The organism is Roseateles asaccharophilus (assembly GCF_004362405.1).
GTDB classification, from domain to species: domain Bacteria; phylum Pseudomonadota; class Gammaproteobacteria; order Burkholderiales; family Burkholderiaceae_C; genus Kinneretia; species Kinneretia asaccharophila.
On sequence record NZ_SNXE01000004.1, the window covers coordinates 257,446 to 311,592 of the forward strand.

A 54,147-nucleotide genomic window follows, 5' to 3' on the forward strand; every position below is an offset into this window, starting at 1 on the left:
CCTTGAAGTCCATATCGCCCAGATGATCTTCATCACCCAGGATGTCGGTCAGCACGGCGAAGCGGTTGCCGTCCTTGATCAGGCCCATGGCGATGCCGGCCACATGGGCCTTCAGGGGCACGCCGGCGTCCATCAGCGACAGGCAGCCGCCGCAGACCGAAGCCATGGACGAGGAACCGTTGGACTCGGTGATCTCGGAGACCACGCGGATCGAGTAAGGGAAGTCTTCCTTGTTCGGCAGCACGGCCACCAGGGCGCGCTTGGCCAGACGGCCGTGGCCGATCTCGCGGCGCTTGGGGCTGCCCACACGACCGGTTTCGCCGGTGGCGAACGGAGGCATGTTGTAGTGCAGCATGAAGCGCTCGCTGTACTCGCCGGCCAGGGCGTCGATCACCTGGGCGTCACGCTCGGTGCCCAGGGTCGCGGCCACCAGGGCCTGGGTCTCGCCGCGGGTGAACAGCGAGGAGCCGTGGGCGCGCGGCAGCACGCCGGCACGGATCTCGATGGGACGCACGGTGCGGGTGTCGCGGCCGTCGATACGGGGCTCGCCGGCCAGGATCTGGCTGCGCACGATGCGGGCTTCGATCTCGAACAGCAGGCCGTCGACTTCCACGCCGTCGAACTCGACGCCGGCTTCGGTCAGGCCAGCCTTGACAGCAGCATAGGCCTCGCGGCAAGCCTGGGTGCGGGCCTGCTTGGAGCGGATCTGGTAGGCGGCGCGCAGGGCGGGCTCGGCCAGCTCGGTCACCTTGGCGATGAAGGGCTCGTTCTTGGCCGGCGGCTGCCAGTCCCAGACCGGCTTGCCGGCTTCGCGCACCAGCTCATGGATGGCGTTGATGGCGATCTTGCCTTGCTCATGGCCATAGACCACGGCGCCCAGCATCACGTCTTCGCTCAGCTGGTCGGCTTCGGATTCCACCATCAGCACGGCGGCCTCGGTGCCGGCCACCACCAGATCCATCTTGGAATCCAGCAGCTGGGTCTTGCCCGGGTTCAGCACATACTCACCGTTGACATAGCCCACGCGAGCAGCGCCGATCGGGCCGTTGAAGGGGATGCCCGAGATCGACAGGGCGGCCGAGGTGGCGATCATGGCGGCGATATCGGCCTGAACCTCGGGATTCAGCGACATCACATGCACCACGACCTGGACTTCGTTGAAGAAGCCTTCGGGGAACAGCGGGCGGATCGGGCGGTCGATCAGGCGGCTGGTCAGGGTCTCCAGCTCGCTGGGACGGCCTTCACGCTTGAAGAAGCTGCCGGGGATCTTGCCGGCGGCATAGGTCTTCTCGATGTAGTCAACGGTCAGCGGGAAGAAGTCCTGGCCCGGCTTGGGCTCGTTCTTCGCGACCACGGTGGCCAGCACCACGGTGTCATCGATGTTCACCAGCACGGCGCCGGTGGACTGGCGAGCGATCTCGCCGGTTTCCATCGTGACGGTGTGGGGCCCCCACTGGAAGGTTTTGGTGACCTTGTTGAACATGCTCATGTTCTGCTCTCCTCAGTTGTGAACGACCGCTTGCGGTGCGGTGCAAAACCGGGAGTGGGGCTGGGTTTGGCGGGATGCCATTCCAGTAAAGCTTGGTCTCATACCGACCTTCAAGCCCTGTTGGAATGACACAGCAGCGCCACGTCAGCTCGACTCCGTGGGACGCCTGAAAAACAAAGAGCCTGTGCTGGGCATAGACCAGACAGGCTCTTCGTCATCGGGCGCCGATTACTTGCGCAGGCCCAGCTTCTGGATCAGCGCGGTGTAGCGGGCAGCGTCGGTGCGCTTCAGGTAGGCCAGCAGGCTCTTGCGGGTGTTGACCATCTTCAGCAGACCGCGGCGGCCATGGTGATCCTTGGCGTGGGTCTTGAAGTGGGGGGTCAGCTCGTTGATGCGAGCGGTCAGCAGAGCGACCTGGACTTCCGGGGAGCCGGTGTCGTTGGCGCTGCGGGCGTTGGCCTTGACGATTTCGGCCTTCTTGATATCGGCGACTGCCATGATTGCGTTCCTATCAGGATGGAACCCGCTGGCAGCGCCGGACAAGTTCCGGCGGCTCAGACGGTTTCCTATGGTTTTGACTTGCGGTCACGGGTGAAACCGACCCATGCCGTGCTGGTGTTTCCGTGCTCTCCAGACAAGCCGATGAGTACAAAACCCGCGGATTATAGACCAATCAAGGCGGGTCCGTCGCCCGCCCTGCTGGGCCCGGGGCTCAGTAGCGCTTCATCTGGCATTGGTGCGCCTGCTCCGCGCGTGCGGCTTCGACAAATCTCAGGGTCCGGAAGCCCAGGCCCGAGCCCTCATTGTCAAAACGCACCCCGGGCGAGCCCTGCTTCTTCATGACCGACACATAGAGCGGCTGGATGAACTGATGATCGGCGGCGCGCATCTGGCCGGCGTGCATGCCCCCCAGGGTCTTGCCGTCGTACTTCAGCCCCTCCATGGCGCGCGCCACGGCCGTGGGGTCGGCGCTCTTGGCTTTCTCCATGGCGGCCACCAGCACCTCGATCATGGCTTGCATGCGCGCGTGCACATAGTCGTCCTCGGGCTTGGGAAAGCGTGCGCGGAAAGACTCGTAGAAACGATCCGAGCTGGGCGTCCCCACATTGGGATGCCATTCGGCCACGGCCAGCACGCGGTCAATGCCCGCCTCGCCAATGGCGGCCGGCGCCCCCAAACCGTTGCCGTAGAAGGTGTAGAAGCGCGCCGTCAGCCCCACATCCCGTGCCGCGCGCACAAGCAGGGTCAGATCATTGCCCCAGTTGCCGGTGAGTACCGCCTGGGCGCCACTGGCCTTGATCTTGCTTACATAGGGCAGGAAATCCTTGACCCGCCCCACCGGATGCAGCTCATCACCGACGATCTGCATATCGGGGCGCTTGGCCACGATCATCTCGCGCCCCTTCTTCAACACATGCTGGCCAAAGCTGTAGTCCTGGCCGATGAGATAGATCTTCTGCACGCCCCGGTCCTGCGCCAGCTCATCGGTGAGCGCGGCCAGGCGCATATCGGCATGCGCATCGAAGCGGAAGTGCCAGAAGCTGCACTTCTCGTTGGTGAGCGCGGGATCGACCGCCGAGTAGTTCAGAAACAGGGCGCGGCGCTGCGGTTCGCGCTCGTTGTGCTTGTTCAAAGCATCAATCAGGGCCGAGGCGATGGCGGAGCTGTTGCCCTGCAAGACAAAGCCGGCCTGTTGATCGACGGCCGAGCGCAGCATGGACAGGGCCTCTTCGGTATTGCCCTTGCTGTCCAGGCGCAGCAGCTGCAGAGGCCTAGGGCCACCGGCGGCGGCCGGCAGCTTGACGCCGCCGCGCGCATTCACGCGCTCCGTCGCCCACACCAGGTTTCGGAACACGGCTTCGCCTGCATTGCCAAAGGGCCCGGACAAGCCCTCGATGAGCGCCAGCCGAATCGGCTCCCCGGTCTGAGCCCAGGCGCCCGAAGCCCCTGCGGCCACCAGCCCGAAAACGAGCAAAGATTTCGTTAGATGACGGCGAAAAAACAGTTTGCAAGACATCGAAAACTCTTGTTGTTGCAGGCCTTGAAAGCGCGGCTTGGCACTCCCAAGTCCTGGTCATGGGCGCTGCCCCAACGACGATGGCAGCGAATTCCAGTCCAGTCGAAATTCTAGGAGGCCTCATGTTCGTGATCCCCGTTCGCCACCCTGCCGCCCAGCTCTCTCGCCAGCTCGAGTGCCTGTTCGACCCGGCACATCCGGAGGCCAAGGCCCTGCGCAGCCCCGCGCTGGACATCAGCGAGACCGACAGCAGCTATGTGCTGAGGATGGACCTCCCCGGCGTCGAGAAAGAGGCGGTCAAGGTGCATGTGGAGGGACGCAAGCTCAGCATCAATGCCGAGCAAAGCCCCGCACCCAGCCCCGAGGGTGAACGCAGCCTGTACCGCGAACGTGCGCAGACACGCTTCTCGCGCCAGATCACCCTGCCGCAGGAAATGAGCCTGAGCCACTCCAGCGCCAAGCTGGACAAGGGCGTACTCACCCTGACCCTGGCCAAGCGCGTGACCGAGGGCGTGGGCACGCTGAACATCGACTAAGCCGCGCCCAGCGGCCAGCGCGGCCGCACCGAGAAGCCGCCACCCGGCGGCTGGACCTGAGCCAGGCCGCGCTGCACCCGCAGTGCGGCTGCCATGGCGATCATGGCGCCGTTGTCGGTGCACAGGCTCAACTCGGGGTAATGCACCCGCACACCCCGCTTGGCGCAGGCTTGGTTCAGCTGCTCGCGCAAACGCCGATTGGCGCCCACACCACCGGCCACCACCAGACGCTTGAGCCCGGTTTCCTTCAGTGCCAGCAGAGACTTCTTCACCAACACCTCGACGATGGCGGCCTGCGTGGCCGCCGCCAGGTCGGCGCGCTGCTGCTCGCTGGGCGACTCACCGAGCTTCTTCACCTGGGTCAGCACCGCGGTCTTGAGGCCGGCGAAGCTGAAGTCGGGTTTGCCGCTGTGCAGCAGGGGCCGGGGCAGTTCGAAGGCCGCGGCATCGCCCTGCTCCGCCAGGCGCGAGAGGTGCGGGCCGCCCGGATAAGGCAGGCCCAGCAGCTTGGCGCTTTTGTCGAAGGCCTCGCCGGCGGCATCATCGATGGTCTCGCCCAGGATCTCGTACTGCCCTACCTCGTCCACCCGCATCAGCTGGGTGTGCCCCCCCGAGACCAGCAGGGCCACGAAGGGGAACTCAGGCGCATCGGCCGAGAGAAAGGGCGAGAGCAGATGCCCTTCCAGGTGGTGAATGCCCAGGGTGGGTTTGTCCAGGGCCGCGGCCAGGGATACGGCCACCCCCGCCCCCACCAGCAAGGCGCCGGCAAGACCCGGCCCCTGGGTGTAGGCAATCAGATCCACCTCGTCCAGAGAGAGATTCGCCGCCTGCAGCACCTCGCGCGTCAGCGGCAGCACGCGGCGGATATGGTCGCGCGAGGCCAACTCGGGCACCACGCCGCCGTAGGCCTGGTGCATGGCGATCTGGCTGTGCAGGGCCTGGGCCAGCAGGCGCGGCACACCGCCCTGCCCCGGCGCCGGCACCTCGACCAGGGCCACGCCGGTTTCATCGCAAGAGGACTCAAAGCCCAGAACCTTCATGCCAGGCACTCCAGGGGCTTCAGTGGTTTTCCTTGGCGTGATTGATCGAGTACTTGGGAATCTCGACCGTGATGTCCTGCTGGCCCAGGATGGCCTGGCAAGACAGGCGCGAATCGGGCTCCAAGCCCCAGGCGCGGTCCAGCATGTCTTCCTCGCCCTCCTCCATCTCGGACAGCGAGCGGCCGCCCTGGCGCACGATCACATGGCAGGTGGTGCAGGCGCAGACCTGGTCGCAGGCGTGCTCGATCTCGATATCGTGGTCCAGCAAGGCCTCGCAGATGGAGGTGCCGGCCGGGGCCGTGATCTCGGCGCCCTGGGGGCAGTACTCGGCGTGGGGCAGGATCTTGATGATGGGCATGGGGAGGACTCAGACTTGTTCGATGCTGCGGCCGGTCAAGGCCTGCTGGATGCCGCGGTTCATGCGCTCGGCGGCAAAGGCTTCCGTGCCCTTGGCCAGGGCCTCCACGGCGGCGTCGATGGCGTCGGCATCGACGCCGGCGGCCGCAGCAGCCAGCGCGGCCAACAGGGCCTCGATGGCAGCGCGATCCTCGGCGCCGAGCAGATCGCCGTCGGCGGCCAGGGCCGAGAGCGTGGCCAGGCGCATGCGCTCGGCCTCCACCTGCGACTCGCGCAGCTTGCGCGCGGCCATATCGGTCTCGGCACTGGCAAAGCCATCCTTGAGCATGCCGGCGATCTGATCGTCCGACAGCCCGTAACTGGGCTTGACCTGCACGGCCGCCTCCACCCCCGAGGTCAGCTCTTGCGCCGAGACGCTGAGCAGGCCATCGGCATCCACCTGGAAGGTCACGCGGATGCGCGCCGCACCGGCCACCATGGGCGGGATGCCACGCAGCTCAAAGCGGGCCAGTGAGCGGCACTCGGCCACCAGCTCGCGCTCCCCCTGCAGCACATGGATGGCCATGGCGGTCTGGCCGTCCTTGAAGGTGGTGAAGTCCTGGGCCTTGGCCACGGGGATGGTGGCATTGCGCTCTATCACACGCTCCACCAGGCCACCCATGGTCTCCAGACCCAGGGACAGGGGAATCACGTCCAGCAGCAGGATCTCGCCATCGGCGCTGTTGCCGGCCAGCTGATTGGCCTGGATGGCCGCGCCCAGGGCCACGACCTCGTCGGGGTTCAGATTGGTCAAGACCTCGCGACCAAAGAGCGCGCCCACCGCGGCCCTCACGCAGGGCATGCGGGTGGAGCCACCCACCATGACCGTGCCCTTCACCTCGTCGGGCTTGACCTTGGCGTCGCGCAGCACGCGGCGCACGGCGGCCAGGGTCTTGTCCACCAGGGGCTTGCACAGGGTCTCGAACTCGGCACGGCTCAGGGCTTGGCGGAGCTCGCCGCCGTCCAACTGGACGAGCAGCTCGGTGTGCTCGGCCGCCGAGAGCGCCTCTTTGGCAGCGCGGGCCGCTACCAGCAGCGCCCGCTTGTCGTGGGCGCTGCTCACCTGGCGGCCGGCTCGGGCCAGGGCCCAGTCGGCCAGGGCCTGGTCGAAGTCATCGCCGCCCAGGGCGGCATCGCCCCCGGTGGCCACCACCTCGAACACGCCCTGGGTCAGGCGCAGCAGGGAGATGTCAAAGGTGCCGCCGCCCAGGTCGTAGACCGCGTAAAGCCCTTCGCTGGCATTGTCCAGGCCGTAGGCGATGGCCGCGGCCGTGGGCTCGTTGATCAGGCGCAGCACCTTGAGGCCGGCCAGCTGGGCCGCGTCCTTGGTGGCCTGGCGCTGGGCGTCGTCAAAGTAAGCCGGCACCGTGATCACGGCACCGAAGATATCGTCGGCAAAGCTGTCCTCGGCCCGGAAGCGCAAGGTGGCCAGGATCTCGGCCGAGACCTCCACCGGGGACTTGAGGCCCTCGCGCGTGGCCAGGGAGAGCATGCCCGGCGTGTCCTCGAAGTGATAGGGCAGCTTCTCGCGCCCGACCACATCCGCCAGGGACCGACCCATGAAACGCTTGACCGAGACGATGGTGTTTTCCGGATCCTGGGCCTGGGCCGCCAGAGCCTCGGCGCCAATCTGGCGACGGCCCTCGGGCAGGTAGCGCACGGCCGAGGGCAGGATCACGCGGCCCTGCTCGTCGGGCAGGCATTCGGCCACGCCATGGCGCACCGCTGCCACCAGGGAATGGGTGGTGCCCAGGTCGATGCCCACCGCGATGCGGCGCTCATGCGGGTTGGGCGATTGCCCGGGTTCGGAAATCTGCAGCAGTGCCATGTCTTTATTGTCCTAGGGCCTCGAGGCGGCGATCGATGTCGGCGCGAAAGCGCGCGATGAACATCAGGGCTCTCACCTGTTCGGCCGCGGCGGGGGCATCGCCCGCCTCATCCAGCAGACGCTGGGTCTGGTCCAGCAGCTCTCGCTCGCGCGCGGCCACCTCGTCGTCAAGGGCCTGCACGGCCGCGGCATCGGCGGCCTCGTCCAGGGCTTCACGCCAGGCCATCTGCTCCATCAGGAAGCTGGCCGGCATGCGGGTATTGCTTTCCACCTGCAGGGCGGCGCCGCGCAGCTCGCACAGATACGCGGCGCGCTTGAGCGGATCGCGCAGGCGCTGGTGCGCCTCGTTCACGCGCAGGGCCCATTGCATGGCCAGGCGCTGGGCCGCCGCACCCTGGGCAGCGAACTTGTCCGGGTGGACCTGGGCCTGCAAGGCCTTCCAGCGCGACTCGATCTCGGCACGGTCCTGGGCCTGGCGCTGGGTCAGGCCGAAGAGGCTGAAATCGTCGTCGTCGAGTTTCATGGCGGCAGGCTGGGAAACACTATGAAAAAGGCGCGGCCCCGAGCCGCGCCTGGATCCGAAAAGGCGGCGCCGGACTTTACACGCGGAAGGATTCGCCGCAACCGCAGCGATCCTTCTCGCGCGGGTTGCGGAACTTGAAGCCCTCGTTGAGGCCTTCGCGCACGAAGTCCAGCTCGGTGCCGTCCAGATAGGGCAGGCTCTTGAGATCGATCAGGATCTTGACGCCATGGCCCTCGAACACCACGTCCTCGGGCGCCACCTCGTCGGCGTACTCCAGCTTGTAGGCCAGGCCCGAGCAGCCGGTGGTCTTCACACCCAGGCGCACGCCGACACCGCGGCCACGCTTGGAGATGTAGCGCGTCACATGGCGTGCCGCGGCTTCGGTCAGGGTGACGGACATCGCGCTCAGTCCTTAATGGGCGGCGGCGTCGGCGGCCTGGCCGTGCTTGGCGCGGTAGTCGTCCACGGCGGCCTTGATCGCGTCCTCGGCCAGGATGGAGCAATGGATCTTCACCGGCGGCAGAGCCAGCTCTTCGGCGATCTGGGTGTTCTTGATGGCCAGGGCCTGGTCCAGGCTCTTGCCCTTGACCCACTCGGTCACCAGCGAGCTGGAGGCGATGGCCGAGCCGCAGCCATAGGTCTTGAACTTGGCGTCCTCGATCAGGCCGGTGGCCGGATTCACCTTGATCTGCAGCTTCATCACATCACCGCAGGCGGGCGCGCCCACCATGCCGGTGCCCACGGTATCGTCGCCCTTCTCGAAAGCGCCAACATTGCGGGGATTCTCGTAGTGGTCAACCACCTTGTCGCTGTATGCCATGGTCTTACTCCAACGTGTCTTGTGTGAGGCCGCCGCTCAGTGCGCGGTCCATTGAATGGTGGAAAGGTCGATGCCGTCCTTGTACATGTCCCACAGCGGCGAGAGCTCGCGCAGCTTGGCGACACGGTCCTTGAGCACTGTCACCGCGTAGTCGATCTCTTCCTCGGTGGTGAAGCGACCGATGGTCATGCGCAGGGAGCTGTGGGCCAGCTCGTCGCTGCGGCCCAGGGCGCGCAGCACATAGCTGGGCTCCAGACTGGCCGAGGTGCAGGCCGAGCCCGAGGACACGGCGATGCCCTTCACACCCATGATCAAGGACTCGCCCTCGACATAGTTGAAGGACATGTTCAGGTTGTGCGGCACCCGCTGCTTCAGGTCGCCGTTGACAAAGACCTGCTCGATGCCCGACAGCCCGTCCAACAAGCGCTGGTGCAGGGCGCGGATGCGCGGCAGCTCGCTGGCCATCTCTTCCTTGGCGATGCGGAAGGCCTCGCCCATGCCCACGATCTGGTGCGTGGCCAGGGTGCCGGAGCGCATGCCGCGCTCATGGCCGCCACCGTGCATCTGGGCTTCCAGGCGCACACGCGGCTTGCGGCGCACGAAGAGCGCGCCGATGCCCTTGGGGCCATAGGTCTTGTGGGAAGCCAGGCTCATCAGGTCGATGGGCAGCTGGGCCATGTCGATCTCGATCTTGCCAGTGGCCTGGGCGCCGTCCACGTGGAAGATGATGCCCTTCTCGCGGCAGATCGTGCCGATGGCCGTCACATCCTGGATCACGCCGATCTCGTTGTTCACGAAGAGCACCGAAACCAGGATGGTGTCGGGGCGCAGCGCGGCCTGGAAGGCGGCCAGATCAATCAGGCCGTTCTCCTGCACGTCGAGGTAGCTCACCTCGAAGCCCTGGCGCTCCAGCTCACGGCAGGTATCCAGCGTGGCCTTGTGCTCGGTCTTGAGGGTGATGATGTGCTTGCCGCGGCTCTTGTAGAACTGCGCGGCGCCCTTGAGAGCCAGATTGATGGACTCGGTGGCGCCCGAGGTCCAGACGATCTCGCGGGGGTCGGCATTGATCAGCTCGGCCACCTGCTCGCGCGCCTTCTCCACGGCCGCCTCGGCTTCCCAGCCCCAGGCATGGCTGCGCGAGGCCGGATTGCCGAAATGCTCGCGCAGCCATGGGATCATGGCGTCGACCACACGGGGGTCGACCGGCGTGGTCGCGCCATAGTCCAGGTAGATGGGGAAGTGAGGCGTCATGTCCATGTTGTCTAGCTTCTTGACTTCGTCTTGTGCGTCTTGCGGGGCGGGCCGCCGTGCTTACTTGCTCAGCGCATTGCCCAGGGCGAACACCGAGTTCGGTGCCGTGATACGGATGGGCTTGACCACGGGCACGGTGGAGATGGCACGCTTGATGGGCGCCTCCTCGATGGTCACACCCTTGGCCAGCTGGTCTTCCACCAGCTTGCGCAGGGACACCGAGTCCAGGTACTCGATCATCTTGGCGTTCAGGCTGGTCCAGAGCTCGTGCGTGATGCAGCGCCCGGTGTCCTCGCCCATGCAGTTTTCCTTGCCGCCGCAGCCGGTGGCATCGATGGGCTCGTCGACGGCCACGATGATGTCGGCCACCGTGATGTCCTCGCTCTTGCGACCCAGGGAATAGCCGCCGCCGGGGCCGCGCGTGCTTTCCACCAGCTCATGGCGGCGCAGCTTGCCAAACAGCTGCTCCAGATAGGACAGCGAAATCTGCTGGCGCTGGCTGATGGCCGCCAGCGCCACCGGGCCGCTGTTTTCACGCAGGGCCAAATCGATCATCGCGGTGACGGCAAAACGACCTTTGGTGGTGAGACGCATCTGACTTCTCCTTCGATCCGTACGGACCAGCGGCCTCGGCAACTGCAGGAAGTAACTCCAGCAAACTGGGCATACAGGGCTAGCCCGAGCGAGGCTCACGGGTTAACCCTTGTGTATGTCCGAGCATTTTACTCAATTATCGCCAAGCTTGCTGGTCAGCCCTCCCGGGCGGACCGCCAAGTCCCTGCCAAGCCTACGGAAATTGGGGCGAGAGCCCCCTCCAACAAGGGTCCCGAGCGGGATCAGGCTCGCTTGGCCGGTGGCGCCGACTTGGCCGCGGCGGCCGACTGCAGTGGCAGCACATTGTCGTGCACCGCGGCGCCAAAGACCTGCTCGCGCAGCTGGGCCAGCTGGTCGCGCAGGCGCGCGGCCTTCTCGAACTCCAGATTGCGGGCGTGCTCCAGCATCTGCTTTTCCAGCTGGGCAATGCGCTTGCCGAGGTCCTTCTCCGAGAGGCTTTCGACCTCGGCCGCCTGGATCAGCTTCTGGTCGTCGCGGCCCGGCTTGTCGGAGTAGACCCCCTCGATCAGCTCCTTGATGCGCTTGTTCAGGGCGCGCGGCACGATGCCATTGGCCTCGTTGAAGGCAATCTGCTTGGCGCGACGGCGCTCGGTCTCGTCGATGGCGCGGCGCATGGAATCGGTGATGCGGTCGGCGTAAAGAATGGCCTTGCCGTTCAGATTGCGCGCCGCCCGGCCTATGGTCTGGATCAGGCTGCGCTCGGCACGCAGAAAACCTTCCTTGTCGGCATCGAGGATGGCCACGAGCGAGACCTCGGGGATGTCCAGACCCTCGCGCAGTAAATTGATGCCCACCAGCACATCGAAGGTGCCCAGGCGCAAATCGCGCAGGATCTCCACCCGCTCCACCGTGTCCACATCGGAGTGCAGATAGCGCACCTTGACGCCGTTGTCGCTCAGATAGTCGGTGAGCTGCTCGGCCATGCGCTTGGTCAGGGTGGTGATCAGCACCCGCTCATTGGCCTCCACCCGCAGGCGGATCTCCTGCAGCACATCGTCCACCTGATGGGTGGCCGGGCGCACTTCCACGATCGGATCCACCAGGCCCGTGGGCCGCACCACCTGCTCGACCACCTGGCCGGCATTGTCCTTCTCGTACTGGGCCGGCGTGGCCGAGACGAAGATGGCCTGGCGCATCTTGCGCTCGAACTCGGCGAACTTCAGCGGCCGGTTGTCCAGGGCCGAGGGCAGGCGAAAGCCATACTCCACCAGGGTGGTCTTGCGCGCCCGGTCGCCGTTGTACATGCCACCGAACTGGCCGATCAGCACATGGCTCTCGTCCAGAAACATCAGGGCGTCGGAGGGCAGATAGTCCACCAGGGTGGGCGGCGGCTCGCCCGGTGCGGCGCCCGAGAGGTGCCGGGTGTAGTTCTCAATGCCCTTGCAGTGACCCACCTCCTGCAGCATCTCCAGATCGAATCGCGTGCGCTGCTCCAGCCGCTGGGCCTCCACCAGCTTGCCCTCGGCCACGAACTGGGCCACGCGCTCGCGCAGCTCGGTCTTGATGCCCTCCAGCGCCTCCAGCACCTTCTCGCGCGGCGTCACATAGTGGCTGCTTGGATAGACCGTGAAGCGCGGGATCTTCTGGCGAATCTGGCCGGTGAGCGGGTCGAAGAGCGAGAGTCCGTCGATCTCGTCATCGAAGAGCTCGATGCGCAGGGCCAGCTCGGAATGCTCGGCCGGGAAGACGTCAATGGTGTCGCCGCGCACGCGGAAGTGTCCACGGCTGAACTCCATCTCGTTGCGCGCGTACTGCATGCGGATCAGCTGGGCAATCACATCGCGCTGGCCCAGCTTGTCGCCCACGCGCAGGGTCATCACCATCTGGTGGTAGTCGCTGGGGTTGCCGATACCGTAGATGGCCGAGACCGAGGCCACGATCACCACATCACGGCGCTCCAGCAGGCTCTTGGTGCAGGACAGGCGCAGCTGCTCGATCTGTTCATTGATCGCACTGTCCTTCTCGATGAAAAGGTCCCGCTGCGGCACATAGGCCTCGGGCTGGTAGTAGTCGTAGTAGCTGACGAAGTACTCCACGGCATTGCGCGGGAAGAACTCGCGGAACTCGCTGTAGAGCTGGGCCGCCAGGGTCTTGTTGGGCGCGAAGATGATGGCCGGCCGGCCCAGACGGGCGATCACATTGGCCATGGTGAAGGTCTTGCCCGAGCCGGTCACGCCCAGCAGGGTCTGGTAGCTCAGGCCGTCGTTCACGCCCTCGCAGAGCTGGGCGATGGCCGTGGGCTGATCTCCACCCGGCGGAAAGGGCTGAAAGAGCTGGAACGGCGAGCCTTCGAAATTGACGAACTCGCCCTTCGGCGGCTCGCTGTCAGCCACTGCGGCGGATGGGGCGTTAGGTGCTTCTTGCATGGGGCGATCCCTGGGATGTCGCGCCGGCCCGCCTAGAATCGGCGGCTCGCGCAACCCGACAGGGTAGCGCAGGCGTGCATCGCCTGCTGCCTGTGCAGCCACCCCACCCTCCTCTTTACTGCCATCGTCTTGTCAGGAACGCTCCCATGACCCTGTTTGCCGCCGTCGAAATGGCCCCCCGCGACCCCATCCTGGGCCTCAACGAGCAATTCAACGCCGACACCAACCCCGCCAAGGTCAATCTGGGCGTCGGCGTCTACTACGACGAGAACGGCAAACTGCCCCTGCTGAAGTGCGTGGCCCAGGCCGAAGCCCAGATGCAGGCCGATCCCAAGGCCCGCGGCTACCTGCCTATCGACGGCATCGCCGCCTATGACAAGGCGGTGCAGGAGCTGGTCTTTGGCGCCGGCAGCGCCGTGCTGGCCGCCAAGCGCGTGGCCACGGTGCAGGCCCTGGGCGGCACCGGCGGCCTGAAGATCGGCGCCGACTTCCTCAAGCGCCTGAACCCGGCCGCCAAGGTGCTGATCTCCGACCCGAGCTGGGAGAACCACCGCGCCCTGTTCAACAATGCTGGCTTCACGGTCGAAACCTACCCCTACTACGACGCCGCCGCCCGCGGCATCAACTTCGAGGGCATGCTGGCCGCGCTGAACGCCGCCGCCGCCGGCACCGTGGTCGTGCTGCACGCCTGCTGCCACAACCCCACCGGCTATGACCTCACGCCGGCCCAGTGGGCCCAGGTGGTGGACACCGTCAAGGCGCGTGGTCTGGTGGCCTTCCTGGACATGGCCTACCAGGGCTTTGGCGAGGGCATTGCCGAAGACGGCGCCGTGATCCAGCAGTTCCTGGCCAGTGGCCTGGACTTCTTCGTCTCCACCAGCTTCTCCAAGAGCTTCTCCCTCTATGGCGAGCGCGTGGGCGCCCTCTCGGTGGTCTGCGCCACGGCCGAGGAAACGACCAAGGTGCTGAGCCAGCTCAAGATCGTCATCCGCACCAACTACTCCAATCCGCCCACCCATGGCGCCCAGGTCGTGGCCACCGTGCTGTCCACCCCGGCCCTGCGCCAGCTCTGGGAGGATGAGCTGGCCGGCATGCGTCTGCGCATCCGCGCCATGCGCGAGGCCCTGGTCAAGGCCCTGCAGGCCGCTGGCGTGACCCAGGATCTGAGCTTCGTGACCCGTCAGAAGGGCATGTTCAGCTACTCGGGTCTCTCCGCCGCCCAGATGCAGCGCCTGCGCAGCGAATTCGGCGTCTACGGCGTGGACTCGGGCCGCATCTGCGTGGCCGCGCTGAATGAAAAGAACCTGCCGGCTGTCGCCCAGGCGATGGCGGCCGTTCTCAAGAGCTGAGAGCCTGGGCGGGGCGCGCATTTCTGCCGGCTTTGGCTACTTGCCAGTCTGGTGTAGTGTTGCACCGCAACATTTCTGGCACCATTGCCGGGTTGCGTGGCCCCGCCCGCAATCCGGATCACGGCCCCCAGCCCCATAGCGAGGACATCTCATGCTGTATCAGCTCTACGAAACCCAGCGAGCCCTGCTGAGCCCCTTTGCGGAGTTCGCCAGCGCTTCGGCCAAGCTCTACAGCCACCCGCTCTCGCCCTTCACCCACCTGCCCCTGTCGCAGCGGGTGTCGGCGGGCTTGGACCTGATGCACCGCCTGGCCAAGGAGTATGAGAAGCCGGCCTTCAACATCCACAGCGTCGAGGTCGACGGCGTGGACGTGGCGGTGCAAGAGCTGGTGCCGCTGGAAAAGCCCTTCTGCCGCCTGCTGCGCTTCAAGCGCTTCAGCGACGATCAGGCCGTGCTGGCCAAGATGAAGGACCAGCCCACGGTGCTGGTGGTGGCGCCACTCTCGGGCCACCACAGCACCCTGCTGCGCGACACCGTGCGCCAGCTGCTCAAGGAGCACAAGGTCTTCATCACGGACTGGACCGATGCCCGCTTCGTCCCGCTGGAGGTAGGCCCCTTCCATCTGGATGACTACATCGCCTATGTGCAGGACTTCATCCGCCACATCGGCGCGGCCGACTGCCATGTGATCTCGGTCTGCCAGCCCACCGTGCCGGTGCTGGCCGCCATCTCCCTGATGGCCAGCCGGGGCGAGGCCACGCCGCGCTCCATGACCATGATGGGCGGCCCCATCGACGCCCGTAAGAGCCCCACGGCCGTCAACAACCTGGCCATGAACCGCAGCTTCAGCTGGTTCGAGAACAACGTCATCTACCGCGTGCCACCCAACTACCCGGGCGCCGGCCGTGCGGTCTACCCGGGCTTTCTGCAGCACACCGGCTTTGTGGCCATGAACCCGGACCGCCACCTGAGTTCGCACTACGACTACTTCCTGGACCTGGTGCGCGGCGACGATGACAGCGCCGAATCCCACCGCCAGTTCTACGACGAGTACAACGCCGTGCTGGACATGCCGGCCGAGTACTACCTGGACACCATCAAGACCGTGTTCCAGGACTTTGCCCTGGTCAACGGCACCTGGGAGGTGAATGGGGAGCTGGTGCGTCCGCAGGACATCCGCCAGACCGCCCTGCTCACCGTGGAAGGCGAGCTGGACGACATCTCCGGCGCAGGCCAGACCCGCGCCGCCCACGAGCTCTGCGCCGGCATCCCGCGCGAGCACCAGCGCCACTACGACGCCATCGGCGCCGGCCACTACGGCATCTTCTCGGGCCGCCGCTGGCGCGAGAAGGTCTATCCCACGGTGCGCGACTTCATCGCCACCTACGACCAGCAGCCCCTGAGCGTGGCCGCGGCGCCCAGCCGCGCCCGTCGGACCAAAAAAGCTTGAGCACCTCGACCCTCTCCCCCTCCGCCGCCCTGGCCCTGCGCCTGGCCGCGGCCCTGCCGCAGACCCAGTGCACCCGCTGCGGCTATCCCGACTGCCAGGCCTATGCCGAGGCACTGGCCGCCGGCAAGGCCGAGATCAATCAATGCCCGCCCGGCGGGGCCGAGGGCGTGGCGCGTCTGGCCGCCATCACCGGCCGCCCGGTGCTGCCGCTCAACCCCGAACACGGGCTGGAGGCGCCGCGCCAGCTGGCCGTGATCGACGAAGCCTGGTGCATAGGCTGCACCCTGTGCATCAAGGCCTGCCCCGCCGACTGCATCGTGGGCGCACCCAAGGCCATGCACCTGATCGTGGCCGCCCAGTGCACCGGCTGCGAGCTCTGTGTGCCGGCCTGCCCGGTGGACTGCATCTCCCTGGTCAATGCCAGCGGCGAGGCCAGCGGCTGGCAGGCCTGGAGCGCCGCCCAGGCGGCCGAGGCCCTGGATCGCTACCGCTTCCGCGGCGAGCGCCTGGCACGCGAGAAGCGCGAGAACGATGCCCGCCTGCAGGCCGAAGCCCAGGCCAAGCTGGCCGATCTGCCGGCCGCCAGCCAGATCAGCGATCCGGTGGTCCTGGACCGCAAGCGCGCCATGATCGAGGCCGCCCTGGCCCGTGCCCGCGCCAAGCGCGCCGAGTGAGCACGGCGCAGCCCTCATCTCGAGACCCCGGGGCACAATCGCGCCCATGAACAAGACCGCGATCGAGGGCTTCTTCGCCACCCTGAAGGCAGCCAACCCCTCCCCGCAGACCGAGCTGGAATATGCCAGCGTTTTCGAGCTGCTGGCCGCCGTGCTGCTCTCGGCCCAGGCCACCGATGTGGGCGTGAACAAGGCCACCCGCCGGCTCTTCCCGGTGGCCAACACGCCGGCCAAGATCCTGGCCCTGGGCGAGGACGGCCTGGCGGACTACATCAAGACCATCGGCCTGTACCGCACCAAGGCCAAGAACCTCTACAAGACCTGCCAGATCATCCTGGAGCAGCATGGCGGGCGCGTGCCGCGCTCGCGCGAGGCCCTGGAGGCCCTGCCTGGCGTGGGCCGCAAGACCGCCAATGTGGTGCTCAATGTGGCCTTCGGCGAACCCACCATGGCGGTGGACACGCATATCTTCCGCGTGGGCAACCGCACCGGCCTGGCCCCCGGCAAGAATGTGCTGGAGGTGGAGCAGGCCCTGCTGCGCCGCGTGCCGCCAGCCTATCTGGTGGACGCCCACCACTGGCTGATCCTGCACGGCCGCTACGTCTGCCAGGCACGCCGCCCGCTGTGCGAGCGCTGCCAGGTGCGGGACTTCTGCGACAACCCGGCCCCTACAATGGCCGGCAATGCCTCTTGAGATGGGAAGCCATGCCTAGCATCACCGACCTGCTCGACCGCGTCGAGCGCCTGCTGCTGCGTCATGAGGAGCTCCAGCGCACCAATGCGCTGCTGCAGGAGCAGTTGCAGGCCGTGGGCCATGAGCGCGATCAGCTGCGCTCGCGCCTGTCGGCGGCCCGCCAGCGCATTGACGCCCTGCTGGAGCGGCTTCCCGTCGAGAGCGAAACCGCCAGGAACGAGAAGTAGTCATCGATATGAAGCAAATGGAAGTCACGATCATGGGCCAGAGCTATCTGCTCGGCTGCCCCGAGGGCGGCGAGGCCCTGCTGTCTCGCGCCGTGGCCCAGGTCGACCGCGAGATGAGCGCGATCCGCGACGCCGGCCGGGTCAAGGCACGCGAGCGCATCGCGGTCCTGGCCGCGCTGAACCTGGCCTACCAGTTGGCCGAAGGCCCCGCTGCCACCAGCAGCGCCACCGCGGCGCCGGCCGCTTCGACCAGCCCCAATGGCAATGAAACCCTGCCCTCGCCCGAGCTCGAAGCCCTGATCCGCCGCCTGGACGAGGCCCTGGGCCAGGACGGCCAGCTGCTCTGACGCGCGCCTGCCGCCCGGTGCTGTATCAACGCCAGCGCCGGGGCGGCCGAAGGCATAGAATGGCGAGGTCCATCGCGTTCGCGTGAGCTCTATATTTCCTTGAACCGATGCTCTACGAGCAAGGGCTTGGAAAATGCCCGGCGGGCGTGATCGTCTCGCGTCAGATGAACCCGAAGCCCGGCTGACCTCGCCCACCTGAATCCCCCTGGGTTCAGGAATGCGGTTCACGGTTCGCGGTGGACACCTTATCCCCCAGCGCAAGAAGCACGCATAAGCCTCGGCGGCCGCAGCCCTCGCCGGTGAATGCCCCGGAGCATCGCAGGCACGGAGACCGCCGCATGAGCTACTGGTTGATGAAGTCCGAGCCCGAGGAGTGCTCGATCGACGATCTGGCCCGCCTGGGCCGGGTGCCCTGGACCGGGGTGCGCAACTACCAGGCCCGCAACTTCATGCGCGACGACTTCGCCGTAGGCGATGGCGTGCTGTTCTATCACTCCTCCTGCCCCCAGCCCGGCATTGCGGGACTGGCCGAGGTCTGCAGCGCCGCTTACCCCGACGCCACGCAATTCGATCCCGCCAGCCCCTATCACGACCCCAAGTCGGACCCGGCCAAGCCGCGCTGGCTGCATGTGGACGTGAGCTTTGTGCGCAAGACCCGCCTGCTGGCCCTGCCCGAGCTGCGCCAGACCCCGACGCTGGCCGGCATGCGACTGCTCCAGCCCGGCAACCGGCTCTCCATCACGCCGGTAACGCCCGCGGAGTGGCAAGAGATCCTGAAACTTCTGGACGCTGCGTCCCCCTCTCCCCGATGAACCTCGATCCCCTGTTCCTGGCCGAGCTGCTCGCGCTGGGCCTGTGCTCCGGCTTTCTGGCCGGCCTGCTGGGCATTGGCGGCGGCATGCTGATGGTGCCCTTCCTGACCTGGATGCTCTCCAAGCAGGGCGTGTCGGCCGATATGGCGGTGAAGATGGCCATCGCCACCTCCATGGCCACCATCATGTTCACCTCCATCTCCAGCGTGCGCGCCCACCACAAGCGCGGCGCGGTGCGCTGGGAGCTGGTGCGGGGCCTGGCGCCCGGTATTCTGATCGGCGGCCTGGTCGCCGGCGCCGGCATCTTCACCCTGCTCAAGGGCAGCTGGCTGGCCCTGGTGTTTGCGGGCTTCGTGAGCTTCTCGGCCTTCCAGATGCTGCGCGACAAGAAGCCCAAGCCCAGCCGCCAGATGCCGGGCACGGCCGGCCAGATCGGTGCGGGCGCGGGCATCGGCCTGCTCTCCGGCCTAGTGGGCGCGGGGGGCGGCTTTGTCTCGGTGCCCTTTATGAGCTGGTGCAATGTGCCCATCCACAATGCCGTGGCCACCAGCGCCGCCCTGGGCTTTCCCATCGCCCTGGCCAACACCCTGGGCTATGTGATCGGCGGCTGGAACCTGGCACCCGCCCTGCCCGGCGCCCTGGGCTACCTCTTCCTGCCCGCCCTGGCGGTGATCGCCGCGGCCAGCGTGACCATGGCCCCGCTGGGCGCCAAGGCCGCTCATGCGATGAACGTCAAGCAGCTCAAACGCGCCTTCGCCCTGCTGCTCTTCGTGCTGGCCGCGTACATGCTCTACAAGGGCCTCAGCTGAGAGCCTGGCTTCCCCATGAAAAACGCCACCCTCGGGTGGCGTTTTTCATGGGGAGAGTGAAAGTAACCGACGCTTAGAGCGTGCCGAAGGGAATGGGCGCCAGCACCACCTGGTTGCCCCCGCGGCGCTGGGCTTCTTGCACGGCGGTCTCACTGGCTTGAAGCAGTTCTTCCTGCTTGGAGGCCGTGTGCGGAAAGCTGGCCACACCCATGGAGAGCGAAAGACCTAGATCCTGACCATTGAGCACCACGATCTGGGCGGTGCACTGGCGACGCAACTGCTCCATGCGCGCATGGGCGGTGGCCAGACCCACGCCCGAGAGCAGCACAGCAAACAGATGCTCGCCAATACGGCAGGCCGCATCCATGGCCCGGGTATTGGCGCGCAGCATGCGGCCCAGGCCTTCAAGCATGCGTTGCCGCGCCTGCTCGCCCAGCACCTGTATGGCGGCGGGCGCCGGATCCAGGGCAATCAACACCAAGGCGAACTCACGATGCTCGCGCGTCGAAAGATCGATCTCACGCAACAACTGATCATCGAACTGAGCGCGCAGATACAGGCCTGAGAGGTCATCTCGCCCGCTGCCCTGCTGGCTCTCGCGCCGCATCTGTTCCAGCGTTTTCTGCTGCTGCTCAATCTGATTGAGCGCTCTTTGCAGATGGGTCTCGCGATGACGCTCTTCGGTCCGCTCAACCCACATGGCCATCACATGCTCCGCACCCAAGGGCGTGCGACTGACCGAAAACTCACGCCGCCGGCCTTCCAGTTCCAGACGATGATCGCTGAGAACAACGGCGCGCTGGGCCATCACCGTCTGCTCGGCCCGCCGCAAGGCCTGAACCTCCTCGCTGCGCAGAAACTCGGCGTCGGACAGCCCCAGCAGTCCGGACTCGCCCCGCGCAAACAGGGAACCCATGCCGGCACTGGCGTACACATAGCGCCCCGTGGCCAGAGACTTCACCGTCACCAGCAAGCCCAAGGGCTCGACCAGGCTGAGCACCGCAGCCGCCAACTCATGCTCGGGCAACTGCAGGCTGGCGTACCAGGCGTCGCGGCTGTGGGGTGATGCACCGGCGTGCGGAGCGGCGGAGTTGTCCATGAATTCCTGGCGGGGCGTGGCGTGGTCGATGAGGGGACGGCAAGTCCTGGCACCTCAGGCTTGACGCAATGTAGAAGGCATGCACGGCTGGCCGCAAGTGGCGGAATATCCCCAGTTCGGTGCTACCCCCTAGCTTGTAGTGAATGGTAGCGAAGAACAGCGCCTCCCTGGCAGCGCTGATGCGGTTCTTGAACGGATCGCGCAGGCCCCTCATCGCCCCGCTGGGGTGGACCGGCCAGCACAAGGACCGCCCGTACAATGCCCGACCCGCTGCCGACAAATGAGAGCCCATGGCCGAGATCACCATTCGCACCCAGCTGCAGCAGGACCGCGATTTCCGCTTCCAAGCCCGTTTCGAGGGGCTCGAAGCCACCCTGCTGAGCGATGAACCAGCACCGCTGGGGGATTCGGCAGGCCCCTCGCCCTTGCACCTGCTCAGCAGCGCCGTCGGGACCTGTCTGAGCGACTCACTTCTGTTCGCTTTGCGCAAATACAAACAAAGTCCCGAGCCGCTGAGTTGCGAACTGGAGACAAGCGTGGAGCGCAATGCCCAGGGCCGCCTGCGGGTCAGCGCCATCCACGCCAAGCTGCGCCTGGGTGTGCCAGCCGCCAGTCTGGCGCACCTGGAGCGCGCTCTGGCTCAGTTCGAGGAATTCTGTACCGTGACACAGAGCGTGAGAGCGGCCATCCCGGTCAGCGTTCAAGTCTTTGACGCCCAGGGCGTGCAGCTCAAGTAGGACTCGAAGGGCATGCAGAGTTTTGACCTCATCGTGGTTGGCGCCGGTGCCGCCGGCCTGTTTTGTGCCGGCATGGCGGGCCAAGGCGGCCTGCGGGTACTGCTGCTGGATCACGCCGAGAAGATCGCCGAGAAGATTCGCATTTCAGGCGGCGGACGTTGCAACTTCACCAACCGCGAAGCCAGCCCCGCCAACTTCCTGTCCGAGAACCCCCATTTCTGCCGCTCCGCCCTGGCCCGATACAGCGCGCAGGACTTCATCGGACTGGTCAAACGCCATGGCATCGGCTTTCACGAGAAGCACAAGGGGCAACTCTTCTGTGACGACTCCAGCGAGCAGATCATCCAGATGCTGCTGAGGGAATGCGAGGCTGGTGGCGTTCAGCGCTGGCAGCCCTGCACCGTGGCCGATGTGCGCCCCTTGGGCAACGGCGACTTCGAGTTGGACAGCAGCGCCGGCCCACTCCGGACGCGCCGCCTGGTGATTGCCACGGGCGGACTCTCGATACCCAAGATCGGCGCCAGCGACTGGGGGCTGCGACTCGCGGAGCGTCTGGGGCACCGCATCGTCACACCACGCCCCGCCCTGGTGCCCCTGACCTTCTCGGCAGAGGATTGGGCGCCGTTCGTGGAACTGGCGGGCCTGTCCCTGCCCGTTTACGTCAGCACGGGTAGCAGCAAGCAGCGCGGTCGTTTCCACGAAGACCTGCTCTTCACCCATCGTGGGCTCAGCGGGCCCGCCATCCTGCAAATCTCCAGCTACTGGCAAGAGGGCCAGGCCTTGAGCCTTGACCTTGCGCCGGACACCGATCTGGGCCAAGCCCTGCTTCAAGCCAAGTCTCGCTCGCGCAAGCAGCTGGGCAATGAACTCGCCGACATCTTGCCCAACCGCCTCGCGCAGGCCTGGCTCAGCCGCCTGGGCCTCTCGCCCAGCAAGCCCATCGCCGAAGCCAAGGACAAGGAGCTTCAGGAGCTGGCCGACAAGCTGCAGGCCTGGTCGCTCTCGCCCAATGGCAGCGAGGGCTGGCGTAAGGCTGAGGTGATGCGAGGCGGCGTGGACACCCGGGATCTCAGCTCACAGTCCCTGGAAAGCAAGAAGCTGCCGGGGCTTCACTTCATCGGGGAAGTGGTGGATGTGACCGGCTGGCTCGGCGGCTACAACTTTCAGTGGGCCTGGTCCAGTGCCGCGGCCTGCGCCACGGCGGCACTGGCCGAGCGCGGGGGAGTCTAGATTGATCAGAAAAACAATGCTATACTCGCCCTCTTTGCTAGCAAACCCTGCGCGTCGATTCGGAAGCGGAATCCGGATACTCCGCTTCGGGCACCCTGAGTTCTTCAGATTTGGAGCCCCTTGCGAACACCGAGCGCCTAATGAAGGAAACAGAGTTTCATGACCACCATTCGCGTCAAAGAGAACGAGCCGTTTGATGTTGCCCTGCGCCGCTTCAAGCGCACCATCGAAAAGCTGGGCCTGCTGACCGACCTGCGCGCCCGCGAGTTCTACGAGAAGCCCACTGCCGAGCGCAAGCGCAAGAAGGCCGCCGCCGTCAAGCGCCACTACAAGCGCGTGCGCAGCATGCAGCTGCCCAAGAAGCTGTACTGATCAGCACCCCGGGATCTTCGACGCCGCCGTTCGAAGGTTCCAGCCGGTAAGCCCACAGGCAAGCTTGGCTCGAAAGCCCGCGCAGGACGCTGCCGCGGGCTTTTTGCATTTTTTTACAGCCCCACACACCACCGTCATCCGAGCGAGAACTCGATATGAACCTCAAAGAGCGCATTACCGAAGACATGAAGGCCGCCATGCGCGCCAAGGACAGCGAACGCCTGGGCACCATCCGCATGCTGCTGGCCGCCGTCAAGCAAAAGGAAGTGGACGAACGCATTGAGGTGGACGATGTGCAACTGGTCGGCATCGTGGACAAGCTGATCAAGCAGCGCAAGGACGCCATCAGCCAGTTCACGGCCGCGGGCCGCCAGGATCTGGCCGACAAGGAAAGCGCCGAGCTGTCCGTGCTGGAGGTCTATCTGCCGGCGCGACTCTCGCCGGAGGAAATCGATGCCGCCGTGGCCGCCATCGTCGGCGAAGTCGGCGCCAAGGGGCCGGCCGATATGGGCAAGGTCATGGCGGCGGTCAAGTCCCGGCTGGCCGGCAAGGCCGATATGGGCCAAGTTTCCGCCGCGGTGAAGAAGGCCCTAAGCTCCTGAGTCATTCCCCATCAACCGCTCCCGGAGACCGATATGAGCCTTCCGCTTCAAGCCCTGACGCCCGAACTCTGCGTCGCCCCCCAGCTGGAAGCCGCAGCCATGGCCGAAGCCGCCGCTGCGGGCTTTCGCAGCGTGATCAACAACCGCCCCGACTTTGAGGGCGGCCCGGATCAGCCCAGCAGCCGCGAAATCGAGGCCGCCGCCAAGGCAGCCGGCCTGGAGTACCGCCACCTCCCCGTCAGCGGCGCCTACCAGTCTCCCGAGGAGATTGCCGCCTTCCGCAATCTGCTGGACAGCCTGCCCAAGCCCATCCTGGCCTTCTGCCGCTCCGGCGCGCGTTGCACAAGACTCTTTCAAGCGTCCCAGCAGCTTTCCTGAGCCTTACACGCCCAAGCCCGCCCCACCGGTATGTTGAAACTACTTACCGGGTAAGACCCCGGCGACGGGCTGAAACCCGACTCCTAAAATCCGCGCGGGCCGCATTTGCCCAGCAAATATGCTGGCTGTCTTGCGGCAAAACTTCCCGAGCATTTAGGAGTCAATGTGCAATTCCTTTTGGGTCTGTCACGAGCCGTAGACCGGTTCAGTGAATGGGTCGGCCAGTTTGTTCGATGGCTGGTATTGGCTGCCGTCCTGATCAGCGCCGGCAACGCGATCATGCGCAAGGCCTTCGACATCAGCTCGAACGCCTATCTGGAGATCCAGTGGTATCTCTTTGCCGGCGTCTTCATGCTGGGCGCGGGCTATGTGTTCCTCAAGAACGCCCACGTGCGCATCGACTTCATCTCGTCGCGCCTGTCCCTGCGCACTAACACCATCATCGACATTCTGGGCATCGTGCTCGTCATCTTCCCCCTGTGCTGGATGATGATCGAGCTGAGCTGGCCGCTGTTCCGCGGCGCCTGGATCTCGGGCGAAGTCAGCTCCAACGCCGGCGGCCTGATCCGCTGGCCCGTGCTCTTGCTGCTGCCCGTCGGCTTTGCACTGCTGGTGCTGCAAAGCGCCTCGGAGCTGATCAAGCGCATCGCCTACCTGACCGGCCATAACCCTCACCCCTTCCCTGTCGAGCAGGAGAAATCGGCCGAGGAGCAGCTCCTGGAAGCACTCCAGGCGCAGGCCGCCGTCCAGGACGCTTCTAAACAGCCCCAAGCTCGCTGAGGCCAAGAGATGACTGCATTGATCGCTGAAAATTTTGTGCCGCTCTTGTTTGTCGGCCTCTTTGTCTTCCTGCTGCTGGGCATTCCCGTCGCCTTCGGCCTGGCCGCCACCGGCCTGCTCTTTGGCTTTATCGGTATCGAGGTCGGACTCTTCCCGGCCAATATGTTTGGTGCCCTGCCCCTGCGGGTGTTCGGCATCATGTCCAACGACACGCTGCTGGCCATTCCCTTCTTCACCCTGATGGGCATCATTCTTGAGAGATCAGGGATGGCCGAGGACCTGCTGGAGACCGTGGGCCAGGTGTTCGGTCCACTGCGCGGGGGCCTTGCCATCGCGGTGATCCTGGTGGGCGCCCTGCTGGCCGCCACCACCGGCGTGGTGGCCGCGGCCGTGATTTCCATGGGCCTGATCTCCCTGCCCATCATGCTGCGCTACGGCTACAACCGCACCATCGCCACGGGCGCCATTACGGCCTCGGGCACACTGGCCCAGGCCATCCCGCCCTCCCTGGTGCTGATCGTGCTGGCCGACCAGCTGGGGCGCTCGGTGGGTGATATGTACGCAGGTGCCCTGCTGCCCGGTCTGCTGCTAGTCGGCACCTACCTGCTCTTCATTGTGGCCGTGGCCTTCATCAAGCCGAGCTGGGTTCCCGCCCTGCCGCCCGAGGCCCGCATCTACCGCGAGAGCAGTGGCGCCAGCGGCCACAAGTCCCTGCTGCTGCTGCTGCTGATTGCTGGCGCCGCGGGTTGGCTGTGGTCCACCGTGCACGACAGCATGCTCAAGAAGGTGATGGAGCGTCCGAACGCCGCCCCTGGTGATGAGATCTTCATCATGTCCATGACCGTGGCCTCTTTCCTGGCCCTGGGTCTAGCCCTGATGAACAAGGCGCTGCGCCTGGGCCTGCTGTCCAAGCTGGCCGAGCGTGTGACCTTTGTGCTGATCCCGCCTCTGGTGCTGATCTTCCTGGTGCTGGGCACCATCTTCCTGGGCGTGGCCACCCCGACCGAGGGCGGCGCCATGGGTGCCGTCGGCGCCCTGCTGATGGCCCTGCTGCGTGGTCGCATGTCGCTCAAGACCTTGAACCAAGCCCTGGACAGCACGGCACGCCTGTCCTGCTTCGTGCTCTTCATCCTGATCGGCTCCACGGTCTTCAGTTTCACCTTCAATGCGGCCGATGGTCACTTCTGGGTGGAGAGCCTCTTCAAGTCCCTGCCCGGTGGTGCGCTTGGCTTCCTGATCGTGGTCAACATCCTGATCTTCGTGCTGGGCATGTTCATCGACTTCTTCGAGATCGCCTTCATCGTGATCCCGATGATCGCCCCGGTGGCGGAGAAGCTCTTGCCGGAGCTGCTGCCCGGCGTGCCCACCGATGCGGTGATGATCTGGTTCGGCGTGATCGTCGCCATGAACCTGCAGACCTCCTTCCTGACCCCGCCCTTCGGCTTTGCGCTGTTCTATCTGCGCAGCGTCGCGCCCAAGAAGGACTACAAGGATCGCGTCACGACCAAGACCATCCCGGCCGTCACCACCGCCCAGATCTACAAGGGCTCCATCGCCTTCATCATCCTGCAGGTCATCATGGTGTCGGTCATCATCGCCAAGCCCGAGCTGGTGATTGGTGGCCTGACCAAGACCGAGAAGCTGGACGATGCGGCTGTGCTGGAGCAGCTGCAAGGCCTGGGCGGGCGCGATGAGCGTCAGGACGAGACCCCGTCCCCGGATGGTGCCGCCAGCGATCCGCTGGCCCCGGCCCCGGCAGCCAGCGAAGCGTTTGACCCCATGGCCGGCCTGCTGGAGGCCGTCAAGAAGGACGGCAGCGCCGAGAAGAAGTAAGTGCGGCCACGATAGGGGGCGGCGCGAGCGGCGCCCCCTGTCGCATCCGGCCCGGGTCCCGCGGTTTCGACCAGGGATTCACGAGCACAAAAAAAGGCCCCGCAATGCGGGGCCTTCTTGTTTGTCAGCCCACCGCCGAGGGTGGGCTGAGCCGAGGGCTTAGAGCTTTTGCTGCTGCATGAAGTCGTCGAAGCCGGCTTCGGCGAAGCGGAACCAGAGGTTGGAGTCGCGGCGGAAGTTGGCGTAGTCGCCGTAGATCTTCTTCCAGGCCGGGTTCTTGTCGCTCAGTTCCGCATAGGTGGCCATGGACTCCTTGAAGGCCGCGTCCAGCATGTCCTTGGGGAAGCGGAACAGCTTGGTGCCACCGGCCACCAGCTTCTTCAGCGCGGCCGGATTGCGGGCGTCGTAGCGGGCCTGCATGACCGTGGCGGCTTCCAGGGAAGCAGCTTCGATCATGGCCTTGTACTCGGCGGGCAGGGCGTTGTAGGCCTTGGTGTTGATGTAGAAGTCCAGCTGCGGGCCGCCTTCCCAGAAGCCGGGATAGCCGTAGAAGGGAGCCACCTTGTTGAAGCCCAGCTTCTCGTCGTCATACGGACCCACCCACTCGGCCGCGTCGATCGTGCCCTTCTCCAGAGCCTGATAGATTTCGCCGCCGGGAATGCTTTGTGCCACACCGCCCAGGCGGTTGAAGATCACGCCGCTGAAGCCGCCGGTGCGGAACTTCAGGCCCTTGATATCGGCCAGGGACTTGATCTCCTTGCGCCACCAGCCACCCATCTGGGCACCGGTATTGCCGCCCACGAAGTTGATGATGTTGTAGTTCGCGTAGAACTCACGCATCAGCTTCAGGCCATTGCCCTCAACCATCCAGGCGCTCATCTGGCGGCTGTTCAGGCCGAAGGGGATGGCGCAGCCCAGGGCGAACGTCGGATCCTTGCCGAAGTAGTAGTACGGCGCGGTGTGAGACATCTCCACCGTGCCGTTCTGCAGCGCATCGACCTGGTTGAAGCCGCCCACCAGTTCGCCGTTCGGATGGACCGAAATCTGGAACTTGCCGCCGCTCATATCGCTGATGGACTTGGCGAAGGTATCGGCCGCGCCATAGATGGTGTCCAGCGCCTTGGGGAAGGCGGAACTCAGACGCCAGCGGATGGTGGCTTGGGCATGCACCGCCGGTGCGACACCGGCAGCCAGCACGCCAGCCAGGCCTGCCGAACGAACAAAGGAACGACGTTCCATGAAGAGTCTCCTCGGTGGTTGAAGGGATCAAAGCCCACTTGATTCTAGGAGTCGCGATCTGCCCTTTTCGAGGGGATAAACCCCTGCGAAAACAGCGTTCGGCAGACGCGATTCAAGAGGCGGCGCAAGCGTAGCAGAGCTCCCCAAAACTTGGCTTTCGCGAGGCTGACAAAAGGGGCATTTGCGCCCAGCCGTTTCGCCTCAGGCAGCCCTTCAACTACCGGCCAGCTTCATGCGCGAAATCAGCACCGATCCTATGGTCTTGCTGCCCACGGTGTAGGTGTCCGCACCGATGCCCACGATGTCCTGGAACATCTGGCGCAGATTGCCGGCAATCGTCACCTCATGCACCGGGTAGGCAATCTCGCCGTTCTCCACCCAGAAGCCGCTGGCGCCGCGCGAGTAGTCGCCGGTCACGTAGTTGACGCCCTGCCCCATCAGCTCAGTCACAAACAGGCCGCGACCCATGCGGCGCAGCATGGTGGCCAGGTCGTCGCCGGGCGCGGTGGCACGGCTGGTCATGCGCAGATTGTGGGAACCACCCGCATGGCCGGTGGTACGCAGGCCCAGCTTGCGCGCCGAGTAGCTGGAGAGGAAATAGCCCTGCAGCACGCCGCCATGCACCAGCTGGCGCGGCCGGGTGATCACACCTTCGTCGTCAAAGGGCGTGCTGCCCTTGCCCTTGATCTCATGCGGATCCTCGGACACATCGATGTGCGAGGCCAGCACGCTCTGGCCCAGGCTGTCCAGCAGGAAGCTGGCCTGGCGGTACAGCGCGCCGCCGCTGGTGGCCTGCACCAGGGCGCCCAGCAGGCCGGCTGCCACCGTGCTCTCGAAGAGCACCGGCACCTCGGCCGTCTTGACCTTGCGCGCCTTCAGGCGCGAGAGCGCGCGCTCGGCCGCATAGCGGCCCACGGCCTCGGGCGAGGCCAGGTCCTCGGCCGCGCGCATGGAGCTGTACCAGGCGTCGCGCTCCATCTGCGCGCCGCGGCCGGCGATGGGTGCCACCGAGAGGCTGTGGCGCGAGCTGGCATAGCCACCGCCGAAGCCGCGGGTGTTGCCGGTATAGAAATGCGATTGCTGGGCCGAAACGGCGGCGCCTTCGGAGTTGCTGATGCGGCGGTCGGTGGCAAAGGCCGCGGCCTCGCAGCGCAGGGCCAGGGCGGCCGCCGTTTCGGCGTCCAGGGCCCAGGGGTGGAAGAGGTCCAGCTCGGGCCGGGCGGCGGGGTCCAGCGAGAGGTCCTGCTCATCGGGCAGGCCGGCGGCCGGATCCTCGGCCGTGAAGCGCGCGATGTCATAAGCCGCGCGCACCGTGTCCTTGAGGGCCTGGGGCGAGAAGTCCGAGGTGCTGGCATTGCCGCGGCGCTGGCCCAGATAGACCGAGATGCCCAGGGACTTGTCGCGGTTGCGCTCCACGTTCTCCAGCTGACCACGGCGCACCGACACCGAGAGCCCGCAGCCCTCGCTCACCTCGGCACCGGCGTCGCTGGCGCCCAGACGCTTGGCCTCGGCCAGCACGGTCTCCACCAGCTCGCGAAAGCGCTCCGGGCTGTAGCTGAAGCCGGATTGCGCGGTGTTGCTGGTGCGGAGGTCTTGGGACATGGGGCGTGAACAGAGATTTCAGAGTGGGCGACAATCATACTTATGAGCGAATTCCCCGAAGACTTCGACGCCGACTTCGACGAGCGCCCCAGCAAGAGCCAGAAGAAGCGCGATATGCACGATCTGCAGGCCCTGGGCGCGGATCTGCTGACCCTGCCCGAGAGCCGGCTCGAACCCCTGGACCTGCCCGAGATCCTGCGCGACGCTGTGCGCGACGCCAAGAAGATCAGCAATTTCGAAGGCAAGCGCCGCCAGCTGCAGTACATCGGCAAGCTGATGCGCAAGGTCGATCCCGAACCCATCCGCGAGGCCGTGGCCGCCTTCAAGCTCGGCCATGCCCAGGACAGCCTGGCCCTGCACGAGGCCGAGCGCTGGCGCGAGCGCCTGCTGGACAACGATGAGGCCCTGCAGTCCTTCATCAGCGAGTTTGCCGGCGTGGACGTGCAACAGCTGCGCAGCCTGGTGCGTTCGGCCCGCAAGGACCTGAACACGCCCAAGCCGGCCGACCAGGAGCAGCGCCACGGCCGCGCCTACCGCGAGCTCTTCCAGCTGATCAAGGCCGAGCTCAAGCGCGCCAGCCGCGAGGCGGGTGACGACGCCGAGAGCGACGATGACGACGAGTCCTGATCGCGTCCGCATCGGCATCGTCTCCATCAGCGACCGCGCCTCCAGCGGCGTCTATGAAGACAAGGGCCTGCCCGCCCTGCAGGACTGGCTGACAGCGGCCCTGATCAACCCCGTCGAGTTCCAGCCGCGCCTGATTCCCGACGAGCGCGAACGCATCGCGGCCACCCTGCGCGAGCTGGTGGACGAGGCCGGCTGCGACCTGGTACTCACCACCGGTGGCACCGGTCCGGCACCGCGCGATGTCACTCCCGAAGCCACGCTGGATGTGGCCGATCGCGAGATGCCCGGCTTCGGCGAGCAGATGCGGCAGATCTCCCTGCACTTCGTGCCCACGGCCATCCTTTCGCGCCAGGTCGCCGTGATCCGCGGCAAGGCGCTCATCATCAACCTGCCCGGCCAGCCCAAGGCGATTGCCGAGACCCTGTCAGGCCACGAGAAGGCCAGTGGCATCTTTGCCGCCGTGCCCTATTGCATCGACCTGATCGGCGGCCCTTATCTCGAAACCCGGGAGGAGGTCTGCAAGGCCTTCCGCCCCAAATCTGCCCTGAAGAACAAGACCTCATGAAAATCGCCAAAGACACCATCGCCACCCTGCAACTCAAGGTGGCCGACGCCCAGGGCCGCCTGATCGAAGCCTCCAAGGAGCCGCAAGCCCTGCTGGTGGGCGGCTACGGCAACACCCTGCCCGCTATTGAAGAAGCCCTGATGGGCCAGGAGGCCGGTTTCCAGGCCACGCTGGACCTGCCGGTGGACAAGGCCTTCGGCCCGCGCGACGAGAGCCTGACGCGCAGCATCCCCAAGGCCGACTTCCCGCCCGGGGTCAAGGTCGGCGGCCAGCTGGAAATCCGCGACGGCGACAGCGGCGAGTTCCGCCGCTATCACGTGGTCAAGATCAAGGGCCCGCAGGTGCTGCTGGACGGCAACCACCCGCTGGCCGGCGTGGCGCTCAAGGTCTCGCTGAAGGTGGTGTCGGTGCGCGCGGCCAGCGAAGAAGAGATCGCCCATGGCCATGCCCATGGCGAGCATGGCCATCATCATTAAGCGAAGACCCGCCTACTTGCCGATCAGCTGATTGAGCCGGGCCGCCTCGAAGCACTCTTCGCGGGCGGCATCGGCGGGCAGGCAGTCTTTTTCGGCCGCGGCCTTGCGCGAGAGGGTCTCCACCGCCTTCCACAGCAGGGCAATCTGGTGGTCCTGGCCCGAGGCGTTATCGATCAGGCCGCGCAGGGCCTGCGAGAGCGGATCATCGCTCTGCGTCACACCATAGGCCGAGAAGCCCATGCGGGCCGCAGCTTCCTCGCGCTGCGCATCGGCCTGGGCCTCGATGATGCGCGCCGGGTTGCCCACCGCGGTGGCGCCCGCCGGCACCGGCTTGGTGACCACGGCGAGCGAGCCGATGCGCGCGCCCGCGCCCACGGTGAAGCCGCCCAGCACACAGGCATTGGCGCCCACGATCACGCCGGGCTCCAAGGTGGGGTGGCGCTTGGCGCCCTTGACCAGGGAGGTGCCGCCCAAGGTCACGCCCTGGTAGATGGTGCAGCCGTCACCGATCTCGGCCATCTCGCCGATCACCACGCCCATGCCATGGTCGATAAAAACGCGCTGACCGATGGTGGCGCCGGGATGGATCTCGATGCCGGTGAGCCAGCGCGAAACATGCGAGATGAAGCGCCCCAGCCACTTCAGGCCATGGGTCCAGCACCAGTGCGCGCGGCGATGCATCACCAGGGCATGCAGGCCCGGATAACACGTCAGCACCTCCCACGCCGACCGGGCGGCCGGATCGCGTTCGAGGATGCAGGCGATGTCTTCGCGAAGGCGCTGGAACATGAGGGAGTCTTGGGAGTTGGGGAAATGCGAACGGGGCTCAGAGTCTAGCCGCGGCCTTCAACCCTTGCCGTCGCGGGTCTTGAGCATGGCACGCGCCATGCCGCGCAGGATGTGCACCTCCTCCACCGTGAGCTGGGCCCGGTTGAAGAGCTGGTTCAGGCGCGGCATCAGCTTCTTGGGCGCGGCCGGGTCCAGGTAGTCGATCGCCACCAGGCCCTGCTCCAGATGCGCCAGCAAGCCCTGCACCGCCTGGCCATCGGCCAGCTCGGGGGCGGCCGTGCGGGCCTGCACCTCGAAGCCGCCCAGGGCCTGGCGCAGCTCATAGGCCAGCAGCTGCACGGCCTGGGCCAAGTTGAGCGAGCCGTAATCCGGATGGGTGGGGATGGAGAGCACCGCATGGCAGCGATACACATCCTCGTTGCTCATGCCGTAGCGCTCGGAGCCGAAGACCAGACCCAGGCGGTGCTCGCTGGCGGCCAGCTGCTCGAAGAGCGGGCGCGGCGCATGGGTGGGTGGGCCGAAGTCGCGCGGCGTCATGGCCGTGGCGCAGGCAAAGCTCACGCCGTCCAGGGCCTCGGCCAGGCTGTCCACGATGCGGGCGCGGGCCAGGATGTCGGCCGCACCGCTGGCCATGGCCACGGTCTCCTCCTGCGACAGCACATCGGCAAATCGCGGGCGCACCAGCACCAGCTCGGAAAAACCCATCACCTTCATCGCGCGCGCGGTGGCGCCCACATTGCCGGCATGGCTGGTCTGTATCAGGATGAAGCGGGTGCGGGAAGAATCCACGGTAAAAGGCTGGGAACGCGGGCGCGCTCTGGGCTAAAATGCGCGATTATCCGCGGCCGGGCCATGCAGTCCGGGCACACCGCCCACGTTCTTTGCCTTCGCCAGTCCACCCCCTCTTGTTTGCAGGTTCCACACCATGACGCAAGCCGCACTCCATCCCATGCTCAATGTCGCCATCAAGGCGGCCCGTGCAGCAGGTTCCATCATCAACCGCGCGTCCCTGGACCTCGACATCCTGAAGATCAACACCAAGTCGCCCAATGACTTCGTGACCGAGGTGGACCAGGCCGCAGAGAACGTCATCATCGAAACCCTGCTGCAAGCCTATCCCGACCACGGCATCCTGGCCGAAGAGTCGGGCCGCGCGCATGGCAACAAGCATTCGGACTATGTCTGGATCATCGATCCCCTGGACGGCACCACCAATTTCATCCACGGCTTCCCGGTCTATGCCGTGTCCATCGCCCTGGCCTTCCGCGGCAAGATCGAGCAGGCCGTGGTCTACGACCCCTGCCGCAACGACCTCTTCTACGCCACCAAGGGCCGCGGCGCCTTCCTGAACGACAAGCGCCTGCGCGTGTCCAAGCGCACCCGCATGAGCGACGCCCTGATCGGCACCGGCTTCCCCTTCCGCCGCGGCGACAACTTCAAGCGTTACATGAAGATGTTCGAGGAGGTCATGACCCAGTGTGCCGGCCTGCGCCGACCGGGTGCCGCCGCCCTGGACCTCTGCTATGTGGCCGCCGGTTACTACGACGCCTTCTTCGAGACCGGCCTGAACCCCTGGGACGTGGCTGCGGGCTCCCTGATCATCACCGAAGCCGGCGGCCTGATCGGCAACTTCACCGGCGAGGCCGACTTCCTGAACCAGCGTGAGGTGGTGGCCGGCAGTCCCAAGATCTATGGTCAGCTGGTCCAGATCCTGGCGCCCTACACCCGCGTGATCAAGCCCGAGGACGAGGCCGCCGCCGAGGGCGGCGAGAAGACCAGCGCCGCCGATGCCGTGGCCGCCGCTGCGGCACCGGCCAAGAAACGCGGCCCGGTGCGCATCAAGAAGGATGCGGCCGCCAGCGGCGAAGACGCCCCGGTCTAAGTCTTGAGTCCCCCGAGCGGCGCGCTACACTGCGCGCCGGCTCCACCGTCTTTTGCAAAGCCCTCGCACGAGGGCTTTGTTCATTTCAGCCCCGCGCCCGATGACCGCAGCCTCCAGCAGCAAGGATCCCCTGGACTTCAGCGCCCACACCCCGGTGATGGCGCAGTACTTCCGCATCAAGGCCGAGCACCCCGATGTGCTGGTGTTCTTCCGCATGGGAGACTTCTACGAGGTCTTCTATGACGATGCCCGCAAGTGCAATGCCCTGCTGGACATCACCCTGACCACACGCGGCCAGAGCGGCGGCCAGCCGGTGGTGATGGCCGGCGTGCCGGTGCATGCGCTGGAGTCCTACCTGGCCAAGCTGATCCGCCTGGGTGAGTCGGTGGCCATCGCCGAGCAGGTGGGCGATGTGGCCACGTCCAAGGGGCCGGTGGAGCGCAAGGTGGTGCGCATCGTCACCCCCGGCACGGTCACCGACAGCGAGCTGCTGGCCGACAAGCAGGACTCGGTGCTGCTGGCCGTGGTCCAGCAGGGCAAGACCCTGGGGCTGGCCTGGCTCTCGCTCACCAAGGGCGAGCTGGGCCTGGCCGAGTGCCGCGAGCCCGAGTTCCCCTCCTTCCTGGCCCGCATGAGCCCGGCCGAGGTGCTGGTGGACCGCGAGCGCCAGCCCCAGGCCGTGCTGGCCGCGCGCCTGCCCATCACCAACCGTCCCGGCTGGCAGTTCGACACCCAGCTTGGTGTGCGCAAGCTCTGCGAGCAGCTGGGCGTGGCCAGCCTGCAGGGCTTCAATGCCGACCGCCTGGAAGCCGCCCAGGCCGCCGGCGCCGCCCTGCTGGCCTATGCCGAGCACACCCAGGGCCGCGCCCTGAGCCATGTGAAGAGCCTGCAGGTGCTGCGCGGCGGCGAGCTACTGGATCTGCCGCCGGCCACCCAGCGCAATCTGGAGCTGACCCAGACCCTGCGCGGTGAAACCTCGCCCACCCTGCTCTCCCTGTTGGACGGCTGCCGCACCGGCATGGGCAGCCGCGCCCTGCGCCAGTGGCTGCTGCATCCCAAGCGTGAGCGTGCCGAAGCCATGGCCCGCCACCAGGCCGTGGCCGCCCTGATCGCCACCGGCTACGAGCCCCTGCGCGAGGCCCTGCGTCATGTGTCGGACGTGGAGCGCATCGCCGCCCGCGTGGCCCTGCGCCAGGTGCGCCCGCGCGAGCTGGCCGGCCTGCGCGCCACCCTGCAGACCCTGCCCGAGCTGCGCGAGACCCTGCCCGGCGCCGGCCATGGCGCGCCCCTGCTGGACCAGCTGGCCGAAGGTCTGGCGGGCTCACCCCATGTGCTGGAGCTGCTGGAGCGCGCCATTGCGGAGGAGCCGGCCGTCATCCTGCGCGAGGGCGGGGTGATCGCCAGCGGCTTCGACGCCGAGCTGGACGAGCTGCGCGGCATCAGCCAGAACTGCGACGCCTTCCTGCTGGACCTGGAGGCGCGCGAGCGCGCCCGCACCGGCATCGCCAATCTGCGCGTGCAGTTCAACAAGGTGCATGGCTTCTACATCGAGGTCACCCAGGGCCAGGTGGACAAGGTACCCATAGACTACCAGCGCCGCCAGACCCTGAAGAACGCAGAGCGCTACATCACGCCCGAGCTCAAGGCCTTCGAGGACAAGGCCCTCTCGGCCCAGGAGCGTTCCCTGGCGCGCGAGAAGCTGCTCTACGAGATGGTGATCGATCATCTGGTCGAAGCTCTGCAGCCCCTGACCCAGCTGGGTCGCGCCCTGGCCAGCCTGGACGCGCTGGCGGCCCTGGCCGAACGTGCCACCACGCTGAACTGGGTGCGCCCCGAGTTCGTCAGTCAGCCCTGCATCGACATCCAGCGCGGCCGCCACCCGGTGGTGGAAATGCGCCTGCGCGAGCTAGGTGCCGGCGAGTTCATGGCCAATGACTGCAGGCTCGATGCCCGCACCAAGCTGCTGGTGATCACCGGCCCGAATATGGGCGGCAAGAGCACCTTCATGCGCCAGGTGGCCCTGATCGCCCTGCTGGCCGCCATCGGCTCCTATGTACCGGCCGCCAGCTGCCGCCTGGGACCCATGGATGCCATCCACACCCGCATCGGCGCGGCGGACGATCTGGCCAATGCCCAGTCCACCTTCATGCTGGAGATGACCGAGGCCGCCGCCATCCTGCACAGCGCCACCGAGCAGTCCCTGGTGCTGATGGACGAGATCGGGCGGGGGACGTCCACCTTCGACGGCCTGGCCCTGGCCGGCGCCATCGCCAGCCATCTGCACGACAAGAACCGCGCCTTCACGCTGTTTGCCACCCACTACTTCGAGCTGACCGAGTTCCCCGCCAAGCACCCACAGGCGCAGAACCACCATGTCTCGGCGGTGGAGAGCGGCGAGGACATCGTCTTCCTGCACGAGATCCAGCCCGGCCCTGCCAGCCGCAGCTATGGCGTACAGGTGGCGCGCCTGGCCGGCATGCCCGCCAGCCTGGTGCGCCAGGCGCGCGCCACACTGGAGGCCCTGGAGGCCAAGGCCAGCGAGGGCGAGGCGCAGATCGATCTTTTTGCCGCACCGCCCGAGCCGGAGGAGCCCGCTGTCACCCTGGCGACCAGCCCGGCGCTGCAGGCCCTGCATGATCTGGACCCCGATGCCCTGAGCCCCCGCGAAGCGCTGGAAGCGCTGTACAAGCTCAAGGCCCTGAGCCAGCACACATGAGCACACATCCCGCAGGAACCCTGGTCTTCTCTCACGCCAATGGCTTTCCAGCCGGCTGCTACCGCGTGCTCTTCGAGGCCTGGCGTGCTGCGGGCTGGCAGGTTCATGCCCTGCCCCAGTTCGGCCACGAGCCGGACTACCCGGTCACCAGCAACTGGCCGCATCTGCGCGACCAGCTGATCCACTTCATCGAGCGCGAGGTGCGCCCGCAGATGGCGGCGCCGGGGCCCGTCATGCTGGTGGGCCACTCCCTGGGCGGGCTGCTGAGCCTGCTGACGGCCTGCCGCCGACCCGAGCTGGTCGAGGGCCTGCTGATGCTGGACAGCCCGGTGGTCAGCGGCTGGCGGGCCCACAGCGTGCGCATGGTCAAGGCCATGGGCCTGATCGCGCGGGTCTCGCCCGGCAAGATCTCGCGCCAGCGCCGCCACCGCTGGCCCGACCGCGCGGCGGTGCAGGCGCACTTCGAGTCCAAGCACAAGTTCGCGCGCTGGGACCCACGGGTGCTGGCCGACTATGTGGACTGCGGCTTCGCCCCCGGCCCCGATGGGCAGTGGCATCTGCGCTTCACCCGCGAGGTGGAGACCCGCATCTACAACACCCTGCCCCATCATCTGGACGCCCTGCTGCGCCGCCATGCGCCGCGCTGCCCGGTGGGCTTCATTGCCGGCACCCAGTCCGAGGAGCTGCGTCAGGCGGGCGCCATGGCCTCCAAGGCCCTGGCCCGCCAGAACTTCCACTGGATGGAAGGCAGCCATCTCTACCCCTTTGAGCGCCCGGATGAGACGGCCAAACTGGTGCTGCAGGTGCTGCAGCAGCTGCGCCAGCAGCGAGCCGGGGGCGCCGAGGCAGCGACCTCGCTATAATCACGCTTTACCACCACAGCGTTCCTGCGCACCGGGAACGCTGCAAGACAATGACCAAGTACGTCTTCGTCACCGGCGGTGTCGTGTCCTCCCTTGGCAAGGGCATTGCATCGGCCTCCCTGGCTGCCATCCTCGAATCGCGCGGCCTCAAAGTCACCCTCATCAAGCTCGACCCGTACATCAACGTGGACCCGGGCACGATGTCGCCCTTCCAGCACGGCGAGGTCTTTGTCACCGATGACGGTGCCGAGACCGACCTGGACCTGGGCCACTACGAGCGCTTCATCACCACGCGGATGAAGAAGAGCAACAACTTCACCACCGGCCAGATCTATATGTCGGTGCTGGAGAAGGAGCGTCGCGGCGACTATCTCGGCAAGACGGTGCAGGTGATCCCGCACATCACCAACGAGATGCAGGAGTTCATCCGCCGCGGCGCCGGTCACGGCACGCCGGACGCGGTGGATGTGGCCATCGTCGAGATCGGCGGCACGGTGGGTGATATCGAGTCCCTGCCCTTCCTGGAAGCCGCGCGCCAGATGAGCCTGAAGATGGGCCCGACCAATGTCGCCTTCGTCCATCTGACCTATGTGCCCTGGATCGCCGCGGCCGGCGAGCTCAAGACCAAGCCCACCCAGCACACGGTGCAGAAGCTGCGCGAGATCGGCATCCAGCCCGACGCGCTAATCTGCCGCGCCGACCGCCGCATTCCGGACGATGAGCGCGAGAAGATCTCGCTGTTCACCAATGTGCCCGAGTACGGCGTGATCTCCATGTGGGACGTGAACACCATCTACAAGGTGCCGCGCGTGCTGCATGAGCAGGGCCTGGACCAGCTGATCTGCACCAAGCTGCAGCTCAACACCAAGGCCGCCGACCTCAAGCGCTGGGACACCCTGGTGCACGAGGTGGAGAATCCGGCCAAGCAAGTCACCATCGCCATGTGCGGCAAGTACACCGATCTGTCGGACTCGTACAAGTCGCTCAACGAGGCCCTGCGCCACGCCGGCATCCACAACCATGCCGGAGTCAAGATTGAGTATGTGGACTCCGAGCTGCTGAACAGCGACAACGTCGATCAGCTGGCCCAGTACGACGCCATCCTGGTGCCGGGCGGCTTCGGCAAGCGCGGCGTGGAAGGCAAGATCCTGGCCGCCAAGTACGCTCGTGAGCACAAGCTGCCTTACCTGGGCATCTGCCTGGGCATGCAGGTCGCCACCATCGAGTACGCCCGCAATATGGCGGGCCTGACCGGCGCCAACTCCACCGAGTTCGACCCCGAGGCTCCGCACAAGGTCATCGCCCTGATCGATGAATGGCAGGACGCCGACGGCACCATCCAGAAGCGCGACGCCAACTCCGACCTGGGCGGCACCATGCGCCTGGGCGCCCAGAGCTCGGACGTCAAGCCCGGCACCCTGGCGCATGACATCTACGGCCCGGTCGTCACCGAGCGTCACCGCCACCGTTATGAGGCCAATGAGCATTACCTGGACAAGCTGCAGCAGGCTGGTCTGGTGATTTCGGCCATCACCCAGCGCGAGAAGCTCACCGAGATCGTGGAGCTGCCGCGCGAGGTCCACCCCTGGTATGTGGGCGTGCAATTCCACCCCGAGTTCAAGTCCACGCCCTGGGACGGCCACCCGCTCTTCACGGCCTTCATCAAGGCGGCCCTGGATCACAAGAAGGCCTGAGGATCTAGCCCATGAAGCTGTGCGATTTCGAGGTCGGCATCGACCGCCCCTTCTTCCTGATCGCGGGCACCTGCTCGATCGAGGGCCTGGAGATGTCCATGGAGGTGGCGGGCCGGCTCAAGGAAGCTTGCAGCGCCCTGGGCATCCCGCTGATCTACAAGGGATCCTTCGACAAGGCCAACCGCTCCTCCGGCAGCAGCAAGCGCGGGGTGGGCATGGAGGCCGGCCTGAAGATCCTGGACGAGGTGCGCCGCCAGCTGCATCTGCCCATCCTCACCGATGTGCATGACGAGAGCCAGGTGGCCGATGTGGCCGCCGTGGTGGACGTGCTGCAGACCCCGGCCTTTCTGTGCCGCCAGACCGATTTCATCCGTGCCGTGGCCAAGTCCGGCAAGCCGGTGAACATCAAGAAGGGTCAGTTCCTCGCGCCTTGGGACATGAAGAACGTCATCGACAAGGCCCGCGAGGCCGCTCGCGAAGCGGGCCTGTCGGAAGACCGCTTCCTGGCCTGCGAGCGCGGCGTGAGCTTTGGCTACAACAATCTGGTGGCCGATATGAGCAGCCTGGCCGAGATGCGCAAGTCCGGCGCCCCCGTGGTGTTCGACGTCACGCACTCGGTGCAAAAGCCCGGCGGCCAGGGCACCAGCAGCGGCGGCGCCCGCGAGATGGTGCCGGTGCTGGCCCGTGCCGGCGTGGGCGCCGGCGTGGCGGGCCTCTTCATGGAAACCCATCCGCGGCCGGCCGAGGCCTGGTCGGACGGCCCCAACGCCGTGCCCCTGCAGCATATGCGGGCCCTGCTGGAGCAGCTGGTCGCCCTGGACCGCGTGGTCAAGGCCCAGCCCCTGCTGGAAAACGACTTCTTCTGCTGAGCCCCAGCCCGGCGCGATCCTCCTGCAGGCCGCGCCGCTTTTCTTTGCCCTCTGCCCACCGCCACCGCCCATGAGCAACGCCGCCTATGTCATCGCCGATGTGACCGTGACCGACGCCCAACAGATGGCCAAGTACCGCGAGTGGAGCACCAAGGCCATGCAGGAGCATGGGGCCGAAGTGCTGGTACGCGGCGGCGCCATCGAGGTGCTGGAAGGCGACTGGCAGCCCAGCCGCCTGGTCGTGCTCAAGTTTGCCGACCACACCCGCGCCCGCGCCTTCTACGATTCCGAGACCTACCAGCATGCCAAGAGCCTGCGCGCCCAGGCCGGCATCATGCGCATGCTGATCGTGGACGGGGTCTGAACCCACCCGCCGGACAAGGCCACCGCCACCGAACGATTGTTCAGCGCGCGTAACTTTTAGCTGGCACCATGCGCGCCGAACGTAACTGAGTTACCAACTTCCTACCGGAGACTTTCTCAATGAGCGCCATTGTTGACATCGTTGGACGCGAGATCCTGGACAGCCGCGGCAACCCCACCGTGGAGTGCGACGTGCTGCTGGAATCGGGCGTGATGGGCCGTGCGGCCGTGCCGAGCGGCGCCTCCACCGGCTCGCGCGAAGCCATCGAGCTGCGCGACGGCGACAAGAGCCGCTACCTGGGCAAGGGCGTGCTCAAGGCCGTCGAGCACATCAACACCGAGATCAGCGAGGCCGTGCTGGGCCTGGACGCCTCCGAGCAGGCCTTCCTGGACAAGACCCTGATCGACCTGGACGGCACCGAGAACAAGAGCCGCCTGGGCGCCAACGCCATGCTGGCCGTCTCCATGGCCGTGGCCCGCGCCGCCGCTGAAGAGAGCGGCCTGCCCCTGTACCGCTACTTCGGCGGCATGGGTGGCAACCAGCTGCCGGTGCCCATGATGAACGTGATCAACGGCGGCGCCCACGCGAACAACTCGCTGGACCTGCAAGAGCTGATGATCATCCCCGTGGGCGCACCGAGCTTCCGCGAGGCCCTGCGCTGGGGCGCCGAGGTCTTCCACGCGCTCAAGAAGATCCTGCACGACAAGGGCATCAGCACCGCCGTGGGCGACGAGGGCGGTTTCGCCCCCAGCGTCGAAAGCCATGAGGCCGCCATCCAGCTGATCCTGGAAGCCATCGACAAGGCCGGCTACACCGCCGGCGAGCAGATCGCCCTGGGCCTGGACTGCGCCGCCAGCGAGTTCTACAAGGACGGCCAGTACGTGCTGGAAGGCGAAGGCGGCATCAAGCTGAGCGCCGAGCAGTGGACCGATATGCTGGCCACCTGGGTGGACAAGTACCCCATCATCTCCATCGAAGACGGCATGGCCGAAGGCGACTGGGCCGGCTGGAAGCACATCACCGAGCGCCTGGGCGACAAGGTGCAGCTGGTGGGTGACGACCTGTTCGTGACCAACACCAAGATCCTGAAGGAAGGCATCGAGAAGGGCATCGCCAACTCGATCCTGATCAAGATCAACCAGATCGGCACCCTGACCGAGACCTTCGCCGCCATCGAGATGGCCAAGCGCGCCGGCTACACCGCCGTGATCTCGCACCGCTCGGGCGAAACCGAAGACTCCACCATCTCCGATATCGCCGTGGGCCTGAACGCCGGCCAGATCAAGACCGGCTCGCTCTCGCGCTCGGACCGCATGGCCAAGTACAACCAGCTGCTGCGCATCGAGGAAGACCTGGGTGATATCGCCGTCTATCCCGGCCGCGCCGCCTTCTACAACCTGAAGTAAGCGACACGGCTCGCGAGCCTCCCACCCCTCGCCTGCGGTGAACGCCGGCGGGGGTTTTTCATTTCTGGCGGCTACACTTGGCGGCGTGAAAATTCTGGGCCTCATCCTCGCTGCCTTTCTTGTTGCCATCCAGGCTCAGCTCTGGTTTGGCAAGGGTGGTGTCACCCGGGTGGCCGAGCTCAGGGCCGAGCTCAGCGAGCATCAGGCTCGCAACGAGCAGGCCCGTGCCCGCAATGCCCAGCTCAGTGCAGAGCTGCGCGACCTGCGCGAGGGCCTGGAAATGGTCGAGGAAAAGGCGCGCTTCGAGCTGGGCATGATCAAGCCCGACGAGATCTACGTCCAAGTTCGCCGCTGACTCCCTCTAGCACCGCGATGGACGCCCTGCTGCAGCTGCTGCACCCCCTGTTCACGCCCGCCTTCGAGCTGCTGGGCAGCCCCATCACCTGGACCGAGATCCTGGCCTTTGTGCTGGCGGTCTGGATGGTGATCTGCAATATGCGGGTCCATGCCCTGGCCTGGCCCCTGGCCCTCATCAGCTCCCTGCTCTACTTTCTGCTGTTCTGGGACGGCAAGCTCTATGGCGAGGCCTCGCTGCAGCTGGTCTTTGCCAGCCTGGCGGTCTGGGGCTGGTGGCAATGGCTGCGGGGGCGCGACGCGCAGGGCCAGAAACTGCGTGTGCGCCAGATGAGCACCCGGGCACGCTGGCTGGCCCTGTGTGCCGTGCTGGCCGCCTGGCCCTTGCTAGGCCTGCTGCTGGACCGCCAGACCGACTCTCCCGTGCCCTACTGGGACGCCTTCCCCACCGTGGCCAGCCTGCTGGGCCAGTACCTGCTGGGCCGCAAGTACCAGGAGAACTGGGGCGTGTGGGTCATCGTCAACGCGGTCAGCGTGAGTCTGTTTGCCTATAAGGGCTACTGGCTCACCGTGCTGCTCTACGCCGTCTTCATCCCCATGTCCATTGCGGGCTGGCGGGCCTGGCAGCGCCAGCTGGCGCCGGTGCGCGCCTGATGCTGCGCATCGCCCTGATCGGCGCCGAGAGCACGGGCAAAAGCCAGCTGGCGCAGGCCCTGGCCGAGCGCCTGCGCCAGGACAGCGGTCTGCGCTGCGCCGTGGTGCCCGAGCATCTGCGTCACTGGTGCGAGCAGCAGGGCCGCACGCCCCGCCCCGAGGAGCAGGCGGCCATCGCCGCCGAGCAGGCCCGGCAGATCGAGCTGGCCGCACAGACCCATGAGCTGGTGATCTGCGACACCACGCCGCTGATGACGGCCATCTACAGCCAGCTGCTGTTTGGCGACGAAGGCCTGCTGCCCATGGCCCTGGACTTTCAGCGCCGCTGCGATCTCACCCTGCTCACCGCCCTGGACCTCCCCTGGGTGGCCGATGGCCTGCAGCGTGACGGCCCTCATGTGCAGCAGCCCGTGGATGCCGCCCTGCGTCGGGCCCTGCTGGGGGCTGGCCTGGGCTGGAGCGGCGTGGGCGGCCAGGGCGCGGCCCGGCTGGAGTCGGCGCTCAACGCGATCACGCCGCTGCTGCTGCGGCGCGGCCTGCTGCGCGGCCGCGCCAGCGGCCTCTTCACCCGGCTGCAGGCACGCCAGCAAGCCATGCCCGAGCAGGCCTGGTTCTGCCAGGACTGCGATGTGCCCGAATGCGAACACGCCTCCCTGAGGCTGCGCGCCGCGGCGCCGGACCAGCCCTTGAACTGAGGCCGGACCGCGCGCACAGCGTCCGGGCAGGGTGATCCCGCCCTACGCCTGCAAACGTTTGCCCGCTATAGTTGCGGCCGATTACGTCGGGTGCGCAGATCCGCGTGCCCGCCCCTCGGGAGAAACCCATGTCCCTCAAGAGCAAGCCCCATCGTCTCATTCTGGCCCTGGCCTCCACCCTGCTGCTGGGCGCCTGCGCCACGCAGATGGCCCCTCAGGCCAGCGGCCCGGTGCAGGTCAAGGTCCTGGCCATCAACGACTTTCACGGCAATCTGGAAACACCGCCGAGCGGGATCCGCATCCGCGACCCCAAGGATCCCAGCAAAACCATCACCGTGCCCGCAGGCGGCGCCGAGCATCTGGCCACCGCGGTGGCCGAGCTGCGCAAGCGCAACCCCAACCATGTGTTCGTCGCGGCCGGCGATCTGATCGGCGGCAGCCCCCTGCTGTCGTCGCTGTTCCATGATGAGCCGACCATCGAGTCTCTGAGCCTGATGGGCCTGCATCTCAGCGCCGTGGGCAATCATGAATTTGATGCAGGCAAGGAGGAACTGCTGCGCCGTCAGAAGGGTGGCTGCCATCCGACCGAGGGATGCAAGGGCCCGCAGCCCTTCAAGGGCGCAAGCTTCAAGTACCTGGCGGCCAGCACCATCGACGAGGCCACCGGCAAGACCCTGCTGCCCGCCTATGAGATTCGCCGCTTTGAGGGCATTCCCGTGGGCTTTATCGGCCTCACGCTCAAGTCCACGCCGGAACTCGTCACGCCGACCGGCGTGGCCGGTCTGCGTTTCGAAGATGAGGCTGAGACGGTCAACAAGCTGGTGCCCGAGTTGCGCGCCAAAGGGGTCGAAGCCATTGTCGTGATGATCCACGAAGGCGGCTTCCCCACCGGCGACTACAACGAATGCGCTGGCATTTCGGGCCCCATCGTGGACATCGTGAAGAAGCTGGACAAGGCGGTGGACCTGATCGTCAGCGGTCACACGCACCGGGCCTATCAGTGCCAGATCGATGGGCGTCTGGTGACCAGCGGCGACCGATACGGCACCATCGTCAGCGAGATCGATCTGCAGCTCGATCGGACCACGCGCGACGTGATCAGTGCCAGTGCCAACAATGTGATCGTGCGCACCGAGCAGTTCGCCAAGGACCCGGCACAAACCTCGCTCATCGCCGCCTACAAGTCGCTGGCAGCCCCCTTGGAGCGGCGCGTCATCGGCCGCATTGAAGCGAGCTTTGCCCGCGACAACATCAGCCGCGCCGGCAGTACCGTACTCGGTCAACTGATTGCAGACGCCCAGTTGGCCGCCACCACCAAGCCGGCGGATGGCGGTGCCGTGATCGCCTTCATGAACGCGGGTGGCGTGCGTGCCGATCTGCTACGTCGCCCCTCGGGTGAGGTGACCTTCGGCGATGTCTACGCCATTCAGCCCTTCGGCAATATGCTGACCACCATGACGCTCAGCGGCGCGCAGATCATCGCCCTGCTGGAGCAGCAATGGCGTGGTAACGATGGCAACCAGATCGTCACCCTGCACGTTTCGGCTGGCTTCAGCTACAGCCAGGACCGCAGTCGGCCCCTGGGCAGCCGTGTGGTGCCCGGCAGTGTGAAGCTCAACGGCACGCCCCTGGACCCGAATGCGTCATACCGCGTCACCGTGAACAGCTTCCTGGCCAGTGGTGGTGACGGTTTCCGCGTGCTCAACGAGGGCAAGGACCGCCGCATGGGCATGCTCGACGTGGAAGCGCTGGAGCGCCACATCGCAAGCCAGCCCGGCCTGAAGCCTGGCCCCCTGGACCGGGTCACGCGCGTCGACTGAGATCAGACTCACCCGGTCCGCCGGACCGGGTGAGTCCCGAGATCACTGCACCGTGCCGCTACCCGGCTGCTGCTGCACCTGAGCGGTGAAGAGCTCGCCCACGTCCACCGCGTCGAAGTGGTAGAACAGGCCGCAGAACTCGCAGCCGATCTCCACATCACCGCGCTCGGCCAGCACCGAATCCACCTCCTCGCGGCCTAGGCCCTTGAGCATCTGGCCCACGCGCTCGCGCGAGCAGCTGCAGGCAAAACGCGGCTGCTGGGGCTCGAAGCGCTGCACCGTTTCCTCCCAGAAGAGGCGGCGCAAAATGGTGTCGGCATCCAGATTCAGCAGCTCCTCGGCTGTCAGGGTGGCGGCCAGCATGCTGATGCGGTTGAAGTCCTCGGACTGACCGATACGGTCCTCATTGCGTTCGGCCGCGCCGCTGCTCTCCAGATTTCCCTCGCCCTTGATGGGCAGGCGCTGGATCAGCAGGCCGGCGGCGATCTCGTCATTGGCGGCCAGCACCAGCTTGGTGTCCAGCTGCTCGGACTGCAGCATGTAGTGCTCCAGCACCTCGGAGAGCTTTTGCAGGGGCTCGCGCTGATCGCCATGCAGGGGCACCACGCCCTGGTAGGGCTGCTGGCCCGGCAGCTTGTCCTTGGGGTCCAGGGTGATCGCGCAGCGGCCCTGGCCGTGCACATTGAGCATGGCCTCCAGCTGAGCGCCGGCCGGCACCTCGCCCACCACCTTGGCGGTGGTGCGGAAGGCCAGGTCCGGCTGCACTTCGGCCACGGCCAGCTTCACCGGCCCGTCGCCCAGCACCTGCAGCACCAGGGCGCCGTTGAACTTGATGTTGGACTGCATCAGCACGCCCGCCGCCGCCATCTCGCCCAGCAGCTGGCGCACCTCCACCGGGTAGGCCTCGCGGCTGGCGCGGCGCTTGAGCACCTCCTGCCAGCCCTCGGTCAGGCGCACCAGCATGCCGCGCACCGGCAGGCCTTGGAACAGGAATTTATGCAGCTCACTCATCAGGGGTTCAACCAATCTTCTTCAGTTCTGTCGCGTAAAGGCGCGAGTTGTTCATGTAGTGGCGGGCGCTGGCTTTCAAACCCTCAATCTGGGCGGGCGTGAGCTCGCGCAGCACCTTGGCCGGGCTGCCCACGATCAGCACCCCGTCCGGAAACTCCTTGCCCTCGGTCACCAGAGCGCCCGCGCCCACCAGGGAGTTCTTGCCGATGCGTGCGCCATTGAGCACCACGGCGCCGATGCCGATCAGCGAGTTCTCGCCCACCGTGCAGCCATGCAGCATGACCTGGTGTCCCACGGTCACGTTCTCGGCCAGGTGCAGCGGAAAGCCCGCATCGGCATGCAGCACCGAGCCGTCCTGAATATTGCAGCCCGGCCCGATGTGCAGATGCTCGCTGTCGCCGCGCAGCGTGGCGTTGAACCACACGCTGGCGTTCTCGCCCAGACTCACCCGGCCTATCACCTGGGCCGAGTCGGCCACCCAGGCCGTGTCCGCGATCTCGGGCCGGTGTTCGCCCAGCTGGTAGATGGCCATGAGGGAAGGTTCCTTTCCGGACTGCCCGGCGGGCAAAGGCACAATTGTAAGAATGGAAGTCCGAACCCGTGCGCTGGAGGTCTTGTGCGAGACCGATCCCGCGCGCAAATCGCTGGCCGCGCGCCAGCTCTTTGATGCTGCCGGCCAGGGCGCCCCCCTGGAGCCGGGCCTGCGCCTGAGCCGCCCGGCCGGCGTGCCGGGTCGGCCCGAGCGGCCGCAGCTGGTGCCCACCCTGCAGGTGCCCAAGCGCTCGCCCTTCACGCTGGAGGGGCGTGCCGCCCTGATCCATGCCATCGCCCATATCGAGTTCAATGCCATCAATCTGGCGCTGGACGCGGTCTGGCGTTTTGCCGAGATGCCGCGCGAGTTCTACCTGGACTGGCTGCGTGTGGCCGCCGAGGAAGCCCTGCACTTCAGCCTGCTGCATGAGCATCTGCAGGGCCTGGGCAAGCGCTATGGCGACTTCGACGCCCATGACGGCCTGTGGGCCATGGCCGAGCGCACCGCGGGCGATGTGCTGGCCCGCATGGCCCTGGTCCCGCGCACGCTGGAGGCGCGCGGACTGGACGCCACCCCGCCCCTGCAAGCCAAGCTGGCCAAGGCCGGCGACACACGGGCCGTGGAGATCCTGGACATCATCCTGCGCGACGAAGTGGGTCATGTGGAGATCGGCAACCGCTGGTACCGGCATCTGTGCCGCGAGCGCGGCCTGGACCCCATCGCGCTCTACCCCGAGCTGGTGCGCCAGTACGAGGCACCGCGTCTGCGCCCGCCCTTCAATCTTCAGGCGCGCAGCGCCGCCGGCTTCAGCCCCGAGGAACTGGCCTATCTGAGCAGCGGGCTCTGAGGGAGACCGCGGGAGCACCCCCTTTAGAATCGCGGGTTTCGCCTCTTTGCCAGGGTCTGCCCTCGTGTCCCGCATCCAAGCCAATCTGCTGCTCGTCGTCATCGCCCTGATCTGGGGCTCGGCCTTTGTGGCCCAGAGCCATGGCATGGCCGATATCGGCCCCATGGCCTTTACCGGCGTGCGTTTCCTGATCGGCACCCTGGTCGTCGCCCCCCTGATGTGGCGCGAATGGCAGGGCCTGCAGCGCCAGCAGCGCACGCTGTCGCGGGGCGACGGGCTCAAGATCGCCGGCCTGGGCAGCCTCTTGCTGATGGGCGCGGCCATGCAGCAGATCGGCATCGTCTCCACCACGGTCACCAATGCCGGCTTCCTGACCGCGCTCTACGTGCCCCTGGTCCCTGTGCTGGGCTGGCTGCTGCTGCGCCATCTGCCGCACTGGTCGGTCTGGCCGGGCGCCCTGGCCTGCCTGGTGGGCGCCTTCCTGCTCTCGGGCGCGCATGAACTCAAGATCGGCCTGGGTGACGCCTGGGTCATCGCCTCCGCCCTGCCCTGGGCCCTGCATGTGCTGCTGGTGGGTCGCGTGGCCGACCGCATGGGCGCCCCCTTCCTGGTGGCGGGCGGACAGTTCCTGGTCTGCGGCGTGCTGGCCCTGGCCTATGCCCTGGTGGCCGAGCCCATCAGCTGGCAGGCCCTGGAGGCCGCCGCCCTGCCCATTGCCTATGCCGGCGTGCTCTCGGTCGGCGTGGCCTTCACGGCCCAGGTGGTGGCCCAGCGCTATGCCCACGCGGCCGACGCCGCCATCATCCTCTCCTCCGAAACCCTGTTCGCCGCCCTCTTTGGCTATCTGCTGATGGGCGACCGCCTCGGCCCCACCGGCCTGGCCGGCTGCGCCCTGATCCTCAGCAGCATGCTGGTGGTGCAGCTGCTGCCCATGCTGCGGCCCAGCGCTGCGAGCGCCCGCGCACAAAACTAGTAGTAACCCTGATTTTTGTCATAGGGTTTTCACGGAGTCCCGTCACACTCCTTCCTGTGTCGTCACCGAGGCGGCACCTCAGGCCCCCGGGCCTGCGACAGCACCCCAGCCCAAAGGAAGGAAATATCCGTGAGCAGCATCCCCCCCTTCATCGCCACCTCGCGCAACTACCTGCTGGCCGGCGAAGCCCGCCTGAGCCAGCCGGCCGTCTCGCTGGAAAGCTGGGGCCACGCCGGTCTGCTCACCGCCTTCTGCGCCCTGCTGGCCCTCTCGGGTCTGTTCGGCGGCGCCTGACGCGCCCGCCGGCCCCGGCCCCTGATCTGGGCCCGGGGTTCAGAGCTCGAAGCCCGTGGTCTTCTTGACGGTGCGCAGCACCAGCATGGAATTGGCCCGGGCCACTCCCGGCAGGTGCATCAGCACCTCGCCGTGCACCCGCTCCAGATCCTCGGCATCGCGATAGGCAAAGCGCACCAGATAGTCGTTGCTGCCGGCCACGAAGAAGCAGTCCAGGATCTCGGGCACATCGCGCACCGCCTGCTCGAAGGCGGCCAGCACCTGGGGCGTGGTGCGCTCCAGATTGATGATGGTGAAGCTGGTGCCCGGCCGCCCCACGGCCTTGGGGTTCACCAGGGCCACATAGCGGTCGATGACGCCCGCCTCTTCCAGCTGCTTGACCCGGCGCAGACAGGCCGAGGGGCTCAGATGCACCCGCTGCGCCAGCTCCACATTGGACAGGCGCCCATCGCGCTGCAGCGCGTTCAGGATGCCCCGGTCGATCGCATCCAGTTGCACTTCAGACCCCATCGTTCGAATTTCCTGCGGTTTGGTCGCCCGACTATCGCATGAATGTGCAAAACCGCGGGTTAACGCGGTGCGCGCTTGCACGCACATTGCGCCCCGGCTTGCCTAGACTCGCTGCAACGAACGATGGAGCCGCACATGAGCCTGGACGCCGCACAACTCGATGCCTACTGGATGCCCTTCACCGCCAACCGCCAGTTCAAGAAGGCCCCGCGCCTGCTGACCCGGGCGGACGGCATGTTCTTCACCGACGACAAGGGCCGCCAGGTGCTGGATGGCATTGCCGGCCTCTGGTGCGTGAACGCCGGCCACAACCGTCCGCGCATCGTGCAGGCCATCCAGAACCAGGCGGCGGAGCTGGACTTCGCCCCGCCCTTCCAGATGGCGCATCCCAAGGCCTTTGAGCTGGCCGAGCGCCTGGCCGCCATCATGCCCAAGGGCCTGAGCAAGGTCTTCTATACCAACTCGGGCTCCGAGTCGGTGGACACCGCGCTCAAGATGGCCATTGCCTACCACCGCGTGCGCGGCGAGGGCGCCCGCACCCGCCTGATCGGCCGCGAGCGCGGCTACCACGGCGTGAACTTCGGCGGCATCTCCGTGGGTGGCATGGTGGCCAACCGCAAGATGTTCGGCACCATGCTGGGCGGCGTGGACCATATCCGCCACACGCATGACCCGGCCCGCAATGCCTTCTCGGTGGGCCAGCCCGCGCATGGCGCCGAGTTCGCCGACGATCTGGAGCGACTGGTCGCCCTGCATGACGCCTCTACCATTGCCGCCGTGATCGTGGAGCCCGTGGCCGGCTCCACCGGCGTGCTGATCCCGCCCCAGGGCTATCTGCAGCGCCTGCGCGAGATCTGCGACAAGCACGGCATCCTGCTGATCTTCGACGAGGTCATCACCGGCTTCGGCCGCACCGGCAACCCCTTCGCGGCCCAGACCTTTGGCGTCACGCCCGATCTGATGACCGTGGCCAAGGGCCTGACCAATGGCTGCGTGCCCATGGGCGCCGTCTTCGCCTCGGACAAGATCCACGACGCCTTCATGAACGGCCCCGAGCACCTGATCGAGTTCTTCCACGGCTACACCTACTCCGCCCATCCCCTGGCCTGCGCCGCTGCCCTGGGCACCCTGGACACCTATGCCGAGGAAGGCCTGCTCACCCGTGCGGCCGAGATGCAGGGCTATTTCGCCGAGTGCCTGCACGCCATGAAGGGCGAGCCCCATGTCATCGATGTGCGCAATATGGGCCTAGTGGGCGGCATCGAGCTCAGCCCCCTGCCCGGCGAGCCCGCCAAGCGCGCCTTCAACGTCTTCCTGGACTGCTGGGACAAGGGCCTGCTGATCCGCACCACGGGCGACACCATCGCGCTGTCACCGCCGCTGATCATCGAGCGCAGCCATATCGACCAGATCTTCGACACCCTGCGCGGCGCGCTGCGGCGCGCGGCCTGAGGCAAGCCGCCCAGGGCGGGCAAGAACTGGTCGATCAAGGCAGCTTGAAGCCCGATACAGCGGCGACCAGTTGGTTCGCCTGTTCGCGCAGACTTGCGGCGGCCGCGGCACTTTGCTCGACCAGGGCCGCATTCTGTTGCGTGCTCTGATCCATCTGCGTAATAGCGCTTCCGACCAGACTGACCCCTTCACTCTGCTGGCGACTGGCAACACTGATCTCGGCAACGATGTCGCTCACGCGCCGGATCGCGTCCACCACCTCCTGCATGGTGCTGCCAGCACGGTCCACCAAGTTGGTGCCCTGCTCGACATGTTCCACGCTGGCCGAGATCAGGGTCTTGATCTCGCGCGCGGCCTCGGCACTGCGCTGGGCCAGGCTGCGGACCTCGGACGCCACCACGGCAAAGCCGCGGCCCTGCTCACCGGCCCTAGCCGCCTCGACGGCGGCATTGAGCGCCAAAATATTGGTCTGGAAGGCAATGCTGTCGATGACACCGATGATGTCCGCAATCTTGCGACTGCTCTCGTTGATGCCGCGCATGGTTGTCACCACCTCACCCACGACCTCGCCGCCACGCCCGGCCACATCGCTAGCCCCTTGGGCCAATTGATTGGCCTGCAAGGCGTTGTCTGCATTCTGGCGGACCGTGGTGCTGAGTTCGTCCGTGGTGCTGGCCGTTTGCTGCAACTGGCTGGCAGTCTGCTCCGTGCGACCCGACAGGTCCATATTGCCCGAGGCCACCTCATCGGCGGCCACTTGAACGCCATCGGCAGCGCTTCTCACCTCGCGGATCAGACCCAATAGACGATCGCGCATCTGCCCCATCTGGCCAAGAAGATGCCCAATCTCATCGCGTCCATCCGCGTGCAGCACCTGAGTCAGGTCTCCGTCTGCAATCGATGTAGACAGCGCGTCCGCCTTGGCAAACCCGGAACGAATACGTGCCAGCAGCGCCAAGCTCAGCCATGTGGCCGGCAAGCCCACCAGGAGGGCCAACGCAAGGAAAGCGCCCGTCAGGTATCTCGCCTGTTGCTTTGCTGCTTCGGCGGCGGCCAAGGCCCGCTCTTGCTGAAACTTGATCAGCCCTTCGAGGCCCTCCATCAGCAAAGCGCCTTCTCGACGCCCGGCGGCCAGGAAGGAGGCCATGACGCTGTCGGAAAAATCACCCGCCGTCATCGCCGCCCGGCTTGCATCGACCCGCGCTGTCCATGCCTTACGCTTTTCATCGACCTCCGCGTACAAAGCCTTGCCTTCTGGGCTCGTGAAACCTGTGCTCAGCTTGGGCCAAAGCTCATCATTTTCCTGACGGCGTTTGGCAATCAGATCGAGGTGAACGCTGACGGGATGCTCGTGGATGGCCGCCAAAGGACTGGTCGGCGCATGCTGGAAGGCCAGCAGCACTTCGGTTCGGTTGGCTTGGTTGTTCTTGAGCAGTACCTGCAAATGCATGATGGTCGTCAGGCGCCTCTGTGCGACGTCGTCCAGGCGCTGTGCATCCGCAAACAAACCCCACAGGGCCAATGCAGCCAACACGCCAAAGCTCAGCCAAAACATGGCCAAAACGACAACGAAGCGTTGCGATATCCGGAAGTTGTTCAACATGCGCAATCCATGGTCAACGACAATTGAGTTGTTCTGAACTATGCGCGGGACCTGATGCCAAGCCGGCGAACCGCCCATGTTCTGACCTGCAGTTTGGCCAATTGAAGTCCGCCCAACTTGACCCAAATCAAGAGCAGCCAAGGCAAGCCCCAGGGCTCGTCCCAGGGCGTCCATGCTTCACGCCAAAGGCCCGTATCAGCAGCAACAGGGCGGCGATTCAGCCGAACAAGCAAGCGCCAGATCAGACAGCGAAACTTTTCGCGGCAAGGTCTGAATGCCGCGTATGTCCGCGCTGGCCTGGCCCTGAATCGGGCCCGGGCTATCATGGCGCGCACCAAAGTCCGGCTGCGCGAGCTGGAAGGAGACTGTATGTGGCGACAAGGCATCGCGGCCTCTTTGATGATGCTCGGTCTCTTGGCACAGCAGGCGTTTGCAACGCAGCGGGTCGTGATCGAGGCCGAGGACGACTATCCGCCCTACTCCTTTTCGGACAAGGGGCGCCCGGCGGGCATCTATGTGGAACTGGTGCTGCAGGCGGCCAAACGGCTGGCCCCGGACTATGAGGTCAGCATCCAGTTCGTGCCCTGGAAGCGTGGGCTCAGCCGGCTGGAGACCGGCGAGTCTTTGGCCCTGATCCCGCCCTACCGCAACGCCGAGCGGCCCTTCGTGTTTCCGTACTCAGTGCCCCTGCTGACCGAGCGCGTGGTGCTGTTTTGCACCCCCGAGGTCATGCGGCAAAGGCGTGTCGACTTTCCGCGGGACTTCATCGGACTGCGCATCGGCATCAATGCCGGCTACACCCAGAGCGAGAAGCTCAAGGCGGCGGTCAGTGCCGGGCAGGTGGTGCTGGAGGAGGCCGCACGCAACGTCAACAACATCAGGAAGCTGAGCTCCAGCCGCATTGACTGCATGGCCAGTGATCGCATCTCGGCCGTCCACACCGTCAATCGACTGGTGCGCCAGGGCGATCTGCCCGCCTTCAAACTGCTGGAAGCCGCCGAACTCTCCACGCAAGAGGCCTTCATCGGCTACAGCCGCAGCTTCCCAGCCGCCTTCAAGAACGACTTCGTGCAGAAGATGGATGCGGCCTTGCTGGAGCTGCAAAGAGCAGGTGTGCTGGATCAGCTGGTAGCCCGGTATACCCAGTGAGGCCGCCAAGGGCATGATCTGCCGGCCTCGCCGACACAGGGCTTGGCAGCCAGCACGCCGCGGCGTGCCGGCGACATCCCGATGCCCCTTCGCTCCCGCGCTCCATGCCCCCAGCCTCACCGCGCCGCCGCGCCCGGCGGCAAGGGGCCAAAGAAGCGCGGTGGCTGCGGCAAAAAACCACCCGGGCTGTAAGCCAGATAGGTCTGCCCCAGCGGGCAATTCGCCAGGGGCGATGCGGCAGCAGCGGCATCAGCATCGTTCGGCACCTCGTCAGGCAGTTGCACCAGGGCATAGCGTGGCGGCGGCGAGATCAGAGAATCCGTCGCCAGCCAAGCACGATGCACGCCACGTGCGGCCAGCAGCGCGGCGACCGGCTCGGCCACGGCGGGCAAGTTCTGCTGCGCGCCGGAATTGCCCATGAGGGCCTTGGTCTGTTTCAACCAGTCCTGAGCCTGCTTGAGGCAGTCCGGGGCGAACACCGGGACTTGCTCGGACGATGTGGCCCGAGCCAGCACTGGCAGCAAGCTGCTGGCAAGCAGCAGCGAGGCGGAAACAAGAGGTGTCAGCGCTCGCGATGCGGGGTGCCAATTCATGAGACGTGGGCCGTACTGGCTTTGTTGAGCGCCAGCTTCAAATACTCGGCCACATGCTTCGCGGCAATGTCCGAGCTGCAGCTCATCTTGATATGCCGGCGCAGCTTGCCTGCGCCCTCCAGCACCCGGTACTCGTCGGGCAAGGCGGCGCCGGCACCAAACTCCAGCGACACATGCTTGGCGTAGGAGAACACGCCGCAGAAGGGCTGGCCGGCCGAAAACAGAATTCCTCCGTACTTGATCTCCTCCGTCACGGCGGGAGACAGCCCCAGAACCATGGCGCGCAGGGTTTGC

General features: G+C 66.3%; 58 protein-coding genes and 1 other RNA gene (2 of these 59 cut by a window edge). 36 read left to right on the forward strand and 23 right to left on the reverse strand.

The genetic code is table 11. The annotated features are described in order from the left end of the window. From pnp to DFR39_RS11355, 3 genes are all read right to left on the reverse strand, one after another. Positions 1 to 1,489: the 5' portion of a polyribonucleotide nucleotidyltransferase gene (pnp, locus tag DFR39_RS11345; RefSeq protein WP_133603663.1), read on the reverse strand. Its footprint begins 662 nt before the window's first position; 1,489 of the gene's 2,151 nt are visible here — the first part of the coding sequence; its start codon is at positions 1,487 to 1,489; its stop codon lies off the left edge, out of view. Between the two features lie 228 nt (positions 1,490 to 1,717). Then, the gene (gene rpsO, locus DFR39_RS11350; protein ID WP_133603664.1) at positions 1,718 to 1,987 is read right to left on the reverse strand and encodes a 30S ribosomal protein S15; all 270 of its coding nucleotides are present in this window, start codon (positions 1,985 to 1,987) and stop codon (positions 1,718 to 1,720) included. A 214-nt stretch (positions 1,988 to 2,201) separates the two neighbouring features. Beyond that, positions 2,202 to 3,506, reverse strand: a complete 1,305-nt coding sequence (locus DFR39_RS11355; RefSeq protein WP_133603665.1) for a branched-chain amino acid ABC transporter substrate-binding protein — start codon at positions 3,504 to 3,506, stop codon at positions 2,202 to 2,204. Positions 3,507 to 3,628: 122 nt separating this feature from the next. Between DFR39_RS11355 and DFR39_RS11360 the strand changes: the two genes are divergently transcribed. After that, complete coding sequence (locus DFR39_RS11360) at positions 3,629 to 4,042, forward strand: Hsp20/alpha crystallin family protein (protein ID WP_162849499.1); 414 nt, start codon at positions 3,629 to 3,631, stop codon at positions 4,040 to 4,042. On the opposite strand, the gene tsaD is transcribed toward DFR39_RS11360, so the two are convergent. From tsaD to uvrB, 9 genes are all read right to left on the reverse strand, one after another. After that, the gene (gene tsaD, locus DFR39_RS11365) at positions 4,039 to 5,082 is read right to left on the reverse strand and encodes a tRNA (adenosine(37)-N6)-threonylcarbamoyltransferase complex transferase subunit TsaD (protein WP_133603667.1); all 1,044 of its coding nucleotides are present in this window, start codon (positions 5,080 to 5,082) and stop codon (positions 4,039 to 4,041) included. The genes DFR39_RS11360 and tsaD overlap by 4 nt on opposite strands. A 19-nt stretch (positions 5,083 to 5,101) precedes the next feature. Further along, positions 5,102 to 5,440 (reverse strand): ISC system 2Fe-2S type ferredoxin, encoded by a 339-nt coding sequence (gene fdx / locus DFR39_RS11370; protein WP_133603668.1) that lies wholly within the window; start codon positions 5,438 to 5,440, stop codon positions 5,102 to 5,104. Between the two features lie 9 nt (positions 5,441 to 5,449). Further along, positions 5,450 to 7,306 (reverse strand): Fe-S protein assembly chaperone HscA, encoded by a 1,857-nt coding sequence (hscA, locus tag DFR39_RS11375; protein ID WP_133603669.1) that lies wholly within the window; start codon positions 7,304 to 7,306, stop codon positions 5,450 to 5,452. A gap of 4 nt (positions 7,307 to 7,310) precedes the next feature. Beyond that, a complete protein-coding gene (gene hscB, locus DFR39_RS11380; protein ID WP_133603670.1) occupies positions 7,311 to 7,829 on the reverse strand; it encodes a Fe-S protein assembly co-chaperone HscB in 519 nt (172 codons plus the stop codon). A 76-nt stretch (positions 7,830 to 7,905) separates the two neighbouring features. Continuing rightward, positions 7,906 to 8,229, reverse strand: coding sequence for an iron-sulfur cluster assembly protein IscA (gene iscA / locus DFR39_RS11385; protein WP_133603671.1), 324 nt, complete (start codon positions 8,227 to 8,229; stop codon positions 7,906 to 7,908). 12 nt (positions 8,230 to 8,241) lie between these two features. Continuing rightward, complete coding sequence (iscU, locus tag DFR39_RS11390; protein WP_133603672.1) at positions 8,242 to 8,649, reverse strand: Fe-S cluster assembly scaffold IscU; 408 nt, start codon at positions 8,647 to 8,649, stop codon at positions 8,242 to 8,244. A 36-nt stretch (positions 8,650 to 8,685) separates the two neighbouring features. Then, positions 8,686 to 9,906, reverse strand: coding sequence for an IscS subfamily cysteine desulfurase (locus DFR39_RS11395; protein ID WP_133603673.1), 1,221 nt, complete (start codon positions 9,904 to 9,906; stop codon positions 8,686 to 8,688). Positions 9,907 to 9,960: 54 nt separating this feature from the next. After that, positions 9,961 to 10,494: a Fe-S cluster assembly transcriptional regulator IscR gene (gene iscR / locus DFR39_RS11400; protein WP_133603674.1), complete on the reverse strand. Its 534-nt coding sequence runs from the start codon at positions 10,492 to 10,494 to the stop codon at positions 9,961 to 9,963. Between the two features lie 242 nt (positions 10,495 to 10,736). After that, entirely contained in the window at positions 10,737 to 12,881 is a 2,145-nt protein-coding gene (uvrB, locus tag DFR39_RS11405) for an excinuclease ABC subunit UvrB (RefSeq protein ID WP_133603675.1), read from the reverse strand. A 146-nt stretch (positions 12,882 to 13,027) separates the two neighbouring features. Between uvrB and DFR39_RS11410 the strand changes: the two genes are divergently transcribed. The 9 genes from DFR39_RS11410 to DFR39_RS11450 all read left to right on the forward strand — a co-directional run bounded on the left by DFR39_RS11410 (position 13,028) and on the right by DFR39_RS11450 (position 19,243). Further along, positions 13,028 to 14,230 carry an amino acid aminotransferase gene (locus DFR39_RS11410; protein WP_133603676.1) on the forward strand — a complete coding sequence of 401 codons (1,203 nt, stop codon included), beginning with the start codon at positions 13,028 to 13,030 and terminating at the stop codon, positions 14,228 to 14,230. 151 nt (positions 14,231 to 14,381) lie between these two features. Beyond that, positions 14,382 to 15,680 carry a polyhydroxyalkanoate depolymerase gene (locus tag DFR39_RS11415; RefSeq protein WP_133603677.1) on the forward strand — a complete coding sequence of 433 codons (1,299 nt, stop codon included), beginning with the start codon at positions 14,382 to 14,384 and terminating at the stop codon, positions 15,678 to 15,680. After that, positions 15,677 to 16,354, forward strand: coding sequence for an electron transport complex subunit RsxB (gene rsxB / locus DFR39_RS11420; protein WP_133603678.1), 678 nt, complete (start codon positions 15,677 to 15,679; stop codon positions 16,352 to 16,354). Before DFR39_RS11415 ends, rsxB begins: the two co-directional genes overlap by 4 nt. Positions 16,355 to 16,400: 46 nt before the next feature. After that, positions 16,401 to 17,048: an endonuclease III gene (gene nth, locus DFR39_RS11425; protein WP_133603679.1), complete on the forward strand. Its 648-nt coding sequence runs from the start codon at positions 16,401 to 16,403 to the stop codon at positions 17,046 to 17,048. A gap of 11 nt (positions 17,049 to 17,059) precedes the next feature. Beyond that, entirely contained in the window at positions 17,060 to 17,275 is a 216-nt protein-coding gene (zapB, locus tag DFR39_RS11430; protein WP_133603680.1) for a cell division protein ZapB, read from the forward strand. A gap of 8 nt (positions 17,276 to 17,283) precedes the next feature. Next, positions 17,284 to 17,622, forward strand: a complete 339-nt coding sequence (locus DFR39_RS11435) for a cell division protein ZapA (RefSeq protein ID WP_133603681.1) — start codon at positions 17,284 to 17,286, stop codon at positions 17,620 to 17,622. 65 nt (positions 17,623 to 17,687) lie between these two features. Then, positions 17,688 to 17,867: non-coding RNA, 6S RNA (gene ssrS, locus DFR39_RS11440), on the forward strand. 93 nt (positions 17,868 to 17,960) lie between these two features. Next, positions 17,961 to 18,434, forward strand: a complete 474-nt coding sequence (locus DFR39_RS11445) for an EVE domain-containing protein (RefSeq protein ID WP_133603682.1) — start codon at positions 17,961 to 17,963, stop codon at positions 18,432 to 18,434. Continuing rightward, positions 18,431 to 19,243 carry a sulfite exporter TauE/SafE family protein gene (locus DFR39_RS11450; RefSeq protein WP_133603683.1) on the forward strand — a complete coding sequence of 271 codons (813 nt, stop codon included), beginning with the start codon at positions 18,431 to 18,433 and terminating at the stop codon, positions 19,241 to 19,243. Before DFR39_RS11445 ends, DFR39_RS11450 begins: the two co-directional genes overlap by 4 nt. Before the next feature lie 73 nt (positions 19,244 to 19,316). Here the strand turns inward: DFR39_RS11450 and DFR39_RS11455 are convergent, their stop codons facing one another. After that, positions 19,317 to 20,342: a GGDEF domain-containing protein gene (locus DFR39_RS11455; RefSeq protein WP_133603684.1), complete on the reverse strand. Its 1,026-nt coding sequence runs from the start codon at positions 20,340 to 20,342 to the stop codon at positions 19,317 to 19,319. A gap of 290 nt (positions 20,343 to 20,632) precedes the next feature. On the opposite strand from DFR39_RS11455, the gene DFR39_RS11460 reads away from it, so the two are divergent. From DFR39_RS11460 to DFR39_RS11490, 7 genes are all read left to right on the forward strand, one after another. After that, positions 20,633 to 21,079: an OsmC family protein gene (locus DFR39_RS11460; protein ID WP_133603685.1), complete on the forward strand. Its 447-nt coding sequence runs from the start codon at positions 20,633 to 20,635 to the stop codon at positions 21,077 to 21,079. A gap of 12 nt (positions 21,080 to 21,091) precedes the next feature. Continuing rightward, complete coding sequence (locus DFR39_RS11465) at positions 21,092 to 22,309, forward strand: BaiN/RdsA family NAD(P)/FAD-dependent oxidoreductase (protein ID WP_133603686.1); 1,218 nt, start codon at positions 21,092 to 21,094, stop codon at positions 22,307 to 22,309. Positions 22,310 to 22,468: 159 nt separating this feature from the next. Continuing rightward, positions 22,469 to 22,681, forward strand: coding sequence for a 30S ribosomal protein S21 (gene rpsU / locus DFR39_RS11470; RefSeq protein WP_007833691.1), 213 nt, complete (start codon positions 22,469 to 22,471; stop codon positions 22,679 to 22,681). 155 nt (positions 22,682 to 22,836) lie between these two features. After that, a complete protein-coding gene (locus DFR39_RS11475) occupies positions 22,837 to 23,283 on the forward strand; it encodes a GatB/YqeY domain-containing protein (protein WP_133603687.1) in 447 nt (148 codons plus the stop codon). 33 nt (positions 23,284 to 23,316) lie between these two features. Then, positions 23,317 to 23,661: a protein tyrosine phosphatase family protein gene (locus DFR39_RS11480; protein ID WP_133603688.1), complete on the forward strand. Its 345-nt coding sequence runs from the start codon at positions 23,317 to 23,319 to the stop codon at positions 23,659 to 23,661. Between the two features lie 165 nt (positions 23,662 to 23,826). After that, entirely contained in the window at positions 23,827 to 24,441 is a 615-nt protein-coding gene (locus DFR39_RS11485) for a TRAP transporter small permease subunit (protein WP_133603788.1), read from the forward strand. Positions 24,442 to 24,450: 9 nt separating this feature from the next. Further along, complete coding sequence (locus DFR39_RS11490) at positions 24,451 to 26,274, forward strand: TRAP transporter large permease (protein WP_133603689.1); 1,824 nt, start codon at positions 24,451 to 24,453, stop codon at positions 26,272 to 26,274. Positions 26,275 to 26,433: 159 nt separating this feature from the next. Here DFR39_RS11490 and DFR39_RS11495 read toward each other — a convergent pair whose 3' ends face one another. Both DFR39_RS11495 and pmbA read right to left on the reverse strand, forming a co-directional pair. Beyond that, entirely contained in the window at positions 26,434 to 27,513 is a 1,080-nt protein-coding gene (locus DFR39_RS11495) for a TRAP transporter substrate-binding protein (RefSeq protein WP_133603690.1), read from the reverse strand. Positions 27,514 to 27,726: 213 nt separating this feature from the next. Beyond that, complete coding sequence (gene pmbA / locus DFR39_RS11500) at positions 27,727 to 29,115, reverse strand: metalloprotease PmbA (RefSeq protein WP_133603691.1); 1,389 nt, start codon at positions 29,113 to 29,115, stop codon at positions 27,727 to 27,729. A 42-nt stretch (positions 29,116 to 29,157) separates the two neighbouring features. Between pmbA and yjgA the strand changes: the two genes are divergently transcribed. From yjgA to DFR39_RS11515, 3 genes are read left to right on the forward strand one after another with little or no spacing between them, the layout of a single operon-like run. Then, positions 29,158 to 29,742: a ribosome biogenesis factor YjgA gene (yjgA, locus tag DFR39_RS11505; protein ID WP_133603692.1), complete on the forward strand. Its 585-nt coding sequence runs from the start codon at positions 29,158 to 29,160 to the stop codon at positions 29,740 to 29,742. Beyond that, the gene (gene mog, locus DFR39_RS11510) at positions 29,726 to 30,307 is read left to right on the forward strand and encodes a molybdopterin adenylyltransferase (protein WP_133603693.1); all 582 of its coding nucleotides are present in this window, start codon (positions 29,726 to 29,728) and stop codon (positions 30,305 to 30,307) included. Before yjgA ends, mog begins: the two co-directional genes overlap by 17 nt. Next, positions 30,304 to 30,783 carry an FKBP-type peptidyl-prolyl cis-trans isomerase gene (locus DFR39_RS11515; RefSeq protein ID WP_133603694.1) on the forward strand — a complete coding sequence of 160 codons (480 nt, stop codon included), beginning with the start codon at positions 30,304 to 30,306 and terminating at the stop codon, positions 30,781 to 30,783. The genes mog and DFR39_RS11515 overlap by 4 nt, the downstream gene beginning before the upstream one ends. Positions 30,784 to 30,795: 12 nt before the next feature. Here DFR39_RS11515 and cysE read toward each other — a convergent pair whose 3' ends face one another. Both cysE and DFR39_RS11525 read right to left on the reverse strand, forming a co-directional pair. Continuing rightward, on the reverse strand, positions 30,796 to 31,572 hold the full coding sequence (gene cysE, locus DFR39_RS11520) for a serine O-acetyltransferase (protein WP_133603695.1): 777 nt from the start codon (positions 31,570 to 31,572) through the stop codon (positions 30,796 to 30,798). A 57-nt stretch (positions 31,573 to 31,629) separates the two neighbouring features. Beyond that, on the reverse strand, positions 31,630 to 32,286 hold the full coding sequence (locus DFR39_RS11525; RefSeq protein WP_409846714.1) for an RNA methyltransferase: 657 nt from the start codon (positions 32,284 to 32,286) through the stop codon (positions 31,630 to 31,632). Positions 32,287 to 32,497: 211 nt separating this feature from the next. Here DFR39_RS11525 and DFR39_RS11530 point away from each other — a divergent pair, with 211 nt between their 5' ends. From DFR39_RS11530 to DFR39_RS11580, 11 genes are all read left to right on the forward strand, one after another. Continuing rightward, positions 32,498 to 33,454: an inositol monophosphatase family protein gene (locus DFR39_RS11530; protein ID WP_133603696.1), complete on the forward strand. Its 957-nt coding sequence runs from the start codon at positions 32,498 to 32,500 to the stop codon at positions 33,452 to 33,454. A 100-nt stretch (positions 33,455 to 33,554) separates the two neighbouring features. Beyond that, positions 33,555 to 36,170, forward strand: coding sequence for a DNA mismatch repair protein MutS (mutS, locus tag DFR39_RS11535; protein ID WP_133603697.1), 2,616 nt, complete (start codon positions 33,555 to 33,557; stop codon positions 36,168 to 36,170). Next, entirely contained in the window at positions 36,167 to 37,033 is an 867-nt protein-coding gene (locus DFR39_RS11540) for an alpha/beta fold hydrolase (protein WP_133603698.1), read from the forward strand. Before mutS ends, DFR39_RS11540 begins: the two co-directional genes overlap by 4 nt. Positions 37,034 to 37,083: 50 nt before the next feature. Next, a complete protein-coding gene (locus DFR39_RS11545) occupies positions 37,084 to 38,727 on the forward strand; it encodes a CTP synthase (RefSeq protein WP_133603699.1) in 1,644 nt (547 codons plus the stop codon). Between the two features lie 11 nt (positions 38,728 to 38,738). Continuing rightward, complete coding sequence (gene kdsA, locus DFR39_RS11550) at positions 38,739 to 39,596, forward strand: 3-deoxy-8-phosphooctulonate synthase (protein WP_133603700.1); 858 nt, start codon at positions 38,739 to 38,741, stop codon at positions 39,594 to 39,596. A gap of 70 nt (positions 39,597 to 39,666) precedes the next feature. Further along, positions 39,667 to 39,960, forward strand: a complete 294-nt coding sequence (locus DFR39_RS11555) for a DUF1330 domain-containing protein (RefSeq protein ID WP_133603701.1) — start codon at positions 39,667 to 39,669, stop codon at positions 39,958 to 39,960. Positions 39,961 to 40,079: 119 nt separating this feature from the next. Continuing rightward, positions 40,080 to 41,366: a phosphopyruvate hydratase gene (gene eno, locus DFR39_RS11560; protein WP_133603702.1), complete on the forward strand. Its 1,287-nt coding sequence runs from the start codon at positions 40,080 to 40,082 to the stop codon at positions 41,364 to 41,366. 85 nt (positions 41,367 to 41,451) lie between these two features. Beyond that, positions 41,452 to 41,721, forward strand: a complete 270-nt coding sequence (gene ftsB, locus DFR39_RS11565) for a cell division protein FtsB (RefSeq protein ID WP_133603703.1) — start codon at positions 41,452 to 41,454, stop codon at positions 41,719 to 41,721. A 17-nt stretch (positions 41,722 to 41,738) separates the two neighbouring features. Further along, positions 41,739 to 42,374 carry a nicotinamide riboside transporter PnuC gene (gene pnuC / locus DFR39_RS11570; protein ID WP_133603704.1) on the forward strand — a complete coding sequence of 212 codons (636 nt, stop codon included), beginning with the start codon at positions 41,739 to 41,741 and terminating at the stop codon, positions 42,372 to 42,374. Further along, complete coding sequence (locus DFR39_RS11575; RefSeq protein WP_133603705.1) at positions 42,374 to 43,069, forward strand: AAA family ATPase; 696 nt, start codon at positions 42,374 to 42,376, stop codon at positions 43,067 to 43,069. Before pnuC ends, DFR39_RS11575 begins: the two co-directional genes overlap by 1 nt. A gap of 128 nt (positions 43,070 to 43,197) precedes the next feature. Beyond that, positions 43,198 to 44,889: a bifunctional metallophosphatase/5'-nucleotidase gene (locus DFR39_RS11580; RefSeq protein WP_133603706.1), complete on the forward strand. Its 1,692-nt coding sequence runs from the start codon at positions 43,198 to 43,200 to the stop codon at positions 44,887 to 44,889. A gap of 42 nt (positions 44,890 to 44,931) precedes the next feature. Here the strand turns inward: DFR39_RS11580 and hslO are convergent, their stop codons facing one another. Together hslO and DFR39_RS11590 are read right to left on the reverse strand one after the other, a co-directional pair. Beyond that, positions 44,932 to 45,900, reverse strand: a complete 969-nt coding sequence (gene hslO, locus DFR39_RS11585; protein WP_133603707.1) for an Hsp33 family molecular chaperone HslO — start codon at positions 45,898 to 45,900, stop codon at positions 44,932 to 44,934. Between the two features lie 7 nt (positions 45,901 to 45,907). Next, entirely contained in the window at positions 45,908 to 46,432 is a 525-nt protein-coding gene (locus DFR39_RS11590) for a gamma carbonic anhydrase family protein (RefSeq protein WP_133603708.1), read from the reverse strand. 52 nt (positions 46,433 to 46,484) lie between these two features. Between DFR39_RS11590 and DFR39_RS11595 the strand changes: the two genes are divergently transcribed. From DFR39_RS11595 to DFR39_RS19860, 3 genes are all read left to right on the forward strand, one after another. Further along, entirely contained in the window at positions 46,485 to 47,279 is a 795-nt protein-coding gene (locus tag DFR39_RS11595; RefSeq protein WP_133603709.1) for a ferritin-like domain-containing protein, read from the forward strand. A 64-nt stretch (positions 47,280 to 47,343) separates the two neighbouring features. Then, a complete protein-coding gene (locus tag DFR39_RS11600) occupies positions 47,344 to 48,252 on the forward strand; it encodes a DMT family transporter (RefSeq protein ID WP_133603710.1) in 909 nt (302 codons plus the stop codon). 129 nt (positions 48,253 to 48,381) lie between these two features. Then, complete coding sequence (locus DFR39_RS19860) at positions 48,382 to 48,546, forward strand: hypothetical protein (protein WP_162849500.1); 165 nt, start codon at positions 48,382 to 48,384, stop codon at positions 48,544 to 48,546. A 39-nt stretch (positions 48,547 to 48,585) separates the two neighbouring features. On the opposite strand, the gene DFR39_RS11605 is transcribed toward DFR39_RS19860, so the two are convergent. Beyond that, positions 48,586 to 49,056: an Lrp/AsnC family transcriptional regulator gene (locus tag DFR39_RS11605; protein ID WP_133603711.1), complete on the reverse strand. Its 471-nt coding sequence runs from the start codon at positions 49,054 to 49,056 to the stop codon at positions 48,586 to 48,588. A gap of 135 nt (positions 49,057 to 49,191) precedes the next feature. Here DFR39_RS11605 and aptA point away from each other — a divergent pair, with 135 nt between their 5' ends. Then, the gene (gene aptA, locus DFR39_RS11610) at positions 49,192 to 50,508 is read left to right on the forward strand and encodes an omega-aminotransferase AptA (RefSeq protein ID WP_133603712.1); all 1,317 of its coding nucleotides are present in this window, start codon (positions 49,192 to 49,194) and stop codon (positions 50,506 to 50,508) included. A gap of 34 nt (positions 50,509 to 50,542) precedes the next feature. Here aptA and DFR39_RS11615 read toward each other — a convergent pair whose 3' ends face one another. After that, a complete protein-coding gene (locus DFR39_RS11615) occupies positions 50,543 to 52,111 on the reverse strand; it encodes a methyl-accepting chemotaxis protein (protein WP_162849501.1) in 1,569 nt (522 codons plus the stop codon). Between the two features lie 369 nt (positions 52,112 to 52,480). Here DFR39_RS11615 and DFR39_RS11620 point away from each other — a divergent pair, with 369 nt between their 5' ends. Next, entirely contained in the window at positions 52,481 to 53,260 is a 780-nt protein-coding gene (locus DFR39_RS11620) for a substrate-binding periplasmic protein (RefSeq protein WP_162849502.1), read from the forward strand. Between the two features lie 116 nt (positions 53,261 to 53,376). Here DFR39_RS11620 and DFR39_RS11625 read toward each other — a convergent pair whose 3' ends face one another. Then, positions 53,377 to 53,853 (reverse strand): hypothetical protein, encoded by a 477-nt coding sequence (locus DFR39_RS11625; protein WP_133603715.1) that lies wholly within the window; start codon positions 53,851 to 53,853, stop codon positions 53,377 to 53,379. Beyond that, a protein-coding gene (locus DFR39_RS11630; protein WP_246030802.1) for a DUF1801 domain-containing protein crosses the window boundary here: on the reverse strand, positions 53,850 to 54,147 show its 3' portion. Its footprint extends 74 nt past the window's final position; the window shows 298 of its 372 coding nt (coding positions 75-372); the start codon falls outside the window, past its right edge; its stop codon occupies positions 53,850 to 53,852. Before DFR39_RS11630 ends, DFR39_RS11625 begins: the two co-directional genes overlap by 4 nt.

What these genes read in the sequence shown, in the direction of transcription:
- rpsO (WP_133603664.1), bottom strand. Translation starts at nt 1,987, where the DNA reads ATGGCAGTCGCCGATATCAAGAAGGCCGAAATCGTCAAGGCCAACGCC.
- DFR39_RS11355 (WP_133603665.1), bottom strand. Translation starts at nt 3,506, where the DNA reads ATGTCTTGCAAACTGTTTTTTCGCCGTCATCTAACGAAATCTTTGCTC.
- DFR39_RS11360 (WP_162849499.1), top strand. Translation starts at nt 3,629, where the DNA reads ATGTTCGTGATCCCCGTTCGCCACCCTGCCGCCCAGCTCTCTCGCCAG.
- tsaD (WP_133603667.1), bottom strand. Translation starts at nt 5,082, where the DNA reads ATGAAGGTTCTGGGCTTTGAGTCCTCTTGCGATGAAACCGGCGTGGCC.
- fdx (WP_133603668.1), bottom strand. Translation starts at nt 5,440, where the DNA reads ATGCCCATCATCAAGATCCTGCCCCACGCCGAGTACTGCCCCCAGGGC.
- hscA (WP_133603669.1), bottom strand. Translation starts at nt 7,306, where the DNA reads ATGGCACTGCTGCAGATTTCCGAACCCGGGCAATCGCCCAACCCGCAT.
- hscB (WP_133603670.1), bottom strand. Translation starts at nt 7,829, where the DNA reads ATGAAACTCGACGACGACGATTTCAGCCTCTTCGGCCTGACCCAGCGC.
- iscA (WP_133603671.1), bottom strand. Translation starts at nt 8,229, where the DNA reads ATGTCCGTCACCCTGACCGAAGCCGCGGCACGCCATGTGACGCGCTAC.
- iscU (WP_133603672.1), bottom strand. Translation starts at nt 8,649, where the DNA reads ATGGCATACAGCGACAAGGTGGTTGACCACTACGAGAATCCCCGCAAT.
- DFR39_RS11395 (WP_133603673.1), bottom strand. Translation starts at nt 9,906, where the DNA reads ATGGACATGACGCCTCACTTCCCCATCTACCTGGACTATGGCGCGACC.
- iscR (WP_133603674.1), bottom strand. Translation starts at nt 10,494, where the DNA reads ATGCGTCTCACCACCAAAGGTCGTTTTGCCGTCACCGCGATGATCGAT.
- uvrB (WP_133603675.1), bottom strand. Translation starts at nt 12,881, where the DNA reads ATGCAAGAAGCACCTAACGCCCCATCCGCCGCAGTGGCTGACAGCGAG.
- DFR39_RS11410 (WP_133603676.1), top strand. Translation starts at nt 13,028, where the DNA reads ATGACCCTGTTTGCCGCCGTCGAAATGGCCCCCCGCGACCCCATCCTG.
- DFR39_RS11415 (WP_133603677.1), top strand. Translation starts at nt 14,382, where the DNA reads ATGCTGTATCAGCTCTACGAAACCCAGCGAGCCCTGCTGAGCCCCTTT.
- nth (WP_133603679.1), top strand. Translation starts at nt 16,401, where the DNA reads ATGAACAAGACCGCGATCGAGGGCTTCTTCGCCACCCTGAAGGCAGCC.
- zapB (WP_133603680.1), top strand. Translation starts at nt 17,060, where the DNA reads ATGCCTAGCATCACCGACCTGCTCGACCGCGTCGAGCGCCTGCTGCTG.
- DFR39_RS11435 (WP_133603681.1), top strand. Translation starts at nt 17,284, where the DNA reads ATGAAGCAAATGGAAGTCACGATCATGGGCCAGAGCTATCTGCTCGGC.
- DFR39_RS11445 (WP_133603682.1), top strand. Translation starts at nt 17,961, where the DNA reads ATGAGCTACTGGTTGATGAAGTCCGAGCCCGAGGAGTGCTCGATCGAC.
- DFR39_RS11450 (WP_133603683.1), top strand. Translation starts at nt 18,431, where the DNA reads ATGAACCTCGATCCCCTGTTCCTGGCCGAGCTGCTCGCGCTGGGCCTG.
- DFR39_RS11455 (WP_133603684.1), bottom strand. Translation starts at nt 20,342, where the DNA reads ATGGACAACTCCGCCGCTCCGCACGCCGGTGCATCACCCCACAGCCGC.
- DFR39_RS11460 (WP_133603685.1), top strand. Translation starts at nt 20,633, where the DNA reads ATGGCCGAGATCACCATTCGCACCCAGCTGCAGCAGGACCGCGATTTC.
- DFR39_RS11465 (WP_133603686.1), top strand. Translation starts at nt 21,092, where the DNA reads ATGCAGAGTTTTGACCTCATCGTGGTTGGCGCCGGTGCCGCCGGCCTG.
- rpsU (WP_007833691.1), top strand. Translation starts at nt 22,469, where the DNA reads ATGACCACCATTCGCGTCAAAGAGAACGAGCCGTTTGATGTTGCCCTG.
- DFR39_RS11475 (WP_133603687.1), top strand. Translation starts at nt 22,837, where the DNA reads ATGAACCTCAAAGAGCGCATTACCGAAGACATGAAGGCCGCCATGCGC.
- DFR39_RS11480 (WP_133603688.1), top strand. Translation starts at nt 23,317, where the DNA reads ATGAGCCTTCCGCTTCAAGCCCTGACGCCCGAACTCTGCGTCGCCCCC.
- DFR39_RS11490 (WP_133603689.1), top strand. Translation starts at nt 24,451, where the DNA reads ATGACTGCATTGATCGCTGAAAATTTTGTGCCGCTCTTGTTTGTCGGC.
- DFR39_RS11495 (WP_133603690.1), bottom strand. Translation starts at nt 27,513, where the DNA reads ATGGAACGTCGTTCCTTTGTTCGTTCGGCAGGCCTGGCTGGCGTGCTG.
- pmbA (WP_133603691.1), bottom strand. Translation starts at nt 29,115, where the DNA reads ATGTCCCAAGACCTCCGCACCAGCAACACCGCGCAATCCGGCTTCAGC.
- yjgA (WP_133603692.1), top strand. Translation starts at nt 29,158, where the DNA reads ATGAGCGAATTCCCCGAAGACTTCGACGCCGACTTCGACGAGCGCCCC.
- mog (WP_133603693.1), top strand. Translation starts at nt 29,726, where the DNA reads ATGACGACGAGTCCTGATCGCGTCCGCATCGGCATCGTCTCCATCAGC.
- DFR39_RS11515 (WP_133603694.1), top strand. Translation starts at nt 30,304, where the DNA reads ATGAAAATCGCCAAAGACACCATCGCCACCCTGCAACTCAAGGTGGCC.
- cysE (WP_133603695.1), bottom strand. Translation starts at nt 31,572, where the DNA reads ATGTTCCAGCGCCTTCGCGAAGACATCGCCTGCATCCTCGAACGCGAT.
- DFR39_RS11525 (WP_409846714.1), bottom strand. Translation starts at nt 32,286, where the DNA reads ATGAAGGTGATGGGTTTTTCCGAGCTGGTGCTGGTGCGCCCGCGATTT.
- DFR39_RS11530 (WP_133603696.1), top strand. Translation starts at nt 32,498, where the DNA reads ATGACGCAAGCCGCACTCCATCCCATGCTCAATGTCGCCATCAAGGCG.
- mutS (WP_133603697.1), top strand. Translation starts at nt 33,555, where the DNA reads ATGACCGCAGCCTCCAGCAGCAAGGATCCCCTGGACTTCAGCGCCCAC.
- DFR39_RS11540 (WP_133603698.1), top strand. Translation starts at nt 36,167, where the DNA reads ATGAGCACACATCCCGCAGGAACCCTGGTCTTCTCTCACGCCAATGGC.
- DFR39_RS11545 (WP_133603699.1), top strand. Translation starts at nt 37,084, where the DNA reads ATGACCAAGTACGTCTTCGTCACCGGCGGTGTCGTGTCCTCCCTTGGC.
- kdsA (WP_133603700.1), top strand. Translation starts at nt 38,739, where the DNA reads ATGAAGCTGTGCGATTTCGAGGTCGGCATCGACCGCCCCTTCTTCCTG.
- DFR39_RS11555 (WP_133603701.1), top strand. Translation starts at nt 39,667, where the DNA reads ATGAGCAACGCCGCCTATGTCATCGCCGATGTGACCGTGACCGACGCC.
- eno (WP_133603702.1), top strand. Translation starts at nt 40,080, where the DNA reads ATGAGCGCCATTGTTGACATCGTTGGACGCGAGATCCTGGACAGCCGC.
- pnuC (WP_133603704.1), top strand. Translation starts at nt 41,739, where the DNA reads ATGGACGCCCTGCTGCAGCTGCTGCACCCCCTGTTCACGCCCGCCTTC.
- DFR39_RS11575 (WP_133603705.1), top strand. Translation starts at nt 42,374, where the DNA reads ATGCTGCGCATCGCCCTGATCGGCGCCGAGAGCACGGGCAAAAGCCAG.
- DFR39_RS11580 (WP_133603706.1), top strand. Translation starts at nt 43,198, where the DNA reads ATGTCCCTCAAGAGCAAGCCCCATCGTCTCATTCTGGCCCTGGCCTCC.
- hslO (WP_133603707.1), bottom strand. Translation starts at nt 45,900, where the DNA reads ATGAGTGAGCTGCATAAATTCCTGTTCCAAGGCCTGCCGGTGCGCGGC.
- DFR39_RS11590 (WP_133603708.1), bottom strand. Translation starts at nt 46,432, where the DNA reads ATGGCCATCTACCAGCTGGGCGAACACCGGCCCGAGATCGCGGACACG.
- DFR39_RS11595 (WP_133603709.1), top strand. Translation starts at nt 46,485, where the DNA reads ATGGAAGTCCGAACCCGTGCGCTGGAGGTCTTGTGCGAGACCGATCCC.
- DFR39_RS11605 (WP_133603711.1), bottom strand. Translation starts at nt 49,056, where the DNA reads ATGGGGTCTGAAGTGCAACTGGATGCGATCGACCGGGGCATCCTGAAC.
- aptA (WP_133603712.1), top strand. Translation starts at nt 49,192, where the DNA reads ATGAGCCTGGACGCCGCACAACTCGATGCCTACTGGATGCCCTTCACC.
- DFR39_RS11615 (WP_162849501.1), bottom strand. Translation starts at nt 52,111, where the DNA reads ATGTTGAACAACTTCCGGATATCGCAACGCTTCGTTGTCGTTTTGGCC.
- DFR39_RS11620 (WP_162849502.1), top strand. Translation starts at nt 52,481, where the DNA reads ATGTGGCGACAAGGCATCGCGGCCTCTTTGATGATGCTCGGTCTCTTG.
- DFR39_RS11625 (WP_133603715.1), bottom strand. Translation starts at nt 53,853, where the DNA reads ATGAATTGGCACCCCGCATCGCGAGCGCTGACACCTCTTGTTTCCGCC.